Annotated in this window: 53 protein-coding genes, 1 tRNA gene and 1 pseudogene (1 of these 55 cut by a window edge); 13 read left to right on the top strand and 42 right to left on the bottom strand. The window is 45.8% G+C overall.

All coding sequences use genetic code 11. The annotated features are described in order from the left end of the window. The 3 genes from EO95_RS10235 to EO95_RS10220 all read right to left on the bottom strand — a co-directional run. Nucleotides 1-446 carry the 5' portion of a class I SAM-dependent methyltransferase family protein gene (locus EO95_RS10235; protein WP_048134468.1) on the bottom strand. The gene continues 565 nt to the left of window position 1, outside the view, so the window shows 446 of its 1,011 coding nt (coding positions 1-446); its start codon is at nucleotides 444-446; the stop codon falls past the left edge of the window. Between the two features lie 779 nt (nucleotides 447-1,225). Then, a complete protein-coding gene (locus tag EO95_RS10225; protein WP_048134465.1) occupies nucleotides 1,226-2,239 on the bottom strand; it encodes a transcription initiation factor IIB in 1,014 nt (337 codons plus the stop codon). A gap of 192 nt (nucleotides 2,240-2,431) precedes the next feature. Then, complete coding sequence (locus EO95_RS10220) at nucleotides 2,432-2,692, bottom strand: Gar1/Naf1 family protein (RefSeq protein ID WP_048134510.1); 261 nt, start codon at nucleotides 2,690-2,692, stop codon at nucleotides 2,432-2,434. A 321-nt stretch (nucleotides 2,693-3,013) separates the two neighbouring features. Here EO95_RS10220 and ppdK point away from each other — a divergent pair, with 321 nt between their 5' ends. Then, the gene (gene ppdK / locus EO95_RS10215) at nucleotides 3,014-5,674 is read left to right on the top strand and encodes a pyruvate, phosphate dikinase (protein WP_048134463.1); all 2,661 of its coding nucleotides are present in this window, start codon (nucleotides 3,014-3,016) and stop codon (nucleotides 5,672-5,674) included. A gap of 226 nt (nucleotides 5,675-5,900) precedes the next feature. On the opposite strand, the gene EO95_RS10210 is transcribed toward ppdK, so the two are convergent. From EO95_RS10210 to EO95_RS10135, 17 genes are all read right to left on the bottom strand, one after another. After that, complete coding sequence (locus EO95_RS10210; protein ID WP_048134508.1) at nucleotides 5,901-6,866, bottom strand: polyprenyl synthetase family protein; 966 nt, start codon at nucleotides 6,864-6,866, stop codon at nucleotides 5,901-5,903. A gap of 38 nt (nucleotides 6,867-6,904) precedes the next feature. Then, the gene (locus EO95_RS10205; RefSeq protein ID WP_048134462.1) at nucleotides 6,905-8,248 is read right to left on the bottom strand and encodes an RNase J family beta-CASP ribonuclease; all 1,344 of its coding nucleotides are present in this window, start codon (nucleotides 8,246-8,248) and stop codon (nucleotides 6,905-6,907) included. A 1,762-nt stretch (nucleotides 8,249-10,010) separates the two neighbouring features. Next, the gene (gene fni / locus EO95_RS10200) at nucleotides 10,011-11,108 is read right to left on the bottom strand and encodes a type 2 isopentenyl-diphosphate Delta-isomerase (protein ID WP_048134460.1); all 1,098 of its coding nucleotides are present in this window, start codon (nucleotides 11,106-11,108) and stop codon (nucleotides 10,011-10,013) included. Between the two features lie 3 nt (nucleotides 11,109-11,111). Beyond that, nucleotides 11,112-11,894, bottom strand: coding sequence for an isopentenyl phosphate kinase (locus EO95_RS10195; protein ID WP_048134458.1), 783 nt, complete (start codon nucleotides 11,892-11,894; stop codon nucleotides 11,112-11,114). 306 nt (nucleotides 11,895-12,200) lie between these two features. Continuing rightward, complete coding sequence (locus tag EO95_RS10190) at nucleotides 12,201-13,106, bottom strand: mevalonate kinase (RefSeq protein ID WP_048134455.1); 906 nt, start codon at nucleotides 13,104-13,106, stop codon at nucleotides 12,201-12,203. Between the two features lie 214 nt (nucleotides 13,107-13,320). Further along, nucleotides 13,321-14,124 carry an MEMO1 family protein gene (locus tag EO95_RS10185; protein WP_048134453.1) on the bottom strand — a complete coding sequence of 268 codons (804 nt, stop codon included), beginning with the start codon at nucleotides 14,122-14,124 and terminating at the stop codon, nucleotides 13,321-13,323. Nucleotides 14,125-14,192: 68 nt separating this feature from the next. Next, complete coding sequence (gene rpsB / locus EO95_RS10180; protein ID WP_052733563.1) at nucleotides 14,193-14,930, bottom strand: 30S ribosomal protein S2; 738 nt, start codon at nucleotides 14,928-14,930, stop codon at nucleotides 14,193-14,195. Nucleotides 14,931-14,998: 68 nt separating this feature from the next. Beyond that, nucleotides 14,999-15,181: a DNA-directed RNA polymerase subunit K gene (locus EO95_RS10175; protein ID WP_048134451.1), complete on the bottom strand. Its 183-nt coding sequence runs from the start codon at nucleotides 15,179-15,181 to the stop codon at nucleotides 14,999-15,001. 111 nt (nucleotides 15,182-15,292) lie between these two features. Further along, nucleotides 15,293-15,367 (bottom strand) — tRNA-Pro (locus EO95_RS10170). Beyond that, on the bottom strand, nucleotides 15,368-15,556 hold the full coding sequence (locus EO95_RS17125) for a DNA-directed RNA polymerase subunit N (protein ID WP_048141520.1): 189 nt from the start codon (nucleotides 15,554-15,556) through the stop codon (nucleotides 15,368-15,370). An 8-nt stretch (nucleotides 15,557-15,564) separates the two neighbouring features. Beyond that, complete coding sequence (locus tag EO95_RS10165; RefSeq protein ID WP_048134449.1) at nucleotides 15,565-15,969, bottom strand: 30S ribosomal protein S9; 405 nt, start codon at nucleotides 15,967-15,969, stop codon at nucleotides 15,565-15,567. Nucleotides 15,970-15,982: 13 nt separating this feature from the next. Continuing rightward, nucleotides 15,983-16,405: a 50S ribosomal protein L13 gene (locus EO95_RS10160; RefSeq protein ID WP_048134447.1), complete on the bottom strand. Its 423-nt coding sequence runs from the start codon at nucleotides 16,403-16,405 to the stop codon at nucleotides 15,983-15,985. 9 nt (nucleotides 16,406-16,414) lie between these two features. Further along, the gene (locus EO95_RS10155) at nucleotides 16,415-16,795 is read right to left on the bottom strand and encodes a 50S ribosomal protein L18e (protein WP_048134446.1); all 381 of its coding nucleotides are present in this window, start codon (nucleotides 16,793-16,795) and stop codon (nucleotides 16,415-16,417) included. 171 nt (nucleotides 16,796-16,966) lie between these two features. After that, nucleotides 16,967-17,491 (bottom strand): DUF2240 family protein, encoded by a 525-nt coding sequence (locus EO95_RS10150; protein ID WP_048134443.1) that lies wholly within the window; start codon nucleotides 17,489-17,491, stop codon nucleotides 16,967-16,969. A 187-nt stretch (nucleotides 17,492-17,678) separates the two neighbouring features. Beyond that, the gene (serA, locus tag EO95_RS10145; protein WP_048134441.1) at nucleotides 17,679-19,250 is read right to left on the bottom strand and encodes a phosphoglycerate dehydrogenase; all 1,572 of its coding nucleotides are present in this window, start codon (nucleotides 19,248-19,250) and stop codon (nucleotides 17,679-17,681) included. Nucleotides 19,251-19,398: 148 nt separating this feature from the next. Continuing rightward, nucleotides 19,399-20,268: an RPA family protein gene (locus EO95_RS10140; protein WP_048134439.1), complete on the bottom strand. Its 870-nt coding sequence runs from the start codon at nucleotides 20,266-20,268 to the stop codon at nucleotides 19,399-19,401. After that, nucleotides 20,261-21,622, bottom strand: a complete 1,362-nt coding sequence (locus EO95_RS10135) for a Single-stranded DNA binding protein (RefSeq protein WP_048134438.1) — start codon at nucleotides 21,620-21,622, stop codon at nucleotides 20,261-20,263. The genes EO95_RS10140 and EO95_RS10135 overlap by 8 nt, the downstream gene beginning before the upstream one ends. Nucleotides 21,623-22,138: 516 nt before the next feature. Here EO95_RS10135 and EO95_RS10130 point away from each other — a divergent pair. Next, entirely contained in the window at nucleotides 22,139-23,245 is a 1,107-nt protein-coding gene (locus tag EO95_RS10130; RefSeq protein WP_048134436.1) for a nitrous oxide reductase family maturation protein NosD, read from the top strand. A gap of 96 nt (nucleotides 23,246-23,341) precedes the next feature. Here EO95_RS10130 and EO95_RS10125 read toward each other — a convergent pair whose 3' ends face one another. The 17 genes from EO95_RS10125 to EO95_RS10045 form a co-directional block, all read right to left on the bottom strand. Further along, entirely contained in the window at nucleotides 23,342-25,057 is a 1,716-nt protein-coding gene (locus tag EO95_RS10125) for a glutamate--tRNA ligase (RefSeq protein ID WP_048134504.1), read from the bottom strand. A gap of 242 nt (nucleotides 25,058-25,299) precedes the next feature. Continuing rightward, nucleotides 25,300-25,605 (bottom strand): hypothetical protein, encoded by a 306-nt coding sequence (locus EO95_RS10120; RefSeq protein ID WP_048134434.1) that lies wholly within the window; start codon nucleotides 25,603-25,605, stop codon nucleotides 25,300-25,302. Further along, entirely contained in the window at nucleotides 25,605-26,339 is a 735-nt protein-coding gene (locus EO95_RS10115; RefSeq protein ID WP_048134432.1) for a fumarylacetoacetate hydrolase family protein, read from the bottom strand. Before EO95_RS10115 ends, EO95_RS10120 begins: the two co-directional genes overlap by 1 nt. A gap of 77 nt (nucleotides 26,340-26,416) precedes the next feature. Then, on the bottom strand, nucleotides 26,417-27,196 hold the full coding sequence (locus EO95_RS10110; protein WP_048134430.1) for a dihydroorotate dehydrogenase electron transfer subunit: 780 nt from the start codon (nucleotides 27,194-27,196) through the stop codon (nucleotides 26,417-26,419). Beyond that, on the bottom strand, nucleotides 27,196-28,101 hold the full coding sequence (locus EO95_RS10105) for a dihydroorotate dehydrogenase (protein WP_048134428.1): 906 nt from the start codon (nucleotides 28,099-28,101) through the stop codon (nucleotides 27,196-27,198). The genes EO95_RS10110 and EO95_RS10105 overlap by 1 nt, the downstream gene beginning before the upstream one ends. 38 nt (nucleotides 28,102-28,139) lie before the next feature. Further along, nucleotides 28,140-29,093, bottom strand: a complete 954-nt coding sequence (hemC, locus tag EO95_RS10100; protein WP_048134426.1) for a hydroxymethylbilane synthase — start codon at nucleotides 29,091-29,093, stop codon at nucleotides 28,140-28,142. A gap of 34 nt (nucleotides 29,094-29,127) precedes the next feature. Next, complete coding sequence (hemL, locus tag EO95_RS10095) at nucleotides 29,128-30,402, bottom strand: glutamate-1-semialdehyde 2,1-aminomutase (RefSeq protein ID WP_048134424.1); 1,275 nt, start codon at nucleotides 30,400-30,402, stop codon at nucleotides 29,128-29,130. 467 nt (nucleotides 30,403-30,869) lie between these two features. Beyond that, on the bottom strand, nucleotides 30,870-31,844 hold the full coding sequence (hemB, locus tag EO95_RS10090; protein ID WP_048134422.1) for a porphobilinogen synthase: 975 nt from the start codon (nucleotides 31,842-31,844) through the stop codon (nucleotides 30,870-30,872). A gap of 134 nt (nucleotides 31,845-31,978) precedes the next feature. Beyond that, nucleotides 31,979-33,301 carry a glutamyl-tRNA reductase gene (gene hemA / locus EO95_RS10085; protein WP_048134419.1) on the bottom strand — a complete coding sequence of 441 codons (1,323 nt, stop codon included), beginning with the start codon at nucleotides 33,299-33,301 and terminating at the stop codon, nucleotides 31,979-31,981. 271 nt (nucleotides 33,302-33,572) lie between these two features. Beyond that, nucleotides 33,573-34,247 carry a bifunctional precorrin-2 dehydrogenase/sirohydrochlorin ferrochelatase gene (locus EO95_RS10080; protein ID WP_048134417.1) on the bottom strand — a complete coding sequence of 225 codons (675 nt, stop codon included), beginning with the start codon at nucleotides 34,245-34,247 and terminating at the stop codon, nucleotides 33,573-33,575. A 43-nt stretch (nucleotides 34,248-34,290) separates the two neighbouring features. Next, a complete protein-coding gene (gene ahbB, locus EO95_RS10075; RefSeq protein ID WP_048134415.1) occupies nucleotides 34,291-34,749 on the bottom strand; it encodes a siroheme decarboxylase subunit beta in 459 nt (152 codons plus the stop codon). Between the two features lie 5 nt (nucleotides 34,750-34,754). Beyond that, complete coding sequence (gene ahbA, locus EO95_RS10070) at nucleotides 34,755-35,318, bottom strand: siroheme decarboxylase subunit alpha (protein WP_048134414.1); 564 nt, start codon at nucleotides 35,316-35,318, stop codon at nucleotides 34,755-34,757. Then, nucleotides 35,315-36,364, bottom strand: a complete 1,050-nt coding sequence (ahbD, locus tag EO95_RS10065) for a heme b synthase (protein WP_048134412.1) — start codon at nucleotides 36,362-36,364, stop codon at nucleotides 35,315-35,317. Before ahbD ends, ahbA begins: the two co-directional genes overlap by 4 nt. A gap of 527 nt (nucleotides 36,365-36,891) precedes the next feature. Then, nucleotides 36,892-37,299, bottom strand: a complete 408-nt coding sequence (locus tag EO95_RS10060) for a hypothetical protein (RefSeq protein ID WP_235282961.1) — start codon at nucleotides 37,297-37,299, stop codon at nucleotides 36,892-36,894. A 216-nt stretch (nucleotides 37,300-37,515) separates the two neighbouring features. Then, the gene (locus EO95_RS10055) at nucleotides 37,516-39,699 is read right to left on the bottom strand and encodes a DUF3160 domain-containing protein (protein ID WP_048134499.1); all 2,184 of its coding nucleotides are present in this window, start codon (nucleotides 39,697-39,699) and stop codon (nucleotides 37,516-37,518) included. 639 nt (nucleotides 39,700-40,338) lie between these two features. After that, nucleotides 40,339-41,436 carry a chorismate synthase gene (aroC, locus tag EO95_RS10050; RefSeq protein WP_048134411.1) on the bottom strand — a complete coding sequence of 366 codons (1,098 nt, stop codon included), beginning with the start codon at nucleotides 41,434-41,436 and terminating at the stop codon, nucleotides 40,339-40,341. Between the two features lie 5 nt (nucleotides 41,437-41,441). Further along, nucleotides 41,442-42,329 (bottom strand): cation diffusion facilitator family transporter, encoded by an 888-nt coding sequence (locus EO95_RS10045; protein ID WP_048134409.1) that lies wholly within the window; start codon nucleotides 42,327-42,329, stop codon nucleotides 41,442-41,444. Between the two features lie 190 nt (nucleotides 42,330-42,519). Here EO95_RS10045 and EO95_RS18470 point away from each other — a divergent pair, with 190 nt between their 5' ends. Continuing rightward, on the top strand, nucleotides 42,520-42,648 hold the full coding sequence (locus EO95_RS18470; RefSeq protein WP_268767900.1) for a hypothetical protein: 129 nt from the start codon (nucleotides 42,520-42,522) through the stop codon (nucleotides 42,646-42,648). On the opposite strand, the gene ribB is transcribed toward EO95_RS18470, so the two are convergent. After that, nucleotides 42,645-43,388, bottom strand: coding sequence for a 3,4-dihydroxy-2-butanone-4-phosphate synthase (gene ribB, locus EO95_RS10040; RefSeq protein ID WP_048134407.1), 744 nt, complete (start codon nucleotides 43,386-43,388; stop codon nucleotides 42,645-42,647). The two genes, EO95_RS18470 and ribB, sit on opposite strands and share 4 nt — an antisense overlap. Continuing rightward, nucleotides 43,385-44,062, bottom strand: coding sequence for a winged helix-turn-helix domain-containing protein/riboflavin kinase (locus EO95_RS10035; protein WP_048134406.1), 678 nt, complete (start codon nucleotides 44,060-44,062; stop codon nucleotides 43,385-43,387). Before EO95_RS10035 ends, ribB begins: the two co-directional genes overlap by 4 nt. A gap of 624 nt (nucleotides 44,063-44,686) precedes the next feature. On the opposite strand from EO95_RS10035, the gene EO95_RS10030 reads away from it, so the two are divergent. The 9 genes from EO95_RS10030 to EO95_RS09985 all read left to right on the top strand — a co-directional run bounded on the left by EO95_RS10030 (nucleotide 44,687) and on the right by EO95_RS09985 (nucleotide 53,207). Further along, nucleotides 44,687-45,322, top strand: a complete 636-nt coding sequence (locus tag EO95_RS10030; protein WP_048134404.1) for an HVO_0476 family zinc finger protein — start codon at nucleotides 44,687-44,689, stop codon at nucleotides 45,320-45,322. Further along, nucleotides 45,264-46,019 (top strand): protein-L-isoaspartate O-methyltransferase, encoded by a 756-nt coding sequence (locus tag EO95_RS10025; protein WP_048134402.1) that lies wholly within the window; start codon nucleotides 45,264-45,266, stop codon nucleotides 46,017-46,019. Before EO95_RS10030 ends, EO95_RS10025 begins: the two co-directional genes overlap by 59 nt. 148 nt (nucleotides 46,020-46,167) lie before the next feature. After that, nucleotides 46,168-46,893, top strand: a complete 726-nt coding sequence (locus EO95_RS10020) for a protein-L-isoaspartate O-methyltransferase (RefSeq protein WP_048134400.1) — start codon at nucleotides 46,168-46,170, stop codon at nucleotides 46,891-46,893. A gap of 114 nt (nucleotides 46,894-47,007) precedes the next feature. Next, nucleotides 47,008-47,472: a bifunctional nuclease family protein gene (locus EO95_RS10015; RefSeq protein WP_048134398.1), complete on the top strand. Its 465-nt coding sequence runs from the start codon at nucleotides 47,008-47,010 to the stop codon at nucleotides 47,470-47,472. A gap of 470 nt (nucleotides 47,473-47,942) precedes the next feature. Next, nucleotides 47,943-48,764, top strand: coding sequence for an imidazole glycerol phosphate synthase subunit HisF (hisF, locus tag EO95_RS10005; protein WP_048134394.1), 822 nt, complete (start codon nucleotides 47,943-47,945; stop codon nucleotides 48,762-48,764). A 265-nt stretch (nucleotides 48,765-49,029) separates the two neighbouring features. Further along, a complete protein-coding gene (locus tag EO95_RS10000; RefSeq protein WP_048134392.1) occupies nucleotides 49,030-49,431 on the top strand; it encodes a hypothetical protein in 402 nt (133 codons plus the stop codon). Between the two features lie 235 nt (nucleotides 49,432-49,666). Continuing rightward, complete coding sequence (locus EO95_RS09995) at nucleotides 49,667-52,279, top strand: DUF3656 domain-containing protein (protein ID WP_048134391.1); 2,613 nt, start codon at nucleotides 49,667-49,669, stop codon at nucleotides 52,277-52,279. A gap of 71 nt (nucleotides 52,280-52,350) precedes the next feature. Then, nucleotides 52,351-52,800 (top strand): nucleoside 2-deoxyribosyltransferase, encoded by a 450-nt coding sequence (locus EO95_RS09990; protein ID WP_048134388.1) that lies wholly within the window; start codon nucleotides 52,351-52,353, stop codon nucleotides 52,798-52,800. Between the two features lie 149 nt (nucleotides 52,801-52,949). Beyond that, nucleotides 52,950-53,207, top strand: a complete 258-nt coding sequence (locus tag EO95_RS09985; protein WP_048134386.1) for a pro-sigmaK processing inhibitor BofA family protein — start codon at nucleotides 52,950-52,952, stop codon at nucleotides 53,205-53,207. 98 nt (nucleotides 53,208-53,305) lie between these two features. Here EO95_RS09985 and EO95_RS09980 read toward each other — a convergent pair whose 3' ends face one another. After that, entirely contained in the window at nucleotides 53,306-54,097 is a 792-nt protein-coding gene (locus EO95_RS09980) for a class I SAM-dependent methyltransferase (protein WP_235282960.1), read from the bottom strand. A gap of 16 nt (nucleotides 54,098-54,113) precedes the next feature. After that, nucleotides 54,114-55,727 (bottom strand): lysine--tRNA ligase, encoded by a 1,614-nt coding sequence (lysS, locus tag EO95_RS09975; protein WP_048134384.1) that lies wholly within the window; start codon nucleotides 55,725-55,727, stop codon nucleotides 54,114-54,116. Between the two features lie 209 nt (nucleotides 55,728-55,936). On the opposite strand from lysS, the gene EO95_RS17630 reads away from it, so the two are divergent. Beyond that, nucleotides 55,937-56,101, top strand: a complete 165-nt coding sequence (locus EO95_RS17630; RefSeq protein ID WP_156164037.1) for a hypothetical protein — start codon at nucleotides 55,937-55,939, stop codon at nucleotides 56,099-56,101. A 459-nt stretch (nucleotides 56,102-56,560) separates the two neighbouring features. Here EO95_RS17630 and mtbB read toward each other — a convergent pair. Further along, nucleotides 56,561-57,634: pseudogene (gene mtbB, locus EO95_RS09970) on the bottom strand ([dimethylamine--corrinoid protein] Co-methyltransferase). Between the last annotated feature and the right edge of the window lie 37 nt (nucleotides 57,635-57,671).

Here is a 57,671-nt window from a genome sequence, read left to right as displayed (position 1 = left end):
ATGGTTTCGGTTCTGGGCTCGCCTGCAATTACCTCAAATTCCCTGATCCTGAACTCTCCGATAACAGGAGTAAGAGGCTTGACAACGGTTTTTATGTTTGGCTGGGCAAGAAGGAGGACATCGGCGATTTTGAAGGCTGTTTGTGAGTCCAGACTCTCGTCTTCCAGAAGCGCAATATCTCCGATGAGCTCATAAGCCGGATTGAAACCAAGAAGATCTCCAGGTGTGGGTTTTTTCTCCTGAGGCTCAAAATCAAACTCAGCAAGTTCAGCTTCCGCAGGAAGATCTGCCAGCTCATGCGAAAGAAGCTCTCTGGAAAGGGGAAGATAAAGAAAAGTTTCATCCGAACCTATTTTCAGAGAATTATCAAGGAGTTCAAAATCAAGGAGTACTCTCCTTGCAGATTCTCCTTTCTTTTTGGGAATTTGTATGCATTGTCGCTTCATAGGGCTCCTACCTTCTGAAACTCTAAAGCTATCCTTTTGTTATTAAGTTTTCTCAATATCGAAATTGAATTTGGGACTTATTTTAATAAGGGACTTATTTCAGGAACTTTGTTTCCAAAGGCATCTTTAGACTTGAAATTATATTAAAATAGGAATTATCAAAAAGCGTTCAAACAGATGGAGGGGAGTTAATCTGGCACCTGGACTGACCATATCGGAACTCAGAACTATATCACTTAGTCTACAGATAGCAACTCTATTACTTTACATAATAAGCGTTGGGGCTTTAAAGAAAAATAAATCGAAAAAAGAAGGAATAACAAAACATGGAAAAATAGTAACTGGGGGATATGCTCTTGCGATATTATCCGGCCTTTACATGTTATATTCCGCTTACAATTTAATCATTGCCGGGAAAGCCCCTTCAGTTATATATATTCATGGTTTTTTTGGAACCCTAGCCCTGGCTTTTGGTTTTATCTTTGTAATTAACAGATGGAGCTGGAAAACTCTTCAAAATATGAGAATACAGCTGGCTTTATGGATACTGACCTTTAGTGGTGGGATATTGATCTATCTCACTCTTACCGGAAAATTATGAGGAAAAAAGAAAGATAAATGTATAATTATAAAAGTTAAACGCGATATGAAAACAGGATATATGCACAGCTAAAAGGCTCAATCTGAAGAAGACTGAACACAGAAAAATAGGGCACTTATACCCTGCACATACCGGAAAAACCTTTAATTAGGCTGGAAAATAAAAAAAGAAGAAGAATTTAAAGGATAATCTCAATATCCAGTTCTTCTGCTAGTTCCTTATACCTGTTTCTGATGGTAACTTCCGTAACCCCGGCAACATCTGCGACTTCCCGCTGAGTCCTCCGCTCACCGCAGAGAATGGATGCAATGTAAATTGCAGCTGCTGCAACTCCTGTTGGTCCTCTTCCGCTTGTAAGTTCTTTTTCTGATGCCTGCCTGAGGATCTCAACACTCTTTGACTGGACTTCTCCTTTCAGGTTAAGCCCGGAGCAGAACCTCGGGACATAGTCGATTGGGGAAGTTGGCATGAGTTTCAAGGCAAGTTCTCTGGAAATGAAACGGTAAGTCCTTCCGATTTCCTTCCTGCTGACCCTCGAAACCTCTTCGATCTCATCAAGAGTCCTCGGGACACTGCACTGGCGGCAGGCAGCATAAAGAGCTGCTGCGGCTACACCTTCAATACTGCGGCCGCGGATAAGGTTCTTGTCCACAGCTTTTCTGTAAACGACTGCCGCTGTTTCCCTGACAGTTCTCGGCAGACCCAGAGCAGAAGCCATTCTGTCCAGTTCGGAAAGGGCAAAAGCCAGGTTTCTTTCAGTTGCGTTACTTACACGAATTCTACGCTGCCATTTTCTTAAACGATAGAGCTGCGCACGGTTTTTGGAGGAGATGGACTTTCCGTAGGAATCACGATTCCTCCAGTCAATCATTGTGGAAAGCCCTTTGTCGTGGATTGTGTATGTCATGGGCGCACCCACACGGGAACGCTTCATACGTTGATCGTGATCGAAAGCTCGCCATTCGGGCCCTTCATCCACAAAATCGGCATCTACGACAAGTCCGCAGTCACCGCAAACGAGCTCTGCCCGCTCGTAGTCGTGAACAAGGTTCCTACTGCCGCATTCCGGACACACGGCCTTTTCGTTCTCAAAACTTTGCTCCTTTTGCTTCTCTTTGCGAGCTTTGATCATGGCACGTATTTTTTCTCTTTCAAGAGTGTCCGAATAGCGAACCCTTTCGACTTCTACCATATTATATCACCTTACAAATTAACATGACTATGTTTATGATTCCCTGCAATCTCAAGCCTGCACAACATAAATTACAGTATATATATAAAAGAAGGGATACGAAAACTTGCGGCTATAACTAGCAAAAAACATATAAACCAGTTAAAGTTAACCATAACAAAGGATTTAAATCTTCATCGACAATCAGAGATCTCACCGAATATAGACTCTTTCATTGACGAGAGCCCGAATTTCTGAATCAGGAATTTGCCTAAAGCCCCTCACTAAAAAATATGGATGGTTCACAGGTCCAAAGACACTGGCAATTGTACCAATCCGACTCAGGGCTTTGTCAACAACAACCGAATTCAACTTTGGAGGACTACCTGAGACATTATCGGGTTTTACCTCATCCCCTCTAATTATCAGGTTTTTAGGACCTGACCTGTGCAACACGGTACCGAGTCGTTTCATATCAGCCACGAATAGTTATGCCTCTCTGCGCAGGGTAGAATACCCCGGCTTCGAGTGGATTAAACTGTCAGTCCCGAATAAGAATATATATTATAGACTGAGAAGCATATGTAGTCTACGCTTATAACATATAAAGATATCGCAAGACCTATATTATACATTGATTGGAACTAAATTGAGAGAGTAAATTATAAGATACAGTTAAGGAGAACCACAAGCTTATATATTAAATGGACATTGTTGGCAACAACCAGGCCTTAGGTCTGGGGAATTATCAGACTCTAACTCCGATTAATGATCTCGTTTCAGGGAGGAGAATCATTGTCTAAGTTCGTATATTTTTTTGGAAAGGATGTAACTGACGGCAAAAGTAGTATGAAAGACCTGCTTGGAGGTAAGGGTGCAAACCTTGCCGAGATGGCAAATCTCGGAATTCCCGTACCACCTGGCTTTACAATAACAACCGAAGTCTGTGTACTCTATCTAAAGGAAAAGAAATATTCCGCAGAACTGCTCAGACAGGTCGAAGAAGCAATCGATCGATTAGAAAAACTAAATAATAAAAAACTGGGAGACCCTGAAGATCCGCTACTTGTTTCTGTAAGGTCCGGAGCCAAAGTATCTATGCCAGGGATGATGGACACCGTCCTGAATCTGGGGCTTACGGACAAATCCGTGATAGGACTCGCAAAAAAAGTTAATGATGAAAGATTCGCTTACGACTGCTATAGAAGATTTATCGCCATGTTTGGGGACGTGGTGCTTGGAGTTGAATTCAGAAAATTCGATTCCTTAATCGAGGACACGAAAAAGGAAATGGGGATTAAGTCCGACACTGAACTCGATGCAAAAGCATTAAAAGAATTGGCAGATAGGTTTAAGGAAGTAATCAAACTCGAAAAAGGATTTGAGTTCCCGCAGGACCCAAAGGTTCAGCTTCAGATGGCAATTAATGCTGTTTTTGACTCATGGAATAACCAGAGAGCCATCACCTACAGGAAACTCAATGACATTGATGACAGCTGGGGCACAGCTGTTACTGTACAGACCATGGTTTATGGGAACAGAGGAAACACCTCAGGTACAGGCGTTGCTTTTACAAGAAACCCATCTACAGGCGAAAAGAAGTTCTTCGGAGAATACCTCATCAATGCACAGGGCGAAGATGTAGTTGCCGGGATAAGGACCCCAGAATATATTAATACTCTAGGAGACAAAATCCCGGCAGCATATGCCCAGCTTGTGGATATTTGCCAGAGACTTGAAGCCCACTTCAAGGACATGCAGGACATAGAGTTTACCATTCAGGAAGGAAAACTCTACATGCTGCAGACCAGAACCGGAAAGCGCACAGCTGCTGCAGCCGTAAAGATTGCAACGGACATGGTGGCAGAAGGGCTCATAGACAGGGAAACTGCAGTAAACAGAGTAAAAGCAGAACACATTGACCTGCTCCTGCACCCGAGGATTGACCCGGAAGCAAAACTGGAAATAATTGCAAAGGGGCTTCCCGCATCTCCCGGAGCAGCTGTAGGAAAGGTAGTATTTACTGCCGAGGCTGCTGAAGAGATGGCAGAGTTAGGCGAAAAGACAATTCTTGTCCGCACCGAGACATCTCCGGAAGACATCGGCGGCATGGCAGCTGCGCAGGGAGTCCTTACCGTGCGCGGAGGGATGACTTCTCACGCCGCAGTCGTTGGAAGAGGCATGGGCAAACCCTGTGTCGTTGGTTGCGGAGAGATCTCGATCGATATGAAGGGTGCTCTCTTCATGGTAAACGGTTTCACCATCAAAGAGCACGAATATATTACGATCGATGGAAGTATCGGAAGCGTCATAATCGGGAAAGTAGACCTGATTGATGCCGAGATAAATTACGATCTGAGAAAACTCCTCACATGGGCTGACGAGATAAGAACTCTCGGAGTAAGGACAAACGCCGACAACCCGGCTGATGCAGCCCTTGCCCGCGAACTCGGTGCAGAAGGTATCGGGCTTTGCAGGACAGAGCACATGTTCTTCGGAGAAGACAGGATCCCTGCAGTCAGGGAAATGATTATGTCCGAAGACGAAAAGGCCAGGAAGAAAGCCCTCAAGAAACTACTCCCCATGCAAAAAGCAGATTTCCTCGGAATCTTCCGCAGCATGGAAGGCCTGCCTGTGACCATTCGGCTCCTTGACCCACCTCTGCACGAGTTCCTTCCTGATAAAGAAGAGCTCGATGAAAAGCTCAGGGAACTTGAAGCCTCTGGGGATTGCGGGAAAATCGATGAGATAAAAAAAGTTATCAAGCGTGTAATTTCCCTTAAGGAACTCAACCCCATGCTCGGGCACAGGGGCTGCAGGCTCGGGATCACCTATCCTGAGATCTACAACATGCAGGTACGTGCAATAATGGAGGCCGCCTGTGAAATTGCATCTGAGGGAATGGAAATTGTTCCTGAAATCATGATCCCACTCGTTGGCCTTGTAAAGGAACTCACCCTTTCCAGAGAGGAAGTCTGCAAGATGGCAGAAACTGTCATGGCTGAAAAAGGCATAAAGATCGACTACAAGGTAGGAACCATGATCGAACTGCCCAGAGCCGCAATCATTGCAGACCAGATCGCAAAGGAAGCCGACTTCTTCTCCTTCGGGACAAATGACCTGACCCAGACAACCTTCGGGTTCAGCAGGGACGACGTATCCAAGTTCGTGCCTATCTACCAGAAGGCAGGAATCCTTGAACACGACCCCTTCGCAGTCCTGGACCAGGAAGGCGTAGGCGAGATCATGAAGATCGGCATACAGAAAGGCCGCTCCGTCAAACCCAACCTCAAGATGGGAATCTGCGGAGAACACGGCGGAGAGCCGAGATCCATTGCATTCGCTCACGAAATTGGCATTGATTATGTGAGCTGCTCCCCCTACAGAGTCCCAATTGCAAGGCTTGTAGCTGCGCAGAGCACAATGGAAATGAGAAACGCAAAAGGAAAAATCTAAAATTTAAAACTCTGGCGGGATCATATCCTGCCATTTTCTTCTTTTTTTGAAAAACAACTCTCAGGAGCGTAGCGGCTAACCAGCATTTAGCCTGATTCAGGACTTAAATAAATCCTACTATGCTGCACTAATCCTCAAAAACCAGAAATCGAAAATTCAAAAAAAGGTTATCGAATTGCAGCAGGATCTGCCGCAATCCTTCAAGAAAGATAAATGTTCAGAAACTTCAGTATTCCCTTGCAATCATATAGTCGGCAATCTGGAGGAGAAGATCCTTTTCGGGACAGTCTTTCAGAACATCCAGTTTTGCCTTGCCTTCATTGATATATGAGATTGCAAGATTTTTCACGTAATCAAGGGACCCGCATTCTGTAAGAGTCCGGACGGCTCCTTCGGTTTCTTCGAGAGTGGCTTCCCCTTTCCCGAAGATGTCCAGGTTTACGCCTTTCCTGAAAGCGTCAATGACAATCAGGGTATGCTTCCCTTCCATAAGGTCACTGCCTCTTACCTTTCCGAGTACTTCTTCAGGAGAGATCATGTCCAGGACATCATCGTACATCTGGAAGCCAATTCCTATAAGGCGGCCATATTCGGATAAGGCCTCAGCAACCTCGTCAGAGGCCCCACCGAGGAGAGCACCGATCTTGGCTGCGGCTGCATAGAGGACAGAGGTCTTCTTTTCCACCATTTCGATGTACTCAAGTTCCGTTACCCTGTCCCTTGTTTCGAAGTCCATGTCAAGCCACTGCCCTTCACAAATTTCGGTACAGGTCTTTGAGAGGACATCCATGCACTTTAAAATCCTTACAGGTTCGTTATCGACCTTTGACAGGATCTCGAAAGCTTTGGAGTAGAGGGTGTCTCCGGCAAGGATAGCACCGGCTTCACCCCATTTAACATGGACTGCAGGCATTCCCCTGCGGACGTCGTCCTTATCCATAATATCATCATGGATCAGGGTGAAATTGTGTACAAGTTCCACAGCCACTGCTGCAGGCAAAACGGACCTGAGATCGGAACCTACAGCTTCTGCTGCCAGGATAAGAACTGCCGGACGAAGGCGCTTTCCGCCGGCGTCCACGAGATAACGAGAAGCTTTGTAAAGCTCCTCGGGACGGGTTATTGGAAGCAGTTCGTCAATTGCAGCATCAACATGAATACTTCTTTTTTGAATTTCATCAATAAGCGTCATAAGCATCACGAGAATACAGAGGGGTTTTCATTATAGAGTTACTCTTCTATATATAACACTTCGCCGTTTCTGAGAAGGTGTACGGTATCTCCGAGTACATACCCCGCATCCTCTGCCATTTCGATGTAATGCCCGTGCATTTCCATGTCTCCGTGGGCAGGAATTACATGCTCAGGATTTACCATGCGCAAAAGCTCCCAGTGGTCTTCCCTGTAAGCGTGCCCTGATACGTGAACATTGTCATAGATCCTGCCGCCCCTCATTCTGAGTTTGGTCTCAAGAGCATAGCGGTTTGCCTGAGTCATTGGGCTCGGGATCACATTTGCTGAGAAAATAATCCTGTCTCCAGGGTCGATTGTGTAAGGCGTTTCCCCGTTTGCAACCCGAACGAGAATGGAGCCTGGCTCTCCCTGGTGTCCTGTAACAATAGGAAGATACTTGTTCTTGCCTTCCTGCATGATGCGCTTGAATGCCCTGTCGACATCTTTTCTCATGCCGTAAATCTCCACATTGGAGGGCAGTTCAAGGTAGCCGACATCTCTGGCTGCACTCACATAACGTTCCATGGAACGCCCCATAAGCACCGGAATTCTCCCCATTTCCTCGGCAGCCTCGATAATTGCTTTTAGCCTGGCAATGTGAGAGGCAAAAGTTGTAACGATCATGCCCACATCGGACTCTTCTGTCCCGAGCAGTACATCCCTGACCATGTCCTTTGCAATCTGTTCCGAGGGGGTCTTTCCTGAGCGTCCTGCATTCGTGCTTTCGGTAATCATTGCAATGACCCCTTCCCTTCCGAGGGATTTGAAGCGCTCGAAGTCAGGAGCATCACCCATGGTAGGAGTCCTGTCCAGCTTGAAGTCGCAGGCATAAAGGACAGCTCCTGCCGGAGTGTGCACAGCTGCAAGTACACAATCGATAATACTGTGCTGGACCCTGATGAATTCTATGGAAATATCTTCCGTAACCTGATAGGTCCCGCCTGCCTGTAAAGGAATAACCCTGTTGCAGACCTCGAACTTGCGCTCAGACTCAATCTGCTGTTTGATGATAGCTGCAGTATAGGGGGTAGCAAGTATAGGAGCATTGTACCTGTGGGCAAGCTTCGGAATTGCGCCTACGTGGTCAAGGTGCCCGTGAGTACAGACGATTGCCCTGACAGTCCCATTGATTTCTTTCATGATAGTATCATCAGGGATTGCACCCATCTCGATAAGTTCAAGAGAATGCATCTTGTCAATTTCAACATCTTCATGGATTTGAACCCGGTCAAGCCTGAGCCCCATATCCAGAATGACAATATCTTCACCTATAATGATAGCAGTCATATTGCGGCCCATTTCATTATAGCCGCCGACTGCAACAATTCCTATTTCAGTCATATTTTTTAACCTCTTATTTAATTTTTTTAATTTTTCATCCTTGTGAAACCGAAACCTCAAAACGAATCAGGTAACGGTCTTAAATCAATGACCATGAATGTAAACGGTATAGTAGAGAAGTATAGAATCATCTTTAGAAAAGTCACTTCTAAAAGCTACCTCTTATACCCTTGAAGAAATCCTCTCCTGGATGAAATGCACCAGGCTGCAGTCCCTAGCAGGATAATGCCACTTTAAATATATATTTGTTTCATTATACAAATATTTTGATCTGCCAGAACTTCCGGAAACTACCTCTGATCCTGTTCTCATGTAATACAGATTTTCAAAAGGCTTTCCGACCCATTGAGAGATTTCCAGAGCCGAACTTGATCCACAGGCACTTTCAGTATCCTTCCTTAGTCACAACTATTTCTCAAAAGGCCTGATTCCAAACATACTCCGAATTAAGGGTAAGCTTTTACCTTTAAATGACTTTACTAACCTATTTCCTATATTTCAATAATCTAGATTATATATTCCAATAATCTGGTTTATATATTCCAATGATTTGTCTTCATACTCCAATGACTTATTTCCTGAATTCCAGTATTTTCCAGATCCCAGTTGATCAGGTATGGAACTCACTTCAATACTTGCCTAAATGATTTGTTTATAATTGATCCCTTATTCCAGTTGATCTTATGAACAATTCCTGATTTAATGAATCTGATAAGTGACCTTTAATTTAACAATTCCATAAATGACTCTAATGAACAATTTAAAGAAATTGACTATTAAATCAAGATTTTAAAGAACCAATTCTTTGAGTTGGTCCTGAATTGATGATTTTAAGGAGTGTATTTCAAGGAAAAATTAACCCCGATTAATGTTTCGAAGGTCTTTACCCCGGGAAATTGATCTTCAACCTAAGAATTTCATGAGGTAGTTCTAAGAGTTAATTTCTAAATTAAGGATCTTAAGGAGCTATCCCTGCTTTGCTTAATGAAGGTAATTTGACATTGAGTCCTATTCAGCTAAGTCCTATTCTGGTAATTATACTTATCTGAATTACCAGAAAAATTAGCTCTTTATTTCACGATGTTATAGTATTTCACGATGTTACAGTAAACTGACAGCTGCTCTGCCAATTTGTGATGTATGATCTTTGCTTTGTAAAGGATCTTACCGCAGTACTGACCTGCAAATCCCAGTAAAACTGCTTCCATTGTTCCAGATGGAATCATGATAACTCTGGTATTCTCATGCAGTCTTAATAAACGGCGTTCTTTTACTCTTCCGGTATACCTAAAGGGAAACAAAGCTAATTACTTTTTCCCTGATTTAAGAGTTCAGAGAGATAAATAAGTTCTCAGGTTAATATTGACTAATATTAACTATTTTCTTTTGAGACATTACTTCCGTTTTACGTATAAACATTGTCATGGAATAAATCTGTAATCGAATAAATCTGTAATCGAATAAATCTGTAATCGAATAAATCTGTAATCGAATAAATCAGTGCTCCCTGATTAATTGGCTGGTATTATTCCAAAATGACCGTAAATGATGTCCTAAGCCTTCTTTTCACGCGCCGCGCAAGGCTTGATCCCGCCTGCTTACTGTAAATACAAACGAAATCAATAGCCGTGCGGGGGGTTCTAATACCAAAATATCAACCATGTAGCAGAGGACAACCAATAAATTTGTAATGGGCTGTGCAGGCAGATGAAGGATAGAAGGAAGGGATGATGAAATGATTACAGTCCCCCTTCTCCTGTGATTAAAGTGCATTTTTGCGTAAAGAATAGTCTTTTACATTAAAACCGCGCTGCCCAAGGTATTCGAGTGTCCATCCGGTGACAACAACCGGTGCATTATGCAGGTCCTGGATGTTTGCACAGCCGCAAAGAAACATTGCAGCCCTGAACTCATCCAGCATGTGGGAGAGGACACTGACAACCGAGTCTTTTCCTTCAAGAGAAGGTCCCACAAAGGGCAGGGCTGCACTTGCCGCACTGGCTCCCAGAGCGAGGGATTTTGCAATATCAAGCCCGGTTCGGACTCCACCTGTTGAGATAATCGGGAGGGAGACCCTGGATTCTATTAAGCTGGCAACAGTAGGAATTCCAAAGTCCCAGAAAAGTTCCCCGAGACGTTCGGAAACCGAATCCCTGCTTTCTTTTGCCCTGTAGACCTCGACTCCTGCCCAGCTGGTGCCCCCAACTCCTCCGACATCAATTGCAGAGACTCCGGCTTTCTGAAGGAGAAGGGCATCTTCCCTGGAAATGCCTGCTCCGGTCTCTTTCACAATCACGGGAGTTTTGAGCATAGAACATAGTTCAGTAATCATATCCAGGCAACCGGTAGCATCCCTGTCCCCTTCGGGCTGGATGGCTTCCTGTAAGAAATTCAGGTGAATGGCAAGGGCATCGGCATCAATCATTTCGATGAGTTTTTCTACCCCTTCAACCCCGTACTGGCGAATCTGGGCAGCCCCAACATTTCCGTAGACAAAGGCTTTCGGAGCTTCATCCCTTACAATCCTGAAAGAGTCCTCCTGAGCAGGGTCGTCAATTGCAGCTCTCTGGCTGCCAACCCCTATCCCGACTCCCAGCTCTTCGGCTGCACCCGCAAGTGCAGCATTGATAGGGATGGTATCAGGGTGCCCTCCTGTAATAGATGCAATCAAAAATGGAGCTTGCATGCGTTTACCAAGGAAGTCCACAGAAAGGTCGAGCTCATCCATGTTTAATTCAGGAAGCGCCCTGTGGATTAGAGTCACATCTTCAAAACCCGAACTAGCCCCCCGGGCTTCAACCGGGCTTTCAGCACAGAGCTTCAGGTGTTCTATCTTTCGCCTTGAGGTAGTATTGATCATACTTCATACCCTTTTATCCGGACTGATCCTGGTCCCTATGGATTCCCCATTTAAGAACCTGTAAATGTTATCCGCTTTTCCTGCATTGAATATATGTGAAGTGATACTAGAATTTTTGCTAAGTTCCAGAAGTTCCAGCACCTTCCCAAGCATTCCACCTGTAACATCGGTACTTCCCGAACCCCCGATACATTGCCGAAATTCCTCAAAGTTGGCAGGAGTGATCTCAGGCACCGGTTTTCCATCCTTATCAAGCACCCCATCCTCAGCCGAGCCCAGCCCGAGCCTGGTGATCCCGAGTTCCTTTGCCAGATAAGGAACTATCTGGTCTCCCGAGAGGATACAGGCCCCGAGTTCAAGATCCATAACAACATCTCCATGCAGTACGGGGACAAAGCCTTTTTCGAGCATGAGTTTTATGCTGTCAAGGTACATACTCTCTATCCTCCCGTTTCTGCAAACGGTACAGCCCATTGGATGCACAGCAATAGCCATAACTCCGAAACTGTTCAGAGCATCCACTACCCTTGAGGCGAGTTTCTTTACGGATTCATGTGTTACAATTGCCCCCTCAGGGTCAAAAGTCCTGTCAAGCCCGTATTTTTTGGCATAGGTATGCCCAAAAGAGCCAGCCCCATGTACAACAATCATTTTTCCCCGGAAGCCTGAAACTTCCCGTGCAATCCTGAGAAGGTCAGCCTCTTTTACAACCCCTTCATTTGCGCCTTTGTCGGTAATGGCGCTGCCTCCGAGTTTAAGGATAACAGATTCGGTTGAAGCGTTCATTATATCACTCGATACCTTATTAAATAGCTTTCAGTCGATCTAAGGATTAATCTGCGACAGTATTAAACCGTGAATAATTAAACGGGAATAAATAAACGGGAATAATTAAACGGGAATAATTAAACGGGAATAATTAAACGGGAATAATTAAACGGGAATAATTAAACGGGAATAATTGTTATCAAATGCTCCATCCGCCCTTTAAACACACTTTTTTTGAAAAATCCGTAAAGATTCCGGAGCGTTTTGATTTCGGAGAATATAGGTATTTCCTTTGCAGGAAAACCCACGGGAGTTCCTTAAGGCTCAGTCGACCTTCAGTCCCTGTTCCGTGGGTTTTGTAATGGTGACCTTACCTCCTGCGTTTGCAATGGCTTCAGCTACCTGTATGGACTTTTGAGGTGCCGTAAGTGCAACCATACAGCCGCCACCTCCGGCTCCCGTAATCTTTGCCCCGAAGGCTCCTGCTGCCCTTGCTGAATAGATTAAACGTGAAAGCTCAAGGATATTTACCCCAAGAGCATCAAGCAGGCCCTGGTTCACGTTCATGAGCCTGCCAATAGAAGCATAGTCCCCTGAAAGCACAAGGGGTTCTCCAATTAGGGAGATTTTGCCAATAGAAGCCATAAGAGGTTCAATCAGCTCAGGGTAGCTATCATGAAGCTGCCTTACATTTGCTACAAGCTCTTTTGTGGAAGAAAAAACTCCGGTATCCCCTATCACAATTCCGCAGTCAGGTGTTTTTAACTTTCTACGCTCCGGGATGGTGACAACCCCTCCGAAAGTAGAAACATAGGTATCGGTAGGGCTTGCTGAACCCTGTACCCGGATCTCGATTTCATGCCCAAGTTTTGCAATCTCTTCAAGGGAGAGGCCACATCCAAACAGCTCATTTAGAGCGCCTATGCTTGCAATTGTTACCGCAGCAGACGACCCGAGCCCTGAACCCACAGGGATATCGGAATCAACAGTCAAAAAGACGCCTTTTATGGGTACAAATTCCCCCATTTTTTCAATAACTGCAGAAACATAGGGATGTGTTTCAAAATCAATCCCTGTTCGACCAATTTGTGACTGGATAACTATGGAATTGTTTAACTCTACCCTCACCCGGGTCCTCAACTCTACCGCACATGCTATTGCGGTTTCTCCGTAAACAACCGCATGCTCTCCGAAAAGATAGATTTTGCCGGGCGCAGAACATGAAACCATATTATTCCTCAAAAATTTTCAAGTTTTGTTGAATTAGAGTATGTAAAGTTTTGTTGAATTTGAGCATGTAAAGTAATGAACTTTATCCTCGGAGAGGATAACCATAAGTAAAAGTAAAAATTATATAAAAAAACTTATCCCGGCATGAACTTTATCCCGGGTGTTTTCTGCATAATAAAAAACAAGCATACTTCATTTTTCGTAAGATATGTCTTTACTCCACAATAATCGCAGCATACCCGACAACTGCACTCATATCTCCTGAAACTTCTCCGCTGTTTGCATATTTAAGTAGAGTTGCCCTGGACCCTCCGAGCTGTTGGGAAGCTGAAAGCATTGCTGCAATAGGCCCATATCCGCATACTGAAGCATTTCTTCGCTGGAGCCGGTCATACATGCCTGAGACATTGAGATTCAGGATAGCATCTATAACTTCGTTATCGGTCTCCCTTGCGCGTTCTGCAGTTTCGTAATGAGTAAAATCACTGGACGCTATGATAACCGCACGTTTCCCGCTTTCGGAAACAAGGTCAGCAACAAGGTTTCCCACCTCAACTGCTGTTTCTTCGTCCTGCATACCCATGCAAATAGGAAGAATTTTAAAATTCCGTCCGAAACGGTATTGAAGAAAAGGAAGCTGGACTTCAATAGAGTGCTCGTATGTGTGCCCCAGTTCATCTGCATCAACGATGCTCCCGAGAAATCCTTCTGCAAGTTCGAGATCAACATCAATAGTTCCCAGAGGGGTTTTCCACGTTTCTCTGGATACTGATACTGGCGAACCGTACCCTGTATGGTTGGGGCCGAAAAGGATATAGGTATCGGCTTCAGGAAGGGTTGCATAAACATGTGCAGCCACTTTCCCGGAATAGATATACCCGGCATGCGGGCAAACAGCCCCAAGGACTTCTCGTTCTCTGAACTCCAGACCTTCGAAACATCGTAGAAGTTCTTTCTCCAGATTTTCACAATGCAGGGGATAGAACTGCCCTGCAACTGCTGGTTGTCTCATTTCCAATCACCCATAATATAAGATATGGGCAATTTGTATAAACCCTTGCAGTATGCAGGACGGATGTTCCGAAATCAGAGAGGAGTTTCGAAATCAGTCATCTCGTAATTGAAGGGGGTATTATTGAGTCTGGATACTTCCCTTGCAACCAGCCAGTAGACAAGAGAAAGAGCTTTTCTACCTTTATTGTTGGTTGGGATTACGAGATCCACATTTGAGGTCAGGTTGTTGGTGTCACAAAGTGCGATCACAGGCACCCCAATGCTTGAAGCTTCCTTCAGGACCTGGGCATCTCCGGCCGGATCGGTTACAATTATAACATCCGGTTCAAAGAAACCATGCATCTGCGGGTTTGTAAGAGAACCTGGAATAAACCTTCCGAGCATTGCCCTTGTGCCAAGTGCCCTTGAGAACATTCTGGCGGGGTGCTGCCCATACTGCCTTGAAGATACCACAAGGAGTCTGGAAGGGTCATAGTGAGACAACAATTTTGATGCAGCTCTGACTCTTTCATCTGTGGACTGGATATCAAGTACGTATAACCCGTCAGTTCTGACCCTGTATACGAAACGCATCATATCCTGAGTCTTCTGCTGGGTCCCGATATGAACACCTGCTGCCAGGTATTCGTCAATAGATACAAGGGATGTAGCTCCCTCTTTGGGAGAAACTGCTTCTTCCCCCGATTCTACAGGTACAGATCCGGTCTTTGCTGCGGCTTCCTTTTCAGGTTTTGCTTCAGCCACGACATTTTCTTCAGGCAAAGGCTGCTCTCCGGTTTCCTCCTGCCCTGTCTGCTCAATTTCCTCCATAAAGTCACCTCATATATAGAATCAACAATAAAACGCATTCAGCATCTGAAATGTATCCCATTACGTTTTTAGCTTTTCTTACGTTTGACCGTTATAGGAATAACTCCGGCCTTCAACTCTGCAATGGCTACACCCAGGGGGTCCAGCCGCCCGTCATCTTCAACCAGGACAGGAGCCCCCATTGCTATCTGCAATGCTCTTGCACCAACAATTCGTGCACGCTCGAACCGGGTATATTTTTCCTTAACCAACAGATCACCCTGAAACTTAAAAACGCTCCGATGAGTTCCGATAATCGAGAAGCATGATAAATTTGATATTCAGTACATACACCTGAAAACCAGTGCCCTTAAAAAGGGAAGTGGGACCGCTGAGATTCGAACTCAGGTTCCGGCGTCCCGAACGCCGAAGGATGGACCAAGCTACCCTACGGTCCCTTACTGGTACGGTGAAAGAACGTCAACAAGTTCGACATGGCTGAGGAACATTCTGCGGCAGCAGTAACGGGTGATCCCGAGATCATCCATTACTGTAGCAGCGTCTTCGCCATCGTTGACGCGTCTTTTGTACTCATCCCAATAGTTAGAGATTACTTTTCCACATGAGAAACATCGGACTGGGATCATAACTGTCCTTACCTGTAAGATTTCTGGTATTTAGCCCTTGCTCCAGGCCCACCAAAGTTCTTTGATTCTTTCTGCCTGGAATCGCTTACAAGTAAACTGCGGTCGTAGGTTGCGAAGTTGTCTCTGATGATTGTGTCATTTGTCCATTCCACAATCCCACGAGCAACAGCGGTCCTTACCGCATTAGCCTGCCCGACGATTCCGCCGCCCCGAACATCGACATTGATGTCAAGCCCGGAAACTACTTCATTTCCTGCGATTAGCAGAGGTTCGGAGATCTTCATCATTGCAAGCTCAGGAGTATAGAGCTCGAGTGGAATTTTGTTGATCCTGACCTTACCGGTACCTTTCATGACTGTTGCACGTGCAGTTGCAGTCTTGTGCTTTCCAGATGAATTAACTACTTTGACCATGAGGACTCACCCATTAGAACTTTGAACCCATTTTCTGGCTCACTTCACCAAGCTCCATGTACTTGTTGGAACTCAGAAGCCTCATGTCGGCATCTGCGATGGCGATCGTTTCAGCACCCTTAAGTTCATAGGGGACACCTACATAGACTTTGAGCCTGGACATTGCATCCTTGCCTCTTGATTTCTTATAGGGCAGCATGCCACGAATAGTCCTCTTCAGGATGCGGTCCGGACGCTTCGGGAAGTAAGGCCCGAATTCCGTTGCACCCCTTTCTCGGGTCTCCCGGTACTCTCTAAGGGTGGCTGCCCTTGCGCCAGAAATGATGGCTTTTTCGGCATTTATAATATAAACCTTTTCGTCTCCTGAAAGCAACTGTTTTGCAACTGTACTTGCAAGACGCCCCAGAATAAGTCCATTTGCATCGATAACCGTCATCTTGTCACCTCAGCGGAAAATCCGGATACCGGACCCTTTTGGATTTGCTTCCATGATCTCCTCGAGACTCAGGCACTTGCCGCCGGCTTCAGTTATTTTTTCAACTGCGGATTCGCTGAATGTTACAGCCGCAACCGTAACAGAATGATCAAGGAGACCTGCACCCAGGACTTTTCCGGGGATAAGCAGGACATCATCTTCAGCAGTGTGCCTGTTGATCTTGCTTATATTCACAGCCGCATAGTTTCTGGACGGCGCCTCAAGACGTTTCGCTATATCCTTCCAGATGGGGGCAGAATCTCCATTTGCCCTCTCTTTCAGGGTAAGAATCAGGGAAACGATTCTTGGATTTGTTTTTCTTACTAGTTTTACCAGTGATTTTTTACCCAATGTATGTCCCTCCGCAAGATTAGTATGAAATCTCACTCACGCGGAAAAAAATTCCCTATCGCGTTCGAACATCGCTATAGCTGCCGCGACTCTGAAGTTAGGGGCAGCAAATTAAAGATCAAGCGATTAGTCGGATGGTATGATGTGAATAACATTTCTAGTACATAAAGATTATGCGTAATCTGAAGAACCAGGAACAACCATGGAAACCTTCCCAAGTATCCCCTCTATTTCGCATCCGAACTTTCTTGCCACAATAAGTGCCACTATCCGGATATCCACAAGATAAGCAAGCCTATCCTGCATGGAATTGATTTCGGAAACAAGCCGTTGTCTGTTTACGCCCGTATCCGCGGAAACGAAATCAAGGATCTGTTCAAAGGATATTTCTTCCCTGTGACGACCTGCAGAAGATTTATCTGGTTTTCCGGGTTTCTTGTTGAGTTCGAGAAAATCTTCAGGAGGTTTAAAAGCATGGGGAAGCCGGACACTCTCAACATCAAAACAGGGTAAAAGTGCACCGTCCTTAAGGGAAAGCAGGCCTGCTTCAAGGGCGCGGCCCTTTACCTCAGAAGCAGTCTTCGGGGAAAACCATTTCAGATCAAAGGCAAGGGAAAACTCAAAGTCTTTTTCCGGGAGAGAACCGGTAAGATTTTTTTTAAAAGGGGCCGAAACAACACGTTTAAGTTCTTCCATTCATGAACCTCGAAAAATAACTGCGCTGGGAGGGGCAGTATAGTATATAAGTCCCACAGGGTGCAGTTTCACATTTGAAGAATTCCGAAAAAAAATGAATGTCTCCGGCACAGAAATGAAATTTAAGCCTGTGCCGAAGTGAAATGTTTTTCGGAATATTTTTACTACAATTTACTGATGAACGAATTCAGAGGGTCACAAGCTTGGCATTGATGATTCCAGGGACCTGCCTTACCTCTTCAAGGATTGCATCAGAGACATCGACATCCACGTTAAGGACCATCATGGTAACGCCTCCGACTTCCGCCCTTCCGACCTGCATGCCTGAAATGTTGATGTTGTTTTTACCAAGAACCATACAACAGGGTCCGATAACATTCGGTTTGTTAATGTGCTTGGCAAAGATCATACGGCCTGCGGGGAAGATGTCTACACTGTCATCATCAACGGAAACAATCTTGGGCTCGTCTCCAACAACAGTTCCGGCAACCAGCTTCGCAGTTTCTCCGCTGGTGAGCCTGATACTGACAGTTGAAGAATACTCTTCTGCAGACTCGGACTTGCTTTCCACTACTGCGATCTTTCTGGACTTCGCAAGGGTAGGAGCATTGACGTAATTTACCCCGGAACCGAGAGCCATTTCAAGCAGCCCTTTGAGAGCAGAGACTGTAAGTGGCCTGGTGTCTTTTCCGGAGATTTCCCCATTGTACGCGATTTCGACCTTTTCGTAATTGCCGTCTACAAGCTGCCCTGCAATTTTACCCATGAGCTCTGCGAGCCTGATGTATGGAGCAAGGACTGCCATAGCTTCGGGCTTCACCGAGGGGATATTGATTGCGTTCTTTGCAAGCCCGCCAGTAAGGACGGAGACTACTTCCCTGGCGATGTCGATTGCAACATTAACCTGAGCTTCCTGTGTGGAGGCACCGAGATGCGGAGTTACAATGACGTTGTCAAATTTCAAAAGAGGATTGTCAAAAGGTGGTTCCTCAACAAAAACATCTAAGGCTGCCCCGCCGACCTTTCCACTTTCAAGGGCTCTTGTAAGGGCTTCTTCGCTGATGATACCGCCGCGGGCACAGTTGATGATCTTGACCCCTGGCTTCATGAGGGCGAACTGCTCGTCATCAAGGATATTTCTGGTTTCCTTGATAAGTGGAGTGTGCACTGTGATGTAGTCAGCCTCTTTTGCAATTTCATTAACTGTAGCCAGCTTGACTCCGAGTTCGGCAGCCCGCTTCTCGGAAATGAAAGGGTCATACCCCATAAGGTTCATCTCAAGCCCTGAAGCCCGCTTTGCGACTTCAGACCCGATTCTTCCGAGCCCTACAACTCCCAGTGTCTTGCCCTTGACCTCAACGCCCGTGAACTTGTTGCGCTTCCATTCCCTGGATTTCAGGGAAGCGTTTGCCTGAGGGATATTCCTGGACATCGACATCATCATAGCAATTGTGTGCTCTGCTGCCGAAATCATATTTCCTTCGGGAGCATTGGCTACAATGATTCCTTTCTTGGTGGCTGCGTCAACATCGACATTGTCGACTCCGACTCCTGCCCTTCCGATAATTTTCAGGCTGTCAGCAGCCTCGATGACTCTCTGAGTAACCTGAGTGCCGCTGCGTATTACAAGGGCATCGTAGGCCCCGATCTTTTCCACCAGCTCGTCTTCGGAGAGACCGGTACAAACGTCAACAGTAAAATATTTTTTCAGAATCTCCAAACCTTCATTGGAGAGTGAGTCGCTGACCAATACTTTCATGTTAATTTCTCCAGATAAATACGATAAACGTGAGATGCTAAATTTTAACAAAGAATACCAATCAACTTAATCACACTTAAGCATTATCACATGTTTTTAGAGGCGGATTTTCCTAATATTAGGATCTTTAAAGCTCTACTCCACACGATTAACCTACAAGCCTTATAATTCCGATCTTCGGTTCGTAACACTGCCCTCCCGAAAGAAGAGAACGGACAACTTCTTCTACTAACTCTTCAGGGACGCCTCTTGAGATTGCGGCATCTACAAAACTAGCGTAATCAACTCCCTTGCCTCCACCCATTTCCCTGAGCAGCTCAAGTACGAACTCCTTCTGGTCAGCCTTGGCTCCTGCAGGATCTTCGGATTCGAAGTTCAGAGCGCTGAGACCTTCCCGGATAGAAGCCCTGAGCTGTTTAGCAAATTCCTGAGGGGCGCGTTCCCTTTCAAGGGCAATGGATATCCCTTCCGCAAGCTCTTCGGAAATTCCTCTCTCAAGCAGGTATTCCCTGAGTGTTTCCCCATGGTATCCGCATGCGAGAGCATCCGAAAAAGCCTCAAGCCTGTCAACGGCCTGTTCTGCAGTATCCACAACCCACCTATTGCGGAGCTCTTCGTCTACAACGTTTGCCTCTTCTGCCCGGATTGAGATAAAAACAGAGCCCGGTTCGGGTTCGTAAATTCTGGCTTTTCCGGTAAGTGCTATGAAAGCAGGGACCTGAACCGTTGAAAAGAAAATGGAAGCATCAGGCTGGTACTGCCCTGCATATACCGTAAAAGCTCCCGTTGGGTCAACTATCCGGGCTTTCCACATTTCATTTTGTGTACCTATACTGTCGAGTTCGGTAAGCACACCAATTGCAAAGACACGGTTGAGAATAAGCCCCAGGGGGCTGATAAGCAGGTTGGGGGATTTTGAATCAGCTGTTTCGGACGCGGATCTTGCCGATTTCTCAAGCTCCCTGCAGGCTTCAAATTCTTTTGCAAAAACCCTTTTTGCAACTTCTCTCTTAAGCAAGGCTTATCCCTCCCCCGGAAACCTCTGAACCCGGTTCCTCTTCATCCTGCCCGAGCCTGTGTAATAATTCAACAACTCTAACAGCGAGGTCATCTTCGGGCACCCAGGCACTTTCTGCAACAAAAGAAATTCCATACTCTCCCTTTGAAGAATTCCCGCGTACTGCCAGGTAACGGCCGGTAAGGAACCGTCTCAGGTCTTCATAGACCGCGTCTTTAGAAATATCAGAAAACATGAGCTGTTCGGCTTCCTCAAGGGTCTTCCCGTAGATAGATTCTGCAAGTTCCCTTGGAAACATGACTGACATAGCCCCTGTCCCATCATCCAGTATAGCCTTAATTCGCATATCTCTTACGCCTTCCACCTTGCCATGTGCCCTGCAATTTGATTTCTGAACCACACGGCTACACTCCGGACAGCGGGAAATGATTCCAGAACCCGGTCGGACTGAAACAACATTGCCTGCAGCAGCTATATCGAACATACTGTCTCTTGAGTCTATTTCTTCTATTTTAAAGGGGGTAGGGTCTTTTGCTGCGGACTCGAAAGTAAAAGCAAGACTTTCAGCTTCTTCAGACCCGACTGAAGAGACTTTAGTACTGCTGAGGATATTGATCGAAGGCATTCCCCTGAACATGCGGATCTGGGCCCCTTCTATCCTGATTATGCTTCCTATGTCAATGCCCGGAAGTTCAACCCAGGCGCTGAAAGGCAGCCTGCCGGTCTCATCCGCAAGCACGCCGGAAATCACTTTAGACTGCTTACCCCTGACCAGAACTTCTCTGTGAGAAAGCTGAAGTACACAGGCTACGGTTCTAACGGAAAAATCCGCAGCACCGATATCAATCAATTTTTTTGCGGGACTTTCGGAAAGTTCGGAAAGCGGAGGGAGTGAAGAGTCAGAAACTTTAGATACCAGAGATTGCTCCCCTATAGAAAGCCTTATCCTGTTCTGCCAGAGGCGAGTATAGGCGTTCCTGACATTGATAACATCTCCAACCGAACCCGGCAACTCCCTCCATGAGGAAAACATGACAGAACCCGTTTCGTCTGCAAGAACCCCGGTATACAATCTGGAAGGCCCTTCATGCACCCCTTCCTGAGGACGAAGTGCCTTTTCCCCTAGATCCAGGATTCTGCCTGTTATTTCAAAATTCTTAAGGGAAGCTGAAAGGTCTTTTACCTTCAGGACTTTCCTTTTTCCACCAAACTTTCGGAGGATACTCTCCTTTGCAACTTCCGGAGGTACGCGAAAAGCAAGAAGTTTATCGAATTCTGCCCGGATACCACTCTTTTCAATGTCTCCAAGCGCCCTGGTTAGCTCTTCAAGTTGGGGCGCAATTTTTTCATCCATTTTAAGCCTCCATTCGAGACAAGAATAAAACAATTCAGATATAAGGGTTTCAGGTTTTACTTTAGATATAAGGGTTTTAGGTTATACTTTATGACTGCAGTCATTTACAACTGCAAGCATTTCGAGCATTTATAGGTAGTCAGGTTTCAAGACTTGATATTTTCGAAATCTGATAAGTAGGAATACTCAGTCCATCATAAAGATAACTTTTGGAAATCATTAACTGTTAGTTTAAACAAACTTCGCTTCTGTAATCTTTTAGATATTACTTTTCAAGGATGATTGTTCAGAACTTGTGATTCCAAAGATATATCTTTTCAGGACAAAATTGTTTTCCTGATAAAATATTGAAAGAATTAGCTCTGAAAAACAAATAAGATACATTCCTGAAAAAGAGATCAGATCCGTTCCTGAGAAACAGAGGAAATTCGGAAAAGAGGAAATTAACGGTTTCTAAAATGATAAAAACGAATGAAAGAACCATAACGAAATGGAAGAGTAAAAGGGGAACTAAAGATGGAAAGAATGAAAGAAAGGGATTTACAGGTATTAAAAATAGTAGCAACTGCATTTATTCTGGCAGTCATATGCACATGCTCTGCCGTTTCTGCAGCAAACTTAAACGTGGATTCTGAAACCGAAGGGGGCTATACAACAATACAGGCTGCAGTGGACGCCGCAAAAGCCGGAGATACTATTTTTGTAAGCCCCGGGACTTATGTTGAAAACCTCAAAATAGACAGGCAGGTGAGAATCTGGTCTGACTCGAGGAACCCTAACAATACGATTGTAAAGGCAGCTGACCCTGCAGAAAGTACCGTAGAAATAACTGCGGAAAGGGTAACTTTCAGCGGATTTGGGATAGAGGATTCAAAGAAAGCCGGAATTTTGCTTACAGGAGCCAATAACTGCTATATCAACAATAACAGAGCCAGAAACTCAGAATACGGGATTCTGCTGCAGGAAGCGGGAAATAATAACATAAACGGCAACACCATAACCCTGAATGAAATAGGGATAAGGCTCGAAGGCTCGGACTCAAACACGATCCAGGACAACCTCGTTGCTTATAACTACGGTTTCGGGATCTCCCTTGAAGAGAGCCGCAGGAACATTATCTTTAATAACTACTTCAAAAACGCAGAAAATGTAGAAGAAAACACCGTAAACGCAGACAACACCTGGCAGAGTACCCTCTCAACCAAAAGTAACCTTGTCCGGGGCCCTTATATTGGCGGTAATTTCTGGGCAGACCTTGAAGGGACCGGTTACAGTGAAACCTGCGTGGATGGAAACAGCAATGGAATATGTGATGTCTCATACGAGGTAACCGGAGGCGGATCCGATAACTCCCCGCTTTTCCCGAAAGTTCCAAATGCTGTCACATCCCTCGAAAGCAAACTGGATGCTGAAGCTTACGAGCAGGGCCTGGCAGACAGAGAAGGCGCAGGAAATGAGACTGGAACCCCTGTAGAAGAACAGACAGAAGAAAACGAAACCGCAGGGGAAGGAAATGAAACTAATGAAACAGAAGCTCCAGAAGAAAACGGAGCTCCTGGACCGGGTCTTGGATTTACAGTTCTGGCGGCAGGAGCGGCTTATATCCTGAAGCGGAGAAGGTAACAATAACAGTAATATAAAAATAGAAAACAGGAGAGGAAGCAGAAGGGACAGTTTTTCTGTCCTTCTTCTTTCCCCTGTCCTTCACATTTTCCGGAATCACTTGTGGGCAAAATAAGCCACAACTTTTTCTCCATCTACGGCATCAATTCTACAGAATCCGAATCTCTCGAACTGGACGATGTTGTCAAGTTCGGCTGCAATCCCGTGTTCTCCCATTCCTTCGATATCGCCTTCGGGACCTCGGACTTTAACAGAAATTCCGTCAACAGGAGCCCAGTGGAGGATCTTTGCTTTTGCTTTTTTAAGGGCTTCAAGAGAAACATCAGAGCTTTTTGCCTGTAGCGGGGAAAGGGAAGTGATTTCGATATTACAGAAATCTTTTAAGCGGAGGACAGAGCCCACTTCAAGTTTTTCTACATCGTCCTTACAGACAAGTACCTTATTTTCTACGGCAATTTCCCTTACACCTCTTGCATGATCAGTGGGGTGTAGCGGAAGTTTAGCAACTGCAGGCTCTGAATCTGTAATTTCCAGTTCTACCGGGTCCCAGACAAAGAAGTACCTGTTTGCAATGGGGTCCACGATTTTACGGTTTTCGGCGTAAAGAGACTCCATGCTGATACTCACGTCAGTCATCCCGACTCCCATTTCTATCATGAATTTTTTGAGAGCTTCAGCCCTTATCCCACGGCGCCTGATTGCCCGGATTGTTGGCAGGCGGGGGTCGTCCCAGCCGCTGTATTCTCCGGATTCAATGGATTTGCGCAGGGTACTCGTACTGAACTTTCCGAACTCGTGGATCTTGACCCTACCCCAGTGGGTGGTCTTCGGGTATGTCCAGCCGAAGTATTTGTAGATGTAGCCCTGCCGCTTTTCGCTGTCCATAAGGTCTTTGCCCCGGATGATATGTGTCATGCCGAGCTCATGGTCTTCGATAGCGCCTGCAAAGTCCAGAAGGGGCCAGACAACGTATTTGTTTCCGATTTCAGGGCGGGGGTGGGACATTTTTCTAATCCTGAATGCGCCCCAGTCCCTCAAAGCAGGGTCCTTATGTTCGATATCGGTCTTGATCCGCAGCACAGCCTGCTGGTCTTCATATTCCCCGGCAAGCATCTTTTCCCAGTGCATGAGGTTTTCTTCAGGGCTTGTGTCCCTGTGCGGGCAGGCCTGTTTAGCATCCTTAAACTGTTTGAAGTCCTCCCCTTTACAGAAACAGACGTAGGCTTTCCCCATCTCAATTAGCTTTTTTGCATAATCATAATACATAGGGAAATGGTCAGAGGCATAGACAACCTGGTCAGGCACAACTCCGAGCCATTTGAAGTCGTCCAGATACCAGGTATAGGCTTCAAGCATGGGGCGCTTTATATCAGGATCGGTATCGTCAAAACGCAGGATAAACTTGCCTTCATAGATCTTTACGTACTCGGAATTGACTACCATGCCCCTTGCGCTGCCCATGGTCCCGGGCCCGTTAGGGTTAGGGGCAAAGCGCATTACGACTTTACCGGTCTCTGCCCCTTCGAGGGGTTTTAAACCCTTGTCAGGCTCTTTCTTTACACTCAGGGCTTCTATGAGCTCCGGAGCAATTTCCGACAGCCGGGCTTCCCAGGCTTCAGGGTTTCCATTAGCAATTTCTGAAACAATAGCTTCAAGTGCCGCAGAGACGGCATTGGGATCGGCCCTTAGCTGAGGGTACTCCCCCATTACCTTGCCCATTACAGCTTTTGGCTGGGGGGCTTTTCCGTATTTTACAGCATTTTGAAGGGCATATTTTTCTATTGATTTAAGATCTTCAGGACTTAAGGTCATAGGAGCTTCTCCAAAAATAAACATGGATTAAATCTTGATTAGATGAGACAAGAATATCACACAAGTTCAACTGAATAGATAAACCCACAAAAAGGGATAAATCCATAAGATGCGCTGAATCCGGTGATTGCGGAAAAAACATGTAAATAGGATTATAAAAAGTCACCGAAGCCCGGAACTCCGGAGAAAAGCCCGGATTGCAAAAAAGCACATCCAGAAAGGGTTTTCAAAGACAAAAGCCTTTACTTCGGAATAGAAACTTCAATTCCCCGTATCCGGGACACTTTCTCATTGATACTACCTAGCTCCCGCTCAAAATCCTGCAGGAATTTAGGGACAGCATCCCCTGGCACCGCACCCTGAGCTGAAGGCTTGATAAGATTTGCCTGCTCAAGGACTCTCAGGGAATAACGCACCTTATGGTTCTGCATCCCGGTAACTTCTGCAAGTTTAAGGATTCCTATGGGACCTTCTTCAATTACCTTTTTGAGCACAATCAGGTGGCGCTCTGCAAGGTCAAGTTCAGTTCCAATTTGCTCAAGAAGCATCAGACAACCTCGTTACTAAGTTTTCCGATTCCCTGGATTTCAACTTCCACAGTATCTCCTCTGTGCAGTTCACCAACTCCAGGAGGTGTACCGGTAGCTATTACATCCCCAACTTCCAGGGTCATAATCTCGGTAATGAATTCAATGAGATAAGGAATATCAAAAATCAGGTTTGAAGTGCTTGATTCCTGTCTGGTTTCCCCGTTTACCCTGCAGGCAATCTTTACATCAGCAACATCAATTTCTTCTGTAGAGACGATATAGGGCCCGAATGCTGCAAAAGTATCAAAACTCTTTGCTCTTGTCCACTGCCCATCCTTTTGCTGGAGATCACGTGCAGTCACATCATTAAAACAGGTATAACCTGCAATCACGTCTTCGGCTTTTTCGGCTGAAATATTCTTGCAGCGCTTTCCGATTACGACTGCGAGTTCAGCTTCATAGTCCACCCTCGAACTGGATGCTGGGTAAATGATCTTGTCCCCATGCCCTATAACCGCAGAGGGAGGCTTTAAAAAAAGAACAGGGGATTTAGGGACTTCCATGGAAAGTTCTTCGGCATGATCTTTATAGTTCAGGCCAACACAGACGATTTTAGAGGGGAATGAGGGTGGTAGAACGCGAAGTTCCGAGAGTTCAAATGCCCCGGCAGAGATCCCTCCATTGGGATACACACGCCCATCTTCGATTTCCCCATAAAAAATATTATCTCCTGACCTGAACCTTCCAATCATATCTTTGCCTTCCTCATCCTGTATTCGTGGAGCTTTTTACCTGCTCTCTTTCATTTTTTTAAATGATATATAGAAACTTAAATTTTAACTCTTCGCCCACTGGCATCCCGGGAATATTTTCCGAGTTCCGAACCAATGAGTTGAACCCCGGAAAACACAGGCCCGTCCTTGCAGACCCGAAGCCCGGAATGGTCTATGCAGCATGCCCCGCAGACTCCGATGCCGCATTTAAAATAGCGGTGGAGGCTGAACTCTGCCTTTTCCAGAGCCTTTCTCTCTTCAAGGAGCCTGAAAACCGAAGACATCATTATTTCAGGGCCGCAGACTGAAATTCTGTCATAGGCTGCCATGTCAAGGCTTTTGAGGACATCAGTCACAAACCCTTTAACTCCTTTTGAACCGTCGTCGGTAGAGACATAAACCTTTCCAAGGGCTTCAAATCGCCCTTCAAAAAGCAAGTCTCCGGCACTCCGTGCTCCAAGAATAGTATGCACCTCAGCGCCTGCAGCAAAGGCTGCCTCGGCATAAGGAGATAGGGGAGCAGCTCCGACCCCGCCAGCTATAACAAGTATTTTTTCGCCTTTAACAGGAAGGGTAAAGCCCTTTCCGAAAGGACCCCTGAGCCCGAAAGAATCTCCTTCTTTTAACTCAAAGAGCTTTGAGGTTGCCTCCCCTACCTTCTGGACAGTTATGGAATTATTTCTGGAAAGGCCCATAGGAATCTCGTCCACGCCCCTGATCCAGACCATTACAAACTGCCCCGGCCCCATATCCTCAAACCTGGGGTCAAAGAAAAAAGTCCTGACAGCAGGGGATTCTTCAGTTATCTGTGTTATTGTAGCATTAAGAGGAAGCATCAGACCATCTCGTGGGCAAGCCCTATAATTTTCTTTATATCCGAATAACCTTTCCTCTCAAGGAAAGCCTCTATTCCTGCACCGATTTCAGAGAAGATATCCAGCCGGTCATATACCGCAGACCCGACCTGGACAGCGGTTGCCCCTGCCATCATCATTTCCACGGCATCTTCCCAGGAAGAAACTCCTCCTACACCGATCACCGGTATTTCCAGGGCAGTGTAGAGGTCGTAGACGCATTTGACGGCTACGGGCTTGACAGCCTTTCCAGAGAGCCCTCCTGAACGGTTTCCAAGCACAGGATATCCGGATTCAATATCAATAGCCATTCCTTTTACTGTGTTGATCGCAACAACGGCGTCCGCTCCCCCGGATTCGGCTGCAGTCCCTATACAGGTAATATCTGCAACATTGGGGGTCAGCTTGACCCAGACAGGAACGTTAACAACATCTTTCACAGCCGCCGTAACTGCCTCTACCAGGCAGGGGTTTGAACCGATTGCAGCCCCATAACCTTCAGCGTGGGGGCAGCTCACGTTCAGCTCGAAGGCATCAGGCTTTGCAGGAAGCAAGCCCTGAGCAACTTCAGCAAACTCAGACGGATTCCCGCCGAAAATGCTTGCAATTACCGGAGCTGGAGAGTTATTTTTTGCAAACTCGAGCTCCTGCAGGAAGCTGGGATAGGAAGGGTTCGGAAGCCCCATAGCATTTAAAAAGCCGCAGTCCAGCCTGACCATGCTGGGGTTGTGGTGTCCGGTTTTCGGGGTGGGACCTATGGATTTGGTCACAACTGCACCTGCGCCCCCTTCACGCGCAACCCTGCAGAGGGAAGCGCCGGTTGTCCCGAGCACCCCGGCTGCAAGAATGGTCGGGTTTTTTAATTTAAGTCCGGTGAGAGTATACATTACATAACTCCATTTCCTGCCCGCGGGCAGTCTCTGTATCAATAATCGTATGAACCTTCTGTACCGCAGGCGTCTCCGGAGATCTGAAGGAGCGCTTCTTCCGCCAGCCTCTTACCCCCCATCTCCACAAGCCTGTGCCCCAGTTTCCTGGCTCTCTCAATACCACCAATCATCGGGATAGACTCCTCAACCCGGACAACTTCTCTGCCATCCAGGGAAAGGACTTCAGCCAGAACATGAATTTCTTTCTTATCAGGTTTAAGCTCGGCATAGGAGCCAATAGGAGTTGTACAGCCCCCTCCAAGTTCAGAGATCAGGATGCGTTCGAGTTCAGTAACAATCCGGCTCTCGGTATGATCAAGTTTGGAAACCGCAGCTTCAGCCTCAGTGCCTGCCCTTGTCACCACTGCAACCGTGCCCTGGTTCGGGGAAGGGCAGAAAAACCCAGGGGAAAGGATTTCTCCTTCAAGGTCCCAGCCCATACGCTCAAACCCTGCCTTCGCGAGCAGAATACCGTCATACTGCCCTTCTTTAAGCCTCCTGAGCCTGGTGTCGATATTGCCTCTGAGCTCCTGAGTAATAAGGTCAGGCCTGTAACGCTTGATCTGGGCAGCCCTTCTCAGGGAGCTGGTGCCTATAATGGACTGTTCAGGCAGTTCGTCAAGAGTAGTCCCATCGTATGTAATCAGGACATCAAATGGAGTGTCACGCTTCAGAACTGCGGCAGTAGGAAGCTCCGGCGGGCGGATTGTGGGCATGTCCTTCATCGAATGGACAGCGATGTCGACCTCTCCTGCAAGCATGACATCGTCCAGTTCCCGGACAAAAGCCCCGACTCCTCCGGATACGGCATGCAGGGGACGGTCAGTAAACCGGTCTCCGCTGGTTTTTATAATCTTAATACTGGTTTCAACGCCCTGTTCCTTGAGAAGGCGTGCAACATTCTCGGTCTGGGCAAGCGCAAGCTGGCTGCCCCGGGTACCTATGATCATTTGGAATCCTCAAACGTTTTAAAAGATAAAATCTTCAGAGATTTTCCATATAAGCTTCAAGGGTCTTTTCAAGGTCTTCTTCGCTGTGGGCTGCAGATATGAAGTTAGTCTCAAACTGGGACGGAGGCAGGAAAACCCCGCTTGCAAGCATCCTGTGGAAGAATGCAAAGTAGCCATCCTTGTCACACTTCAGGACCTCCTGGTAATTATGAGGCTCTGCCCCGAAGAAAATCTTGAACATGGAAGCAATTCCGCACACATTATAGTCAAGTCCTTCGTCCTCAACGATTTCCGAGAGCACAGTGCGCATGTAATCTCCGGTTGAATTCAGCTTTGCGTGAATATTTTCCTCTTTCAGGTAATCAAGCATGGCAATGCCAGCTGCCACCGAGCAGGGGCTTCCGCTGAAGGTCCCTGCCTGATAGACAGGCCCGGAAGGTGCGATCATTTCCATAATTTCCCGGCGGCCGCCAAAGACCCCTATTGGCATGCCCCCGCCTACGATCTTTCCGAGGGTGGTCATGTCAGGCACGACCCCGAAGTATTCCTGCGCCCCGCCCATTGCGAGCCTGAACCCGGTAATAACCTCATCGAAAATGAGAAGTACATCATTTTCCAGCGTGAGCTTTCTGAGTTCTTCCAGGTATCCGGGTAACGGGAGAACAGGGCCTATATTCCCCATTACAGGCTCTATGATCACTGCTGCAAGGTCGTCCCTATTCTTTTCCACAAGTTCGGTCATTGTTTCAATATCATTATACGGAGCCTGCAGGGTATGTTTGGTGAAATCTGCAGGAATGCCGAGGGAATCGGGCTCTCCAAGGGTAGTAGCCCCTGAACCGGCCTTTACGAGCACCGCATCATGGGCGCCGTGAAACCCGCCTTCAATCTTGATGAATTTATTTCGGCGTGTAAAGCCGCGGGCAAGGCGAAGGGCACTCATGGTGGCTTCCGTGCCTGTAGAAACGAAACGGAGCATATCAATGCTGGGATAATAGCCTGCAACCTTTTCTGCGAGGGTTACCTCAAGCTCGGTAGGAGTTCCGTAGAGCCAGCCTTTATCGAGCTGAGTTTTTATTGCCTCCTTTATTACCGGATGGTTGTGCCCGAGGATAGCAGGACCGTAGGCAAGGCAGTAGTCAATATATTCGTTTCCGTCAAGGTCCCTTATCTTCGAACCGTCCGCAGAAGCGGTATAGAAAGGATAGGGTTTGATTGCGCGCACCGGACTGCTAACCCCACCAGGGATGAGGGTCTTTGCTTTCTCATACATCTGTCTGGACTTATCAAGTGTTACCTCAAACGTCATGGAAATCTCACCGGATGGACTTAAATGTTCAATAAAGGACTGTAAATAGATTAAATTGAGTAAATTAAAGGGACTAGATTAAATTGAGTAAATTAAATTGAGTAAATTAAAGGGACTGGATTAAATTGAGTAAATTAAAGGAACTTTTGAGTTAAAAAGACCTGAAATAAAGGTCAATTCCCGGACTGAAATAAATTCCTGACTTAAAGTTAATCTTTAAGCAAAGCAGGCTTTATTTTTCAAGTGGGCTTTCAGGAGTGAGCTTCTGGATTAAGCTAATGCTCTTTTCTGTGCTCCTTATTATCTTTATAACAGAGCCTTCACCTATTAAGCAGTTATTGATGGAAGCCATTGATAATAGCATACAGGCAAAAGACAGGCTTAAAAACAAAAGGTAAGAAAAGGAGGCGGGAAAGAAAACCCTGACTGAAACCTCCTAAAAACAGGAATGCCTGAAAAGAAAGCAGTTACTTCAGCATCCGAGCAGCATCCTTTGCAAAGTAAGTAATGATGAAATCCGCCCCTGCCCTCTTGATCGAAATAAGGGACTCGTACATGGCTTTTTTCTCATCAATCCATCCATTGGCTGCGGCTGCCTTGATCATGGAATACTCCCCGCTTACGTTGTATGCGGCTGTTGGCATCCCGAACTCACTCTTGACCCGGTATATGATATCCAGGTAGGGAAGCGCAGGCTTTACCATCAGGATGTCTGCCCCTTCTGCCACATCAAGGGTTACTTCCCGGAGAGCCTCGTCACTGTTTGCAGGGTCCATCTGGTAGGTCGAGCGGTCCCCGAAGGAATACCCCGATTCAGCAGCTTCCCTGAAAGGTCCGTAGAAAGAAGAATGGTATTTTGCGGCATAGGACATAATAGGAATATTCTCAAAGCCGCTGAAGTCAAGCGCCTGCCGGATTGCGTCTACCATTCCGTCCATCATTCCCGAAGGAGCTACCATATCAGCTCCGGCTTTTGCATGGCTGATAGCAATTCTTCCGAGGACTTCAAGAGTAGGGTCGTTAAGGACTTCTTTAGTTTCAAAGTCGATTATCCCGCAGTGCCCGTGGCTTGTATACTCACACATGCAGATATCCGTGATCACTACAAGTTTGTCTCCGAGTTCGGCTTTGATTCTTCTGACAGCTTCCTGAATGACGTCAGTTTCCCCGCAGGAAGAGCTGCCCTCTGCGTCCTTGAATGCAGGCACTCCAAAAAGGATCACTGCAGGAATCCCAAGCTCTGCAATCTCTTTTGCCTCTTTTGCAACTTCTGAGAGAGGAAGATTGTATATTCCGGGCATGGAGGAAATCTCAACTGGGGAATCGATATTCTCGTTTACAAAAATAGGCATGACCAGGTCGTTTGCGGATAAGGTAGTCTCCCGCACAAGGTCCCTGATTTTTCCCGTCCTCAACCTTCTTAACCTGACTTCTGGAAACATGTGATCACTCCTGAAATATGAATTGTTTTACCTGTGAATTCGTTAAGAAATATTAACTGCTTTACCTGTGAATTGCTTTAATTTGGAGATTATTTCTGCCTGTAATTGCTTCTGCTTTCCTTTACGTTTCGGCCTTAATCTTTTACAGCATATTGCTCTTTAACCTGTGCCTGTTCTTTTGTGCAGCCGGGTTTCACGTTTTCAACCCTCACCCTGTCTTTATCGAGGCAGAAGACCTTTGAAACCACATCAAGAAACTCTTCGTTTCCGAGTTCTGCAGCCTGGCGGAGGACTTTGGTAGGCTCGGCCAGGATCTTGTTGACAATTGAATGAGTGAGATCATCAAGCACCTCGGTTTCGATCTCCCCTATAGTATGATAGGCACTGAGCCGGTTAACTGCTTTTTCCCGTTCCCTTACGCGGACATCATAGACCTGCCGGTAAAGCTCGGAAATCAAACGGTCAGCTTTCTGGCGTTTGTACTGGAGATTTAAAAGCCGGATTTCGTCCTGGATAATGGCTTCAGCCTTTTTTGCTTCTTCTTTTCGCATCTTCAGGGTCCTTTCACTGATGACCCTCAGGTTATCGATATTGCAGAGCTCAACATTTTCGAGTTCCGCGACGGATTCCTCAATATCCCTGGGATTTGCGATATCGATAAGAAGAAGTTTTCGATCCCTGTCCTTCACGGCTTTTTCAATAATCTCCCGCGTAAGGATATAATGGGGAGCTCCAGTGCCGCTGATCACGACATCCGCACCCGGGAGATAGGACCTGATATCATCAAGCTTGACCGCGTGACCTCCTAGCTCGTAGGCGATTTCTTCGGCTTTCTTAAACGTGCGGTTTGCAATGTAAATAGCTTCGATATCCTTTTCGGCAAGAGCCTTTGCAACCAGGACTCCGATTTCCCCGGCTCCGATAACAAGCACGGATTTTCCTGTGAGCCCCCCGAAGATATCTTCAGCAAGGTCTACAGCTGCAGAACCTATGGAAACCGAACCCTTATTGATCAGGGTCTCGTTCCGGATCTTCTTGCCCACCTGGATAGCCTTTTCAAAAGCCGTATCAAGGATTTTTCCGGTTGTCCCGGCTTTCTTGGAATAGGCATAGAGATCCTTTATCTGCCCCAGGATCTGGTCTTCTCCTACAATCATGGACTCGAGTCCCCCTGAAAGCCTGAGCAGGTGTTCCAGAGACTCGTCGTGCCCATAAAAGTCGATGATGTGGGTGGAAGCTCCCATTTCCTTTGCAAAAGAGAAAAGTATACTGCTGCTTTTGGGGGAAACTATGTAAATTTCAACACGGTTGCAGGTTTTTAAGACGACGCACTCGTACACATACTCATGGTTGTACAGGTTATGGAGCAGCCCGTCCAGATCTCCGTGCCAGGCGGATTCCATTTCCTCAACCTTCGCTTTTTTATGGGATATAACCATACTTGAGATTTCTGTCACAGAGAGCCTCCGGATAGAATGAATACAGGAAATAGAATGAATAATATAAGGAGTTGTAAATTAAACTTTGTCCAGAAATCCTCAACCATTTTTCACTTAAGGGTTTCTATATAAAGGGTAATTAAAGAATCATCAGCCATTTTTCACTTAAGGGTTTCTATATAAAGGGTAATTATTTAAAGCATTTTCATTCACAGAACGTTTCCTTTCGCAGAGTAACCCTTTTCCTTTCAATATACTCTGCATGTGCCTGTGAACCTCCAGCCTGATTTTACAGGTCGGAATTTCCGAAATTATCTGAGATTATGGCATATGCGATTTCTGCTGCCTTTTCATATGATTCGGAAAAGCCATTCCAGACACTTTCGCTTTCAAGGACTTTCCAGAGAAGGGCTTTCCTTTTCCTCTGCTCCTTTATGTGCAGTTTGAGGTAAGTCCTTAACTCGTCCTGAAGCCGGATCATATCGGAATATGCAGGAGTTATCACGCCTTCGATCTGCCTGCGGGTGTATTTAGAGACCGCAGGACTGTGCCCAAGGGTGGAGATCCCTATCACAAGGTCTCCTCTTTTGATGACTGATGGGATTACAACATTACCTAAAGCATCCACCTGATTAATCAAAATATCGCTTTCCCCTGCAATATCAGTGATTTTCCGGTTAAGTTCGGAACTGCTGGTTGCAGGAATAACAAGAAAAGCCCCTGAAATGATTTCCCTTAGCTCGGAATCCGCTGCCGCCGTAAGGTCAAGCCGGAGCAGCCTTGCCTGCCCTGATGCTCCAAGTTCCTGCAGCCTTTCGGAGAAATCAAGGCTGACAACGACAGTATCCGCACAGCCGCAGAAAAGCTCAGCCTTGCGCTCCCCAACAGAACCGCCTCCGAAAATCACGATTTTCCTGCCTGAAAGGTCAAGCATTAGGGGGAGAAAATTATTTGTTCCAGCCATTTTCAGGGACCTCGATATATAAGATGAATTAATTAGTCAGCCCTTAAAGCCTGACTCCTGTTTTCTTGAACTCCCTGTCACTGAAGAAAAGGGTATAATCCTTAACTCCGGTAGCTTCCGAAATCCTTTCAGCCACTTTTTCGCAGTCTTCGGGAGTATAGGAATGGACCATTGTAAACAGGTTGTACTGCCAGTCAGGATAACGGGGGCGTTCATAACAGTGCGTAACTTCGGGAAATTCAGCCATGATATTCCCTACCGTTTCGATCTGCTCATCCGGGACATTCCAGACACACATTGCATTGGCTGTTATGCCTATGGCTCTGTGCCCGATTGAAGCCGCAAAGCGACGGATCTTCCCGGCTTTCTGGAGGCTTTTAAGCCTGTCAACAACCTCCTGTTCACTGATTCCAAGTTCGGCAGCAAATCCCCTGAAGGGAGAGTGTGTAATCGGAATTCCGTCCTGCACGAGTTTTAGCAGTTTTACATCCGTTTTATCCATTTTTTTCACCTGATATCAAACTTTACCTGGATCTTAAACAGGTGCTTTGTAGGAAGATCAAGAAGAGGACAGCCTGTTTTCTCCCGAATTTCGCTGAGAATCCTCTCAAGCCTGTTTTTATTAGGAGCAGAAAGCGTAAACCAGAGATTATATTGTGCAGCACTTCTGAGATAATTATGGGAAACTTCAGGATACTCGTTAATAAAAATAGCAACTTCCTCTATGCGGGACTCAGGCACTTTCAGGGCTACAAGAGTACTTACGCCCCCCATATTTCTCATGCTGAGGATAGGGCCTACCCTTCTTACTGCCCCTTTCATGTTGAGTTCACGCAGCCTTTCAATGACTTCAGTTTCCGGAAGCCCGAGAATCTCGCCTAACCTTGCAAAAGGTTCGACTTCGAGGGGGACTTCCTGCTGGACCAGGTTGAGGATTTTCTTATCGGTTTCGTCAAGTTCTATTACCGGAACTTCCCTGTCATAAGGATCCATATCACAGGAAAAATCGGCAGCCTCTTTCTTGAGCTGATCTTTTAAATTATCAATGTCAATCATCTGGATCACTATCATTTTTTCCCAGGCCTGTAAATACAGTAAGGCTCTTCTTCGAGATAGTCGCCCGTAGCAGCATAGGCTCTTGCCCTGCAGCCTGCGCAGACTTTTTTGTATTCACAAATCCCGCACTTTCCTTTAAGCTCTTCGGGATCTCTCAATTTCCTGAAGACCTCGGAGTTTTCCCAGACGTCCCTGAAAGACTGTTCCCTGATATTTCCAGCCAGTACGGGAAGGTAGCCGCAGGGATAGACCTCTCCAACGCTTGATACGAAGCAGAAGCCAGTCCCTCCGAGGCAGCCCTTTGTCATGGCTTCGTAGCCATGGGTTTTTACGGAGATCTCGATGCCTTCTTTTTTTGCCCTCTGGCGCATTATCCTGAAATAGTGGGGAGCACAGGTCGCTTTCAGCTGGATTTCCGATTCTTTTTGCATGTCATAGAACCAGTGCAGAACACGCTCGTAGTCCACAGGGGAAACCTCATCGGATTCTTCCCCCCTGCCTGTGGGCACAAGGAAAAAGACATGGTACGCAACTGCCCCGAGCTCTTTTGCAAGCTCAAAGGTTCTCGGGATCTCCTCAAGGTTGCGCCTTGAAATCGCTGTATTGATCTGGAAAGGAAAATCTGCTTTCCTGAGGACTTCGATGCCTGCAAGAGTTCTATCAAAGGCTCCCGGCATGCCACGGAACTCATCATGGGTCTTTGCAATCGCTCCGTCGATACTTATGCTGAGCCTCTGCACCCCGGCATCTCTTAATTTATCCACAAGCTCAGGAGTAAGAAGAGTGCCATTTGTTGCGAGCACTACTCTGAGCCCGGCATCAGTCCCGTAACGTGCGATCTCGAAGACATCCGCTCTGGTGAGAGGTTCGCCTCCGCTAAGGATGAGAATTGGTTTTCCAAGCTCTACAACTTCGTCAATGAAATGCTTAGCTTCTTCAGTTGTAAGCTCACCTTCAGGAACCGAGGAAGTAGAAGCTCCCCTGCAGTGCACGCAGTTCAGATTGCAGCCCGCAGTAAGTTCCCATGCGATAAGTCTTGGTGCATTTGTCATGGCAATCAGAGATTAATGGTTTATATTAATGGAAGTCAGAGATTTAATGGAAGTCAGAGGGAAATGAGATTTACAAATTAATGATAATTAGGAAGTAAAAATCATAATCTGAAGACTGAATAGAAATCAGAACCAATTTTACTTAAAGTTAATCTAATTAAAACTTGAGAGGTCATATTAATAAAGTAATATTAATATTCTGTCATTTCAAACAATGACCTGTGAAAAGAGAAGAGGAAGTCATGTATTCATCCGAATGGTGGGCTGAAGATTTTATTACTATATTATTATGATACTTACAATCTCCGCCTGATCAGAGGGATGCTCGGACAGATTACATCAGTTTGAGAATCCGCAGCCCGGTAGGGAAATAATTTCTGGATAACGATATAGCATTTGGAAGTTGAGCGTTAGTGGGGGGGCCAGTCTTAAGATTACTGAAAAGCTTGCAAAAAAGAAGCTTACTAAAAACAGGAATAAACTACTTCAAAATAGGTTTTATGTGAGTCTGGCCCCATTTTTTAATTATTCCTTTTTTACGTCATTTCTGTAATGGACACGTTGAATTCTCCACTTTCATTGATTAGTTCAAAGATTACAGTGTTTGTAAGGTGTGGAGTTGAATAATAGGTTGCTGACATATTTTCAGATACAATATGGTAATGATAATCCCCGGATGCGAAGTACAAGTACCCATCCTTAAATGGGTTTGACCATTTTAGTAAAAGCTTTTTTGGTTTTTCTACACTTACAGTTTGTCCTGAATTGAGCTGATAATTTGTTTCTTCAAAATACTCTCCGTTGTATCCAGTAATTCTGACGGTTGCGTTATGTGGGTGTTCATCATAATTCGTGATTGTATAAAGTGGTTCGATTGTCGTGAACGCCAGTGGTGCTATAATAAGAAACATCATAAAGAAAAAGAAAATTAAAACTACTGCCATTATTTTATTAAATAGACTCACCTTATCACTCCTTTGTAAAGTAGCAAAATAACAATTTTTGTTGTTCTGTATATATGCGAAGGCGTTCCTTCTGAAAATTATGCTTCATAATTGCACACTTCAGGAGAGGTTCCTCGCTTTTGTTTGTATTATCAACGCGTATTCTTAACAAGAAAAAAATGGATGAAAAAGATAGGCTATCCAGGATAGCATCTTTTACCCCCTAAAGGAATTAATCCATTCCGGCCTTTCAGGAGGATTATTTTTAAGCATTTCTCTCCACTCTTCATCCGTCAATCTTTTTCCCGGAGGCTGCAAGAACTCATAATAACTCATTACAGGGCCTGCTCCAAGTACGATCCTGCCATCCGGCTGCTTATAGGCTACAACTATCAGGTCCAGTTTTCCGGTCCCTTCTTCCAGAACTCCGGCGGGAGATGTGTAAACATCCGCAACCAGAGTGGACATCTGAGACTTTATATCCACATTCTCAAGCATTGGAGCTATGTTTTGTCCGAAATTCCTGATGAATTTGTACTCTGCATCTGTCAGTTCTTTGTTTTCAAGCTCTTTAATAGAGATTTCCAGCAGTATTTCAAGAGTGTTTTCAAGAGTTGTGAAATCTTCATCTGACTGTTCATCAAGAACTTCCATTTCCGCCAGCCCGCTGTGTGCCATTTTAGTAAGGGCAAGCATCCTTGCATAAAATTCTGGAACTGGTTCCACATATCCCTGAACACGTTTCTCTTTCGGGGGAGGAGGACCTGTAAAGTACTCCTGCTTTGCATAGAGGATGGTATCATGCCTGAGCTCGGTCCAGGAAGCAAGGGCTGCATTAAGCTGTTTATCTTCCCAGGCTTTATTTTGCATGAAGGTGGGATACCCTTCGGGATAGCTTACAAGGAGAGGCTTTAAAGCATATAGTTGAGCCCAGTAGAGGTTTTTATTCCAGTCCTCTTCATCAAAAGCCCCAAATTCTTTTTCGAGAGACCGGTAGCGGTTTTTGTATTCTTCATTTTCGGAAACACCCATATTTTTCAGGTGTTCTCTGGCCCTTTCAGAACCAAGGAGGCCCATGATGTTCAGGGCGGGAGGATTGAGCTTCTGGAGAATATAGGAGTCAGGAATGTAGCGCTGACCCATGAACCGGAACCCTTTTGCGGCCTCAAAGGTTTCGTTTTCAGTTTCAGAGCCTGCCGGAATTAGTTTCCCGGTTCCGCCGTAGATTTTGGGGCTTTCATATTTATCCAGCTCGGTTATCAGTTTTGCAAGGCTTTCATTGTCAAAACTCACTCCGGACCTATCATTCCCAAAAACAGTATCCAGAGCTTCTGCATATTCATAGGGCCCGAGATCATCGGAAAACCCGACATAGAAAGCCGTCACATAGTAAATTCTGTCCCACCTTGCCCGGAGGTTTTTGCTCCTGTCAAAATGGTCAGAAATTAAAAAGGCCTGCATAGTCTGAATTCTTTCTTCATTTTCCTGGTACTCTGCAGCTAATTCTTCTGCCGTTGATTCTTCTTCAGTAATCATGTCCGACTGAAGGAACATACTTATTCGACCGTGCCACATCATGGCCTTGAAATATTTCTCCAGGATTTCCGAGTTAGTGTAGTGTCCTCTGGGCACATACTGAGAATAATCTTCGTTGTACTTGAAAATAGGAGAGGCTTCAAAGCCTTCATGAGATTCTATAAGAGCAAGCTCGGCTTCAACATCATCTTTTACAAATTCAGGAACCTTAAACTGAGACTTTATCTGATTCTCTTCTGGCTGGAGCAGGCTCAAAGCGACCGCAAAGTATGCAACATTTCTTCTTGCAGCTTCCTTTTTCCCTCCTGATGCGCTGTTATAATCATATATGGAGGCTTCAAGAAGAGCTTTGTCAAGTTTCCAGAGCTCGGAGTAAAATTCCTCAGATTCTACCCTTTTTAGCGTCTCATCAAACTGGATGTGATAAAGGTGAAGAAGAGAATCCGACGTAATGAAGATAGGAACATCAGCTATTTTCAGGTCTCGGTAAGTTTCATTTACCAGTGTCTTCCCTGCTATCAATTGATTTTCGGAATCTTCACCTGCAAGTACAACAAACCCGTTTTTGTACAGCAAATTTCTGCTTTCGTTTGTAAGGGGAATTTTCTGAGTGAAATCGTTATAATTTGCAATTTCGGAAGCCTTTAGGGGCAGAGAATAAGCAGGAACTTCAGGCTCGAACTGCAGATTTTCTTTACTGTAATATCCGGAAAAGGAGCTTTGCTTTTCAAGGGTATTGCTCTTTTCAGAGAAGGTTTCTTCAGGAGCAGCTTCTGCGGCATAATTAAATGAACTGTCCTGATCATCTATTACTTCTTCCGGTCCTAAGGTATCATTAAATGAACCGTCCAGGTTATCTGCCATTTCTTCCGGTCCGGTCTCATTGGCCGACCCGCTGCGGCTGTCGATGCAGCCTGATCCGGAGATCAGCGAAAACAACAGTAAGAAGACTATCAGTGCCCTTATTTTCAAGAAAATCCCTCACATTTTAACTGAAGCAGGTAAATAAAGAAAAAACTAAAAAATTTAAGTAACGTTTCCCGGAAGGCATGACCAGGCAAGCCTTGAGACCCTCAAAACCGGCATAATCACGCCTCTGGAACGTGGAGTTCAGGCGAAGCTGGAAAGTACATTTGAACTCCATAATTGACTTTTAACAGACTCTATATAAGTTTTCTAGCCAGATCATCAAACTGACAGGCTTCACATAATTTTCGAGTATGTAATCGACCCTCTAATTTATGATAGTTTGAGACTCTGGTCAGAAAACTTATAAGGTAATAGCTACCACAGCTGTTTTCCGCGGATAAAAAAGAATGGTCACCAGTCTTCGGGTATTTACGTCGATATTCAAACCAAAATCTGAAATCCAGGTAACTACATGCCGGATCGTCTGTATTAAGGATTGAAAATTAAAGATAAAAAAGAAGTGATTTGCGGCGGAGAGTGTATATAAATTGGAGTGGATTTTGGGGGAGAGAGGCCGCACTCACTGTATTACCTTTATTCCAGCAGGGTCCTGGGATTAATAAAACCACTCCTCAGCATATGGTCGGCAAGCACAAGGGCAACCATGGCTTCGGCAACCGGCACCATGCGCGGAGGAATCGTGGGATCGTGACGCCCTTTGATTGCAATTTCGGCATTTTCATTAGTTGAGAGGTCAACGGTTTGCTGAAGTTTACTTATGGAAGGAGTGGGCTTTACTGCTGCACGGCAGACGATGTCCAGGCCCGATGAGATTCCTCCGAGGATGCCGCCTGCGTTGTTGCTCGAACAGGTAATTTTTCCGTCTTCCATGCGGAAGGAATCGTTCATTTCACTTCCGCGCATGCGGGCGGCCTCAAATCCGGCTCCGATTTCAAAGCCTTTGACTGCAGGGATGCTCACAAGGGCTTTTGCAAGGTCCGCATCCAGCCTGTCAAATACCGGTTCTCCGAGACCTGCAGGCACGCCTTTTGCAATAACCTCGACAATTCCGCCGACGCTATCTCCTTCCTGCCGCAGGGCTGCAACTTTTTCAAGCATATTTTCAGCAGCTTCAAGGTCGGCACAACGCACAGGGGTTTTTTCCACGTTTTTGAGGATTTCTTCAAAAGACAGGGGTTTTGCCCGGATTCCGCCAAGTTCCAGCACATGCCCGGCAATCCGGATTCCGTAATGGGAAAGCAAAAGTTTTGCAAGAGCCCCGCCTGCAACCCTGCCTATTGTTTCCCGCGCTGAAGACCTGCCTCCCCCGCGGTGGTCCCTTATTCCGTAACGGGCCATGTACGTAAAATCGGCATGGCCGGGGCGGGGAGTGTCTTTGATAGCATCATAAGAAGAAGACCTGGCATCAGAATTCCAGACCAGCATGGAGATGGGAGTCCCTGTGCTCATGCCTTCAAAAATTCCTGAAAGTATCTCCACCCTGTCAGCCTCGCTTCTGGGAGTGGAAACCTCACTCTGCCCGGGGCGCCGTCTGTCCAGTTCTTTCTGGATATCGGCTTCGGAGAAAGGAAGACCTGCAGGCAGCCCGTCAACCACGACACCTACAGCCCTGCCGTGGGACTCTCCCCAGGTCGTGATTTGAAACATCTGCCCGAAAACGTTTCCAGCCATGCATCTTAACTGGTTTTTTTGCTATTTGATTCTTGGGGTAAGGCAGGTTCAAGGTGTACAACCACATCAGTAACGTCTTTGTACTCAACCTTCAGCATTTTGCTTACCCTGTGAGCGATAAGGTGTGCATCTTCAAGAGGCATGTCAGACCGCACAAGCACATGCATATCTATCCGGATATCGCCCATGCCTCCACGAGTCCGGATTTTGTGGCAGCCGAGTACCCCCTCAATTCCTAAAACAAGGTTGCAGATCTCTTCTTCCTCAAGTCGGGACATGTCAAGCAGAACCTTTGAACTCTCTTTCATAATCCTGAACCCGGCCCTGAAGATAAGGAAAGAAATCAGAAGAGCTATTACAGGATCAAGCAGAGGAAAACCTGACCGTATCGCAACCAGGCTTACTATAACCGAGAAAGAGACATAGATATCACTTTTAGTGTGCATGGAGTCTGCAATAAGTACCGAGCTGCTCAAAGCTACCCCTTGCCCATGTTCGTAGCGAGTGACCAGGTAGTTCACACCCATTGTCCCGAGCATAATGATAAAGCTCAGGGCTGTTACCCCGGGAGTGCTCCGTACAAGAAAACGGTCCAGAGCATTCTGGAAGATCTCAAACCCGACAAACAGAAGCAAGACAGCTATAAAAATCGAAGCAACTGTTTCGTACTTCTGGTGGCCGTAGGGATGTTCCCTGTCAGGAGGACGGGATGCAATAAAAATTCCCACCAGACCCACAATATTGGATACCCCGTCAAAAAGGGAATGATATCCGTCCGCAGTCATGCTTAAGGTGCCGGTTAATTTCCCGTAAATGATTTTAGCAAAAGCTACGGCAAGGTTCAGGAAAAGTACAAGAACAAGAACTTGCTGGACTTTTTTGAACCTATGCATCACCAGATGGCACCCCCAGATGTGAACTGCAAAACACAGGAATACGGAACGACAGAAACAAAAGGTTTAGTATAGCCGGAAGACGCTGTTGTTAGATAGTAACTTACGTTTTATATTATAATATTCTGCTGTCCCGAACTAGCAAACCAGAAAAATGTAAAAAAGAAATCAAAGTAGAAAAGAAATCAAAGTGGAAAAGAAATTAAAAGTGGAAAAGAAATCGGAAGTAAAAAAGAAATCAAAGTGGAAAAGAAATAAAAGTGGAAAAGAAATCGGAAGTGGAAAAGAAATTAGAAGTGGAAAAGAAAAGGTGTTTTAGCACCCTGAGCCTGTCCACAACATATAGGCTTCAACTATTTCCTGCCCTTCGAGGAAGACAAGCCCGTGTTCTTTGCCATATTCTTTTGATTTTTCTTTTGAAAGGGCTTTCCCACTAACGTCATCCAGCATCTCGCAGACAACCATTGCAGGGGTAATTCCTGCCATTCTGGCGAGGGCAACTGAAAGCTCTGTCTGGCCCATGCGTTCATCGAGAAGCCCTTCGGCAGCCCGGAGGAGAGCCACATGCCCGGGAGTCCGGAACTCGTTTCCAAACCGGACTCCGTTTCCGGAGAGGGAGTTTTCCGTGATTTCCCCGATTTTTCTGATTGTAAGGGCTCTTTCAAGATCAGGGATTCCTGTTCTTGTATCCCTGTGGTTGACCCAGATGGAAAAAGAGGAATGTGAATCGTACTTAAGGTCCCCGTCTTTTTCAACAACTTCTCCGAGGGATTCACTTGTTTTACTGGCTTCCCGGACAATGTCTGCCATAAAAGGCAGCCTGAGCTGTTTTGATGCCACAGGATCTACTGCCACACAGATAAGCCCTCCTGCGTCTTTCCGCATCCACTTAACGTCTGTGTAAGTGACAGCCTTTGCAGGGATCACAAGATCTGTTTCTCCTTCCCTGGAGTCCGAGTCATAGATCTGAATCATTTTTCCGTCACGCAGGGCTTCCAGTGCCCTGTTGATGTTCTCATTACTATACTTCAGGCATTCGCATACTGTACTCTCGCTCATTCCTGTCCCTCCATACCCTGCTTTTTTACCCGTGTCACAATTCTATCTCCGTCTTTCAATTTCAGGGCATCCCTGAGTTTTACCGGTGCAATAATCTCAATTAAATCCGATGGGTAGTGCGTCCTGTCAGGAACGACCACAGCAGCTTCTATGCCCTCTACTTTGAGAGGATAACAATTCCCGCCTCCGAAAGTGCGTTCTCCATCATTAAAACCTTCTATCCGGACTGCGGGCATTTCTAGCAACCTGTTTCGAAGAGCCGAGCTGTTTTCAGAAAGCTGCACGTTCAGAGTACCCGGGAAAGGTACAAAATGCAGTTTTTCTTCAAATTGCTTCCTGTATCCGGGGATGTTTATATAGTACTGACCTTCACCAAGACCTTTAAGCACATTTCCTTCAAGTTCCAGGGTATCAGGCTCTGAGGAAAAGATCCTGTTGTATTCAACGTATTCGTTCTTTAGGATTTCAATCCCTTTTTCGGTCATTTTTATCAACTGGCCACCGGGGACTATCTTTCTTTCAATTAACCGCTCTTCTTCCATCTGCTTTAGCTTTCTTGCTGCGGTTTTAGAGCTGTCCCCCGTATGCTTGTGAAACTCACTCGAAGAGACCTTAACATTTTTGTTTACTGCCCCTCTGAGGGCAAGTTTCTTCAGGTATTCAATGTCCGGCACTGTCGGCACCCTTATTGCCTTAATTTTGAGATGCGTCTCAATTATGAGATGTAAGACTACGCATTTCATTATAATAAAACTTTTGATATCAGGCAGGACGGGAGGATAAAGGAATCAGTATTCCGAATGGTAATATAAAAAGTTTTATGAACCAACTAAGTAGAATAGAGAGAATTGGAAAACATACCTGCCATGACACAGCAGATCAATATCGAATGCCACTCATGTTCACCTGAGGAATCACACACTACTGGCATTTCAAGCTTCTTTCCCATGCGTCGAGCGCCTCTTGAGCCCACCTGTGTACGGCAAATACAAAAAAATCATTAACCGGGCTGGAAAAACCTTGAATCCGGAATAATAACCATGAAGCTAGAGATGGGCTGATTTCCAGGATAATAGATAGTAATTTCCAGGATAATGGATAGTAAAAGGATAACAACGTTCCAGGCTCAGGGTTTAAATTCAGGAGCCATTTGCTTTTTTACTCTATTATCTTTATCTCGAATTTATTTTTAATGGGGCTTTTTTATGTCCGAACTTCTCCTGCAAGATACCTTCAGAAGAAAACATCACCGGAGAAGTTAAGTATTTAGTATTTTGAATCCATCTACTGATTAGACTATGATAAGAGAAATTGATATTGAGTGCCCCTCCTGTTCCCCGCAAGAGGAAGTTGGACATGAAGTTCTGAAAGAAGGACAGAGCCCGCTTGTCCGCTGTATGAAGTGCGGCCAGGTGCATCCTGCAAAGATTAAAACCCCGAAAAACATCAGCGTGAGGGTCATTGTCAGCAAGATGGATACCTCAAATACCTTCAAAACCGATCTGGATTCCGAGACTGTTCTTGAGGTGGATGACGAGCTGATTGTTGACGATGAAGAGACGGGAATGGTATGCCCTATCCTGATCACCTCCCTTGAAGCAGGAGGGAAACGTGTCAATGCAGGCATTGCAGAAGAAATAGAGACAGTGTGGGGAAGGGCAATTGATGAGATAACTGTAAAATTCTCCGTACAGCAAGGAACTGAAAAAACGGAAGTAATGGAAAAACGCGTTCCCGGAGACTATGAATTTGTAGTGGGAGCAGAGGAGAAAGTTGGAAACACCAGGATTTTCATCACCAAAATCAAGGTCAGAGACGGGCTGTTCAGGTCAAGGAGAGACGACGTTGTACTTGCAAAATATGTAAAACGTATATTTGCCAAAAAGAAAAGAGAAGGATCAATTCAGGGTGGGAGCAGAAGAGGACCGTGGTAAAGAAAACCACATCGAAAAAAAGGGAGTAAGAAAACAGGACGAAGACCAGGAAGAACTGCATAAACTCGAAGAGATGCGAGAGCACCTCATAAGAGGGCTTGAGATCCATGGAACAGGAAGAAAAGTCCTCAAAGCCATGCTCAAGGTCCCAAGGCATATATTTGTCCCGGAATACGCGAAAAAGGGGGCTTACATTGATACGCCTCTGAATATCGGCTTCGGGCAAACTATCTCTGCCCCTCATATGGTTGCCATTATGTGTGATCTCCTTGAGCTTTCGGAAGGGCTAAAGGTCCTGGAAATAGGGGCGGGGTCAGGATATCATGCAGCAGTAATGGGGGAACTTGTAGGGAGAAAGGGGCATGTATACACTGTTGAGCGCATAGAGCCCCTTGTGAATTTTGCAAGGGAGAACCTGAAAAAAGCCGGCTACGAAAACGTTACCGTACTGCTTGAAGACGGATCTGTGGGCTATTCCAGCTATTCTCCTTATGACAGGATAGTTGTAACATGCGCAGCTCCTGACATCCCTGAGCCTCTACTGGAGCAATTGAAACCCGGAGGAATAATGGTAATTCCTGTAGGGGAATATGTCCAGGAGCTTATCAGAATTAAAAAAGATAGCGAAGGCAATATACACAAAGAGAAAAGAGGGGGAGTTATTTTCGTGCCTTTGATAGGCAAATACGGGTTTTAAAAGAACCGGGAGTATGACGCAGATAGAAGAAGTTGGAAATCCACGCCTTTTAATCAATAAAATAAAAGTTAGGGATGGGGTATTCAGGTCCAGAAAAGCGACGTTGTGCTTGCAAAACAAGTAAACAAAATTATCAGAAAGAAGGAGGATGATTTTGGTCAACGCGATTTCCGAAAAGGACTATGGTAAGGATAACAAGAGAAGAACAAAAGAAGAAAAAGAAGAAAAAGAATTCGAAGAGCTTCGCAAGCTCCTTGTAGAAAGGCTTGAAGGTATCGTACTGGAAAAAAATGTGCTCAAGGCCATGCTCCGTGTTCCCAGACACAGGTTTGTTCCGGAATATGAGCAAAGGGCAGCTTATACGGACAGACCTCTAGAAATCAGCCACGGGCAAACAATATCCGCCCCTCATATGGTTGCTATTATGTGTGAAATCCTGGAGCTGTCTGAAGGGCATAAAGTCCTGGAAATTGGGGCAGGTTCCGGATATAATGCTGCAGTGATGGCAGAGCTCATAGGAAAAACCGGACGTATATACACTGTGGAGCGCATAAAACCTCTTGTAAATTTTGCAATGAAGAACCTGGAAGAAACGGGGTACGATAATGTTACAGTATTACTTGAGAATGGATCAATAGGTTATCCCCGGTATGCACCTTATGACAGGATAGTTGTAACATGCGCAGCGCCCTCTATCCCTAAGACTCTGCTGGAACAGTTGAAACCCGGGGGGATAATGGTAATTCCTGTAGGGGATTATTTCCAGGAACTTATCAGGATTAAAAAAGATAGCAATGGCAATATACATAAGAAAAGAAAAGGTGAGGTTACCTTCGTGCCTATGCTCGGAAAACATGGTTTCCCAAAAAATTAAGAACGTGATAATTTGGCATTAGAAAAAAGTCTGAAGCAAGGCTATAAGCATCTCCTTTAATAAATTAAAAAAAATTAAATAAGGTATTAATATATGTGAAATTAACTACTTGATATGGACATCGATAATTACGAGGATTTTGAAGAAATTCATGTCAAAGATGTCTATATAGTCGATGTTTTCAGTGACCCTACTCCGGTAGTACTGCTTGAGAATTTAAAAGGCGAGATGCTTCCCATATATATTGGGCATCTGGAAGCCCTTTCAATAGGAAACGTACTTAAAAATATCTCTCCTCCTCGCCCGATGGCTCATGACCTCATGGTTAATATTTTTGACCGTATGGAAATAAAGGTAGAGGGCGTAATGATCGATGATAAGGTGGATAAAGTCTATTATGCCCGCCTCCTGATAAGAAAGGACAATAACATAATGCAATTCGATGCAAGACCAAGTGACTGTATTGCCCTCGCCCTCAGGGTGGGAGCCCCGATCAGAATTAGAAAGAAAGTGCTGGAATGTTCCGAAATAGAGATGTCCAGACTTGAAGGCGCACGTGTGATGAATATTTTTGGCTGAATCAGCAGAGTTGCGGCTCTGCAGTGCGCTGTCCTTTTCGCTCGCTTCGCTCGCTCAAGAGGACTACTTGATGGGTTTTGGCATTTCACATCTGTTTATTCTGCTTTTTTGCAGGGCCTCCAGACCGGCTGGTGGAGGTACTGATGTTTACTTGAATTAAAACACGGTTTCTGAGGTAAAGGAAAGTGTTCTCTCAGTCCGGGGGCATTTATCCAATGTATTTTTATCTCTCTTAATCGCGTTGTCGGTTTTTAGGTCGCTTTTTATCTGGTTGGCAGGTCGGCCCAGGTCCTTGCGGCGCAGGGAGAGAAAACGGAAGATCTTCTCCCGGACTCTGGAATATATCAACCAGTTAATGAGGGACCACCAGATTATTCCATCTCTACTTATTCTGACAGCCTGCTGCCCTCAGGACTTCTACCGCTTAATTTCAATAAGCTTTTAATAACAGTTAACTTCAATATCCCTTGATGCTCACCAAAAGAATCATACCATGCCTTGATGTGACCCTTGACAGGGCAGGCGGCTGTGTAGTCAAGGGTGTGGAGTTTGTGGACCTGAAAGAGGCCGGAGACCCTGTGGAACTCGCCAAGCGCTATAATGAAGACGGCGCAGACGAACTTGTTTTCCTGGATATCACAGCTTCAGCTCACGGCAGGGGAACCATGATCGATGTGATCGAAAGGACCGCAGATGAGGTTTTTATCCCTCTCACAGTTGGAGGCGGGATCAGTTCAATTAACGCTATCCGCCAGATCCTGAGGGCAGGCGCTGATAAGGTTTCGGTCAACACCTCGGCAATAAAAAACCCTGATTTTATAAAAGAGTCCTCTGACATATTCGGAGCCCAGTGTATTGTTACTGCGATTGACTGCAGGCGAAATACAGACATAAAGAACAATCCCGGCAAAACCATCCTGGAACTTGAAGATGGGACCCCCGCCTGGTATGAAGTGGTAATTTACGGAGGCAGGGAAGCTACGGGGATTGATGCCGTGCAGTGGGCAAGAAGAGCAGAAGAACTGGGTTCAGGAGAAATCCTGCTTACAAGTATGGACCGGGACGGGACCTGCGCTGGCTACGATATCCCCATTACAAGAAAGCTCTCCGAAGAACTGGATGTCCCAATCATCGCCTCTGGCGGAGTTGGAAACCCACAGCATATCTATGAAGGGTTTTCCAAAGGAAAAGCCGATGCAGCCCTTGCAGCAAGCATTTTCCACTTCAGTGAATATTCAATACGAGAAGTAAAAGAGTACCTGAGAGAGCGGGAAATCCCTGTAAGGCTCTGAATGCTGGAAAAAATTGAGGATGATGCCCTTCAGAAGAGCCTGGCATCCATAATCCTTAATTTTCAAGGGATCTATTTTTCCAGGAGATCTATTTTCCAGGGCGTTACTTCACCCAGAGCATTACGGCATCAAGAGCCTCTATTACCTCAGCGATTCTTCCTTCTATAATATATTTACTTCCAGATATTTTGAGATACTTTTTTATTTATTAGAGGCAATCTCTTATCTGGAATTTTTATCTGAATTCTTATCGGGGTAATCGAAGATGTCAGAAACAGAAACTATGAAAACTCTTGAAGGGTTGCAGTTGAAGATCCTGAACAACACCGGTGAGGACTTTGTGCTTCAGGCTCAGAAAATTGAGAAGGGGAAGTACAAAAAAGGCCACTTTGCTCCAGAAAAAATCGGGTCTTATGAAGAAAAGACCTTTGAGCTTATTGCATGCGAGGGAAGCTGTGAGGGTGGAGCGGATATTGAAGGCTGGATTAAATACGGGATAGGGTGCTCAGAGGGATACTTCAAGGTACACTTTAAGCACATGGGAAAGGAAGACAAAGTCAACTATTCCTGCGAATCCCACATGCATGATGGAAAAATACTCTGCGAAACCTCAAAAGATAAGAAAAACAACAGGATTATGACCTGGATAATTGGGCCAAAAGCATAACCCGGAAAAACATTATATCGGGTTTTGTCCGTTAGCTCTTTAATAATCTACTCCCCCCTTTTATAATTTTTAAAACAGTATTACCGATTGGTTTTAAGGTGTTTTAGAGGAATTGCTTCCTGAGCAGTTATCAGCTTGCAGGAAGGAATATTTCCGCACTTTTTGATTTTCAGTTTTATGTTTTCCAAAAAGGATGCCAAAGCTTAATTAAGAGCATACTCTGTAATCCCATTTGATGAAGCCTGCAAAACCTGAACTGCTGGCACCGGCCGGCGGCATGGAAGCCCTTACGGCAGCTGTAGAAAACGGAGCTGATGCTGCATACATAGGAGCCAGGGCTTTTAGCGCCCGGGGATATGCATCTAATTTTTCAGAGGAAGAGCTTGAAAAAGCTATTGATTATGCCCATCTAAGGGGCGTAAAAATCTACGTAACCGTAAACACCCTGCTCAAGGAAGGGGAAATGGAAAGTGCTCTTATACTGCTTTCCCGCCTGAGAGAAATGGGAACAGATGCAATTATCATTCAGGATCTTGGACTTATTTCCCTTTCCCGGAAATACCTGCCTGACCTTCCCCTGCATGCAAGCACGCAGATGACTCTGCATAACAGTGAAGGGGTTGCTTTTGTAAAGGAGCTGGGAATCGAAAGAGTTGTACTCTCACGGGAAGTTTCACTTGAAGATATAAATAAGATAAAAGAAAAAAATGATGTAGAGATAGAGGTTTTCGTACACGGAGCCCTCTGCATTTCCTATTCAGGCCAGTGCCTCATGAGCAGTCTTATAGGGGGAAGAAGCGGAAACAGGGGATACTGCGCCCAGCCGTGCCGCAAAAAGTACAGGCTGTACTGTGCAGGAAAGCAGGTTAAAACCAGTGGCAGTTATCTTTTAAGCCCTAAGGACCTTAACACGACCTCAGGCCTTGGAGCCCTTATAGAAGCCGGGATCGAGTCTTTCAAAATTGAGGGCAGGATGAAAAGGCCGGAATATGTTGCAGGAGTTGTCAGGATCTACCACCGCCTGATTGACAGGTACCTGAAAAACCCTGCCGGTTATTCGGTTTCCGAAGAGGAGCAGGAGACCCTTACCCAGCTATTTAACCGCGGCTTTACCTCAGGCTACTTTTTTGGAAACCCGCGTGAAAAACTTATGAGCCGGGAAAACCCCCACAACCGCGGGATTCCCGCAGGCAAGGTTGTCAGCTATGACACGCGCACAAAGCGTATTCGCATAAAACTTTCAAACTCCCTCCGCCTGGGAGACGGGATAATGGTCGAAAATGCCGAGACCAGGCCTGAAGATAAAGGAAAAATCATATCCTCGATGTATACTGAAAGGGGCCCTGTATACAATGCGGGGAAAGGAGAAGTCATAGAGATCTCCTTTGATTCAAGAGCGCCATCAGGAAGCACGGTTTACAGGACACATGACAAGAAACTTATGGATTCCCTTAAAAAAGAAAGCGAATTCGGAGCCCTGAGGCCTAAGATCCCCTTACTTATCACAGCAACCATTGCCCCGGGAAAACCTGCCAGGCTCGAAATAAAAGACAGCGATTCAAATGTAGTGGCAGTTGAATCCGAATATCTGGTCGAGAAGGCAGAAAAGGTGCCAACCTCAAAAGCCCAGATAGAAAAACAGCTCACCAAGCTTGGAAATACTCTTTTTGAGGCAGCCGAACTTAATGTGAATGTAGAAGGGGATATTTTTATTCCCGTTGGGCAACTGAACGACTTGAGGACAAAAGCGGTCTTGCAGCTTGAAAACCTGCGCGTATCAAAGTGGAAGCGTGCGCCTCTAGAAAATCTGCAGCTCCCTGTATTTGGAGAAAAAAAGGCAACGGAAATAGAGGAAAACGGGAAACCAGGGGAAACAGAGAAAAGAAAGGAAACGCGGGAGATAGAGGAAATAAAAACCCAAAAACTTCCGGGAAAGCCCTTGCTTTCAGTTGCCGTGTATTCCTCTGAAGGGCTTGAAGGAGCTCTTGCAGGCGGAGCAGACTGTGTTTACTTCGGAGAGGGACTTTATAGAAGGCCGAAAGCAGCCGGAAAAGAGAAAAACTCCGACGGAGAGGAGGCTTCCGGCAGGAGTCTTGAATCTATTTTTGAAAGCGCTGTTCTGAAAGCCAGAGCTGCAGGCAGTAAAATCTATTTTAATACTCCTAAAATAGTGAAGGACTACGAGATGAAACCGGTGGAAGAACTTCTCTCCCATGTGGAAAAGTTCGGAGCTGACGGGGTCCTTGTTTCAAACCTCGGGACGTTTAACCTCGCAAAAGAAAAAAAAGTTCCATGTATTGCAGACAGTCCCATGAATATCTATAACGGCTATACCTTTGCCCTCCTTTTACAGAAAGGAGCAGAAATGGCGGTAATTTCTCCCGAATTAACGCTTGACGAGCTCAAAGAAGTAGCTGCTTACGGACCTGCCGAATGCATTATCCACGGCCGCCTCGAACTGATGGAATCCGAACACTGCCTTGCAGGAGGGCTGCTCGGGAAAGATGGAAATCAATGCAGCGCACCCTGTACCTCAGGGAACTTTAAGCTGGTAGATGAAAAGAATTACGAATTTCCCCTGCTCATGGACTACCAGTGCAGGACTCACCTCCTGAACTCAAGGTCCCTCTGCATGCTGGAATATGTCCCGGCACTTATCGAAAGTGGTGTTTCAAGCCTGAGAATCGAGACTCTCGGAATGGACAATCCAGAAGAAATCAGGAGAATTACAGGGAAATACAGGAAAGCAATTGACGCATTTTGTGAGACCGGAGAGAGGGCAAAGGAAAAATGTGAGGATCTCGGGAAAGGTTTTACCACAGGGCATTACTTCAGAGGCGTACAGTAAGAGAACCGAAACAGAAAAAACAGACAAAAAAGAGCGGCAAGAGATAGAAGAGAAAAAAGGATGATCGGATAATGGAAAAAAAGACAGTAGCAGAACGGCAGAACCCGAAAATATTCCTGTCAGGCTCGATCCGGGGAGGAAGACAGCTTCTTGAGACATACCGGTTTATGTACGACGCCCTCGAAGAAGCAGGAGCTGAAGTACTCACCTGGCATGTTGCAGACCCCGAGCTGGAAGAAAACGAATCAAAAATGACTGAACAGGAAATCTATGCCAGAGATATTGGTTTGCTTGCAAAAAGTGATGCGCTGATTGCAGAAGTGACAGTACCGTCCACGGGTGTAGGCTATGAAATATGCAGGGCGCTTATCCGGAAAATTCCTGTACTCTGCCTGCACAGGTCCGATGCGGCAGTCTCTTCAATGGTGCTCGGGAATCCTGAGCCTTCACTGGAGGTACAGACTTATTCAAACGAGGCAGCACTTAATGAAATTATTGTTAAATTTGTCCGGGCTCTCTAAGGAAAAATGCCGTAAAATAGTGTTCTGTCCTCAAATAAAAAAGATAAGAGGCCATTTTCGAGTATATCTGACACAAATATCCAAAAAGACACAACTGGTTCATAAAACTCAATGATAAATATAAATAATTTGAACTCTATGTATAATCTATGGTAGTTGGAGTTCCCGAAATATCAGTATTAATTCTGGCAGCTGTAGTGGCATTTGTGCTGTACAAAGTCCTCAAGACTGCCACCGGCCTTGCAATAAATGCAGCACTTGGGATCTTAACCCTGATCGTAGCAAAGTTTTTGTTAGGACTTGAAATCGCAATCACCTGGGTAGCAGTCCTGGTCTGCGCAATAGGAGGAATTTTCGGAGCCCTTGTAATAATCGTGCTTAATTACCTGAAGTTAGCTTTTGTATGAAAAAATAAAATATTCAGGTTGTTTTTAAAGTTGTATAGAGGGTCTGAAACGGCAAAAAACAGATGAGTAGGAAGATTCAGAAAAAATCTGAATTAAATTCAAAGTTTCCGGAAAACTCCCCTGACCATGTGCCGTTGATAAGATTCCCCTCTAAAAGTTTTCTCTTTTATTACATTTTCCAGTTCAAGAACTTCAAACCCGCAAAAAAGTTTCTTTACTTCTTCTTCAGTAAAATAATGGTAAATTATCCCATTTTGCCGGGCAAAAGTTTTTTCTTCAAATGGGCTTGAAGGCTCCCCTCCGCAGCGCATATCTTCATAGCCGAAAGCCTCGAAAAAAATAAAACCGCCACAGCAGAGAAGGCGGGAGAATTCCCTGACAGCAGCTTCCCGCTCTTCTTTAAAAAGATGCTGGAGCACCCCGTAACAGAGAATTCCGTCAAATGACCCGGATTTGAAAGGAAGGGCATGCACACTTGCCCCAAGATGTTCTGCAAACCTGCCACTTCTTGCAAGCTGTGAGCGGGAACTTCCAAGGGCAGTTAAAGAGATATCAGCTCCAATCGCGGTGTAGTGCCTTGAAAGCTCCCCAAGGTACCTTCCGTTCCCTGAGCCTGCATCCAGAACTCTCACTTCTGGCGCAAGATAAGCCTGCAAACTCCGAATAGACGCAGGGCCCCCCCATTTGAGATGGGCGTATTCTTTATCCCAGGCAAGGAAGTGCTCTTTTGAAGAATCTGTTTTTGAAGAACCTGTTTTTGAAGAGCCTTCTTTTGAAGAGCCAGCAGGTTTTTTCCCCGGTACATCAAGATCCTTTATTTCTGCCGCGCCAGTTATCTCTGTGTCCTTGATGTCCATATCCATTATAACCTGCCCGTTATCTGTTTTCATATTTATCGGTCATTATTCAACTGCGCCTTTCAGGGCTGTATGTTGAAGCTTCCCTGAACCGCTTTATAAGGAATTCCTTCTCAAAAGAGGATAAGAACCAGCCAGCTTTCGGACCCGAGTTCTGCCCGAGAATTGAGGTGTAAATCGCTTTGAAAAGGTCTTTAGGGTCTACCTGCGGGACCGGTTCATTTAACTTTTCTGCGATCAGCCCATTCAGTTCAGAACCTTCATCTTTTGCGGAATAGACCAGCATATGGTATTCCTCTCCGCTGATTGTCTCTCTCGTTTCGATAAGGTCGGCAAAAGCCCCAAGGAAAGATTTCTGGATTTCCGAAAGGGTTGCTGTCTGCACAGGCACCTTTTCTTTTACGCTAAATTTCGCAAACGGAGGGGCATAGAGTTCAAGCCATTTTGAGACATTATCCACAAGTTCCCTGATACACTTTTCATCTTCAATTGAAAAGCCCGAACGCTTTACGATCTTCAGCACCTGCTCGAAATCTCCCCGGGCGACCTGATAGATTGTCACCATCTGCTTGAAAGGAATTTCCGGATGGCAGATACCTGTTGCCCGGGAGAGTTCGTAAATCTTCTTTTCAAAGTCCCCGAGGGAGGGATCATTTTCCCGGAATTTTTCCCTGAGCCGCTCGTATTCGTCCACCATGGTAAGGAGAGGCTGCCCGGGATCGAACTTGATATGTTTTTCAGGTTTTGTACGGATGATAAGGTAGCGAAGGACTTCCGGAGGCACCACCTCAAGCATATCCGAAATCGAGACAACCACTCCCGTAGAAGAAGACATTGCTCCCTGCTTCCCAAGCATTATCCACTCATAGACTATAGGGTAGGGAGGTTCGTGCCCGTAGATTTCCCTTACTATTCGCTTTCCGGTATCATAGGAGCCACCCCTTGAGGCGTGGTCTTTTCCGAATGGTTCCACAGTTACCCCAAGAACAGCCCAGCGGGCAGGCCAGTCCACTCTCCAGGTAAGCTTTCCCCCTCCTGCCATCGGCACCTTCCCGGAGTGCCCGCAGGCACAGACATAGTCTACAGTTTCGGCTTCCAGGTCAAAACCCGTAACCTTCGTGGTCGTGATTTTACCGCATTCGTTACAGCGGGGGTTGAAAGGGCTCCATTCCTCTGCAACTGTTTTTCCCGAAACCTCTTCAAGGATTTTTGCAATTTCATTCCTTTTCACAAGAGCGGACTTTATCGCTTCGGTATACATTCCTGCCCTGTACATTTCGTCTGCCCTGTAAACCTCGGGGTTGATGCCAAGGCGTCTCAGGGCTTCAAGGAAAGGTTTCAGGAAATGCTCGGCATAATTTGCACATTCCCCGCATGGGCAGGGAACCTCGGAAATGGGTTTACCCACATGCTCGGCATAACTTTCAGGAAGGAAAGGGTAAACCTTGCGCAGAGGGTCGTAGTTATCGGCAATGTAGATTAAACGAGCATCTGCCCCTCTGTCAAGGAGTGCCCTGTAAGCAGCATCAGCAGTCACGACCTCCCTCATATTGCCTATATGGATATGTCCGGAAGGAGTGATTCCTGTGGCAACAAGGTGCTTGCCACTCTTATTTAACACGTCTTCGGCTATGAAGTCCGCCCAGTGAATTGTGTCAGCCATGGTTCTCACCAGAATGTCAGATAAACCGTAGAATCAGGTATGAAAACAAGAAATGAGGATCTGTTCATGCATTTACCTGCAGGTTTGGATTTCCTGCATAATTATCGTATCAACGGATAAACTTTGGGCTGGCAATAAAAATCCCTGAAGGCACTCGAGATATTTCCGTATCAGGGCGCAGGGAATCAAAAAAAGGAAAACCGAAATGGATGGAAGAAAGAAAAAGAGAAAGGATGAAGAAAAAGAGAAGGGATGAAGAAAGAAAGAAAGAATCAACTCAGGGAGACAAAAAAGGAAAAAAAGAATGGAGGTTCAAAGGCAAATTATTTCAGGAGTCTACCGAATTATGGAGATTTAAAATGGCACTTTTTTAAGCAAATCAAGTAAATTTGATTTGCTAATAAATAAAAGCACGTATAAATATATAAATATATCGTATCAAGCAGATTACATTACAAAAAAATAAAAATTACAGAACAACCTGACTGAAAACAACCGGAAAGGAAGTCCGGAATTTAAACAATTGTACCCTGAAAGAAAAACTGCAGATCGGAAAACCGAAGAAAACTGACTGCATAAAATAAAAAAGAATAATCGACAATAGAAAAATTAAGAATTGAATGAAAGAAAAACAGGGATTTGAATAAAATTCCAAAAAATAAAATGGAAAAGACGGCAGGGATATATCCCCGGAACACGGGTCAGGAAGGAATCTTCCAGAGCGGTTTCCCGGAGATATTGAAGCATTTTGACGGCTTTTAGCGTTTTTTTGCTTTCTCCCGTTTTTCCATTGCATGGAGGAAGGTACAGGCCGGAGCCTGAACCAGTCCATCTTAAGCAATCTGTTTTCTGAAGAGATCGCAGGAGTTGATCTTGACGTCGAGAAGCTTCTCGATGTTCATCTTTGCTGCAATGCCTTTGGCTGCGCCAGGCACGGAGGTGATGACACCGATGTCAAGCTCTTCACGGAGTTCACGCATGACGTGCTCGTCTGAGAGGTCCATGGTGCTGACTCCGAGCTTCTTTGCGACGTACTCCTTGGCTTCTCCGATCCTCATGTTCTTTGAGAATTCCATCCTTGCGACAAGGTCGCCTGCGGCCCTGATCCCGGTCATACCGGAAGCCATAATGTGGGAAATCGGCATACCCATTGGGTCGCCGACTCCGATCTATATGCCGTCGACGCCGGCAATTTCGACCATTGCCTTGCTTGCCCTTGTAACGGCATCGATTGGAGGAGTCTCAAGCATTGGAATTCCGCCGACACCCATACCCATGTCAACGTGACAGGGGATAGTGGAAACTGCAACAGCTGCCTTCATGAAGGTGACAGCCCTTGCAAGGTTCCAGGCAGAGGTCTGGCTGGTGTTGGTGTTGCACACTGGACCGAAGACGTTTGCGCCTGCCTTTGCGATCAGAGGTGCCTGCTGGTGTGGCCAGAGGCCTGCGAGGGTTGTACCGTCGTACTGCAGGTTGCCGTGCATACCGAGTACACATTCCCCGGCCATTCCGGCTTCGATGTACATGTTCGGGAATTCCTTCCTGAGAGCCTCGATGGCGTGGAGGGTTCCGTACATGTCTGCGTCACCGGCTGCACCGGTGGTGTCAAAGTTTACACCGTCTGCCCCGGAGGCAAAGATTTTCTGCATAACCCATACGGTGTCCCTGGAAAGGTGCTCTGCGGCGTGTTCCATAGAGTCCCATGCTTCCTGAATCTTGAAAGCTTTCATGAGGTCTCCGGGGTTCTCGAAGGGTCCGTCAGGAGTGTAGTACAGCCCCATGTTCGGCATTGCGCCATAGAAGAGAGGGATGACCATGTTCTGCTGGCAGACTTCCATTGCCTGGCACTCGTTTGAAACAACGGGCTTTACAGGCTTGTAGCTGTAGTCGATGTGACCGAGTTCCATGGTGTCGGCACCAAAGGCTCTCTCGTGCATCATGCAG

This window comes from Methanosarcina sp. 1.H.T.1A.1 (assembly GCF_000979295.1).
Classification (GTDB): domain Archaea; phylum Halobacteriota; class Methanosarcinia; order Methanosarcinales; family Methanosarcinaceae; genus Methanosarcina.
The sequence above is the reverse complement of the archived record's forward strand: the minus strand, read 5'-3'. Positions and strand labels throughout refer to the sequence as shown.

Excerpts from the sequence above, each read along its gene's own strand:
- EO95_RS09990 (WP_048134388.1), top strand. The coding sequence starts at position 52,351 with ATGGAAAAAAAGACAGTAGCAGAACGGCAGAACCCGAAAATATTCCTG.
- EO95_RS10080 (WP_048134417.1), bottom strand. The coding sequence starts at position 34,247 with ATGGCTGGAACAAATAATTTTCTCCCCCTAATGCTTGACCTTTCAGGC.
- EO95_RS10210 (WP_048134508.1), bottom strand. The coding sequence starts at position 6,866 with ATGACGCTTATTGATGAAATTCAAAAAAGAAGTATTCATGTTGATGCT.
- EO95_RS10130 (WP_048134436.1), top strand. The coding sequence starts at position 22,139 with ATGGAAAGAATGAAAGAAAGGGATTTACAGGTATTAAAAATAGTAGCA.
- EO95_RS17630 (WP_156164037.1), top strand. The coding sequence starts at position 55,937 with ATGGAAGAAAGAAAAAGAGAAAGGATGAAGAAAAAGAGAAGGGATGAA.
- EO95_RS10150 (WP_048134443.1), bottom strand. The coding sequence starts at position 17,491 with ATGGAAGAACTTAAACGTGTTGTTTCGGCCCCTTTTAAAAAAAATCTT.
- EO95_RS10020 (WP_048134400.1), top strand. The coding sequence starts at position 46,168 with ATGATTTTGGTCAACGCGATTTCCGAAAAGGACTATGGTAAGGATAAC.
- EO95_RS10115 (WP_048134432.1), bottom strand. The coding sequence starts at position 26,339 with ATGATTGGAAGGTTCAGGTCAGGAGATAATATTTTTTATGGGGAAATC.
- EO95_RS10030 (WP_048134404.1), top strand. The coding sequence starts at position 44,687 with ATGATAAGAGAAATTGATATTGAGTGCCCCTCCTGTTCCCCGCAAGAG.
- EO95_RS10110 (WP_048134430.1), bottom strand. The coding sequence starts at position 27,196 with ATGCTTCCTCTTAATGCTACAATAACACAGATAACTGAAGAATCCCCT.
- EO95_RS10000 (WP_048134392.1), top strand. The coding sequence starts at position 49,030 with ATGTCAGAAACAGAAACTATGAAAACTCTTGAAGGGTTGCAGTTGAAG.
- hemB (WP_048134422.1), bottom strand. The coding sequence starts at position 31,844 with ATGTTTCCAGAAGTCAGGTTAAGAAGGTTGAGGACGGGAAAAATCAGG.
- EO95_RS09985 (WP_048134386.1), top strand. The coding sequence starts at position 52,950 with ATGGTAGTTGGAGTTCCCGAAATATCAGTATTAATTCTGGCAGCTGTA.
- ahbA (WP_048134414.1), bottom strand. The coding sequence starts at position 35,318 with ATGATAGTGATCCAGATGATTGACATTGATAATTTAAAAGATCAGCTC.
- EO95_RS10160 (WP_048134447.1), bottom strand. The coding sequence starts at position 16,405 with ATGACGGTTATCGATGCAAATGGACTTATTCTGGGGCGTCTTGCAAGT.
- hemL (WP_048134424.1), bottom strand. The coding sequence starts at position 30,402 with ATGACGTTTGAGGTAACACTTGATAAGTCCAGACAGATGTATGAGAAA.
- ribB (WP_048134407.1), bottom strand. The coding sequence starts at position 43,388 with ATGAGCGAGAGTACAGTATGCGAATGCCTGAAGTATAGTAATGAGAAC.
- EO95_RS09995 (WP_048134391.1), top strand. The coding sequence starts at position 49,667 with ATGAAGCCTGCAAAACCTGAACTGCTGGCACCGGCCGGCGGCATGGAA.
- EO95_RS10120 (WP_048134434.1), bottom strand. The coding sequence starts at position 25,605 with ATGCTTCTTGAGCAAATTGGAACTGAACTTGACCTTGCAGAGCGCCAC.
- EO95_RS10125 (WP_048134504.1), bottom strand. The coding sequence starts at position 25,057 with ATGACCTTAAGTCCTGAAGATCTTAAATCAATAGAAAAATATGCCCTT.
- EO95_RS10015 (WP_048134398.1), top strand. The coding sequence starts at position 47,008 with ATGGACATCGATAATTACGAGGATTTTGAAGAAATTCATGTCAAAGAT.
- EO95_RS10225 (WP_048134465.1), bottom strand. The coding sequence starts at position 2,239 with ATGGTAGAAGTCGAAAGGGTTCGCTATTCGGACACTCTTGAAAGAGAA.
- rpsB (WP_052733563.1), bottom strand. The coding sequence starts at position 14,930 with ATGGAGGAAATTGAGCAGACAGGGCAGGAGGAAACCGGAGAGCAGCCT.
- EO95_RS10060 (WP_235282961.1), bottom strand. The coding sequence starts at position 37,299 with ATGGCAGTAGTTTTAATTTTCTTTTTCTTTATGATGTTTCTTATTATA.
- EO95_RS10190 (WP_048134455.1), bottom strand. The coding sequence starts at position 13,106 with ATGGTTTCATGTTCTGCGCCCGGCAAAATCTATCTTTTCGGAGAGCAT.
- serA (WP_048134441.1), bottom strand. The coding sequence starts at position 19,250 with ATGAAAGTATTGGTCAGCGACTCACTCTCCAATGAAGGTTTGGAGATT.
- fni (WP_048134460.1), bottom strand. The coding sequence starts at position 11,108 with ATGATCAATACTACCTCAAGGCGAAAGATAGAACACCTGAAGCTCTGT.
- ahbB (WP_048134415.1), bottom strand. The coding sequence starts at position 34,749 with ATGGATAAAACGGATGTAAAACTGCTAAAACTCGTGCAGGACGGAATT.
- EO95_RS10045 (WP_048134409.1), bottom strand. The coding sequence starts at position 42,329 with ATGCATAGGTTCAAAAAAGTCCAGCAAGTTCTTGTTCTTGTACTTTTC.
- EO95_RS10205 (WP_048134462.1), bottom strand. The coding sequence starts at position 8,248 with ATGACTGAAATAGGAATTGTTGCAGTCGGCGGCTATAATGAAATGGGC.
- EO95_RS10135 (WP_048134438.1), bottom strand. The coding sequence starts at position 21,622 with ATGGATGAAAAAATTGCGCCCCAACTTGAAGAGCTAACCAGGGCGCTT.
- EO95_RS10105 (WP_048134428.1), bottom strand. The coding sequence starts at position 28,101 with ATGTATACTCTCACCGGACTTAAATTAAAAAACCCGACCATTCTTGCA.
- EO95_RS17125 (WP_048141520.1), bottom strand. The coding sequence starts at position 15,556 with ATGATCCCAGTCCGATGTTTCTCATGTGGAAAAGTAATCTCTAACTAT.
- EO95_RS10220 (WP_048134510.1), bottom strand. The coding sequence starts at position 2,692 with ATGAAACGACTCGGTACCGTGTTGCACAGGTCAGGTCCTAAAAACCTG.
- aroC (WP_048134411.1), bottom strand. The coding sequence starts at position 41,436 with ATGGCTGGAAACGTTTTCGGGCAGATGTTTCAAATCACGACCTGGGGA.
- EO95_RS10055 (WP_048134499.1), bottom strand. The coding sequence starts at position 39,699 with ATGGCAGATAACCTGGACGGTTCATTTAATGATACCTTAGGACCGGAA.
- hemC (WP_048134426.1), bottom strand. The coding sequence starts at position 29,093 with ATGATCATAGGTACCCGGGGCAGCCAGCTTGCGCTTGCCCAGACCGAG.
- hisF (WP_048134394.1), top strand. The coding sequence starts at position 47,943 with ATGCTCACCAAAAGAATCATACCATGCCTTGATGTGACCCTTGACAGG.
- lysS (WP_048134384.1), bottom strand. The coding sequence starts at position 55,727 with ATGGCTGACACAATTCACTGGGCGGACTTCATAGCCGAAGACGTGTTA.
- EO95_RS10195 (WP_048134458.1), bottom strand. The coding sequence starts at position 11,894 with ATGAACGCTTCAACCGAATCTGTTATCCTTAAACTCGGAGGCAGCGCC.
- EO95_RS09980 (WP_235282960.1), bottom strand. The coding sequence starts at position 54,097 with ATGAAAACAGATAACGGGCAGGTTATAATGGATATGGACATCAAGGAC.
- EO95_RS10165 (WP_048134449.1), bottom strand. The coding sequence starts at position 15,969 with ATGGTCAAAGTAGTTAATTCATCTGGAAAGCACAAGACTGCAACTGCA.